Origin of the sequence: Nonomuraea sp. NPDC050556 (assembly GCF_044457355.1) — a bacterium.
In the GTDB taxonomy this organism is placed as follows: Bacteria; Actinomycetota; Actinomycetes; order Streptosporangiales; family Streptosporangiaceae; genus Nonomuraea.
In genome coordinates, this window is record NZ_JBITGU010000007.1 from 123,068 (window position 1) to 178,984 (window position 55,917).

Here is a 55,917-nt window from a genome sequence, read left to right on the forward strand (position 1 = left end):
GTCCTTCCAGACCCCCGACACACCCCGCACCTGAGCCTGACCACCCAGCCGACCCTCGGTGCCCACCTCACGCGCAACGCGCGTGACCTCGTCGGCGAACGCCGACAACTGGTCGACCGTCGTGTTGATCGTGTCCTTGAGCTGCAGGATCTCACCCCGCGCGTCCACGGTGATCTTCTTGCCGAGGTCGCCGTTGGCGATGGCGGTGGCGACCACCGCGATCGAGCGCACCTGGGAGGTGAGGTTGGAGGCCATGAAGTTCACGTTGTCCGTGAGGTCCTTCCAGACCCCCGACACACCCCGCACCTGAGCCTGACCACCCAGCCGACCCTCGGTGCCCACCTCACGCGCAACGCGCGTGACCTCGTCGGCAAATGCCGACAACTGGTCGACCGTCGTGTTGATCGTGTCCTTGAGCTGCAGGATCTCACCCCGCGCGTCGACGTCGATCTTCTTCGACAGGTCGCCGGTGGCGATGGCCGTGGTCACCTGGGCGATGGAGCGCACCTGGGTGGTCAGGTTGGACGCCATGAAGTTCACGTTGTCGGTGAGGTCCTTCCAGGTGCCCGACACCCCGCGCACCTCGGCCCGCCCACCGAGCTGACCCTCGGTGCCCACCTCGCGCGCCACGCGGGTCACCTCGTCGGCGAACGCCGACAACTGGTCCACCATCGTGTTGATCGTGTCGGTGAGCTCGAGGATCTCCCCCTTCACCTCAACGGTGATCTTCCGCGACAGGTCCCCCTGCGCGACCGCCGTGGCAACCTGGGCGATGTTCCGGACCTGCGTGGTGAGGTTGTCGGCCATGAAGTTCACGTTGTCGGTCAGGTCCTTCCAGACCCCCGACACCCCGCGCACCTGCGCCTGACCACCGAGACGACCTTCAGTGCCGACCTCACGCGCCACACGGGTGACCTCGTCGGCGAACGCCGACAGCTGGTCCACCATCGTGTTGATCGTGTCCTTGAGCTGCAGGATCTCGCCCTTGACGTCAACGGAGATCTTCCGCGACAGGTCCCCCTGCGCCACGGCGGTCGCCACCTGCGCGATGTCGCGCACCTGCGTCGTCAGGTTGGACGCCATGAAGTTCACGTTGTCCGTGAGGTCCTTCCAGACCCCCGACACGCCACGCACCTGCGCCTGACCACCCAGCCGACCCTCCGTACCCACCTCGCGCGCCACACGGGTGACCTCGTCGGCGAACGCCGACAACTGGTCCACCATCGTGTTGATCGTGTCCTTCAGCTGCAGGATCTCGCCCCGGGCACTGACCGTGATCTTCTTCGACAGGTCGCCGTTCGCCACCGCCGTGGTGATCTGCGCGATGGACCGCACCTGCGAGGTGAGGTTGTCGGCCATGAAGTTGACGTTGTCGGTCAGGTCCTTCCAGGTGCCCGACACCCCGCGCACCTCGGCCCGCCCACCGAGCTGGCCCTCCGTGCCCACCTCGCGGGCCACGCGGGTCACCTCGGAGGCGAAGGCGGAAAGCTGGTCCACCATCGTGTTGATGGTGTCCTTGAGCTGCAGGATCTCCCCGCGCGCATCTACGGTGATCTTCTTCGACAGGTCGCCGTTCGCCACCGCCGTGGTCACCTGGGCGATGGACCGCACCTGGGTGGTCAGGTTGGACGCCATGAAGTTGACGTTGTCGGTGAGGTCCTTCCAGGTGCCGGAGACGCCCTTCACCTCGGCGCGCCCGCCGAGCTGACCCTCCGTGCCCACCTCGCGGGCCACGCGGGTCACCTCGTCGGCGAACGCGGACAACTGGTCCACCATCGTGTTGATGGTGTCCTTGAGCTGCAGGATCTCGCCCTTGACCTCGACAGTGATCTTGCGCGACAGGTCGCCCTTGGCCACGGCGGTCGCGACCTGGGCGATGTCGCGCACCTGGGTCGTCAGGTTGGACGCCATGAAGTTGACGTTGTCGGTCAGGTCCTTCCAGACCCCCGACACCCCGCGCACCTGCGCCTGACCACCCAGCCGACCCTCCGTACCCACCTCGCGCGCCACACGGGTGACCTCGTCGGCAAAAGCCGACAGCTGGTCCACCATCGTGTTCACGGTGAGCTTGAGCTCCAGCAGCTCGCCCGTCGCCTCGACCGTCACCTGCCGGGTCAGGTCGCCCCTCGCCACCGCCGTGGTCACCACGGCGATGTCGCGCACCTGCGCGGTGAGCCGCCCCGCCATGGCGTTGACCGCCTCGGTGACGTCGCGCCAGCTCCCCGACATGCCCTGCACCTTGGCCCGGCCGCCCAGCCGCCCCTCGGTGCCCACCTCGCGGGCCACCCTGGTCACCTCGCCGGAGAACAGCGAGAGCTGGTCGACCATGCGGTTGACCGCCTTGCCCATGAGCCGCAGCCCGCCGCGCAACGGCCGGTTGCCCTCCTGCAGGTCGACTCGCTGCGACAGGTCACCGTCCGCGACCGCGTTGAGCACGCGGGTGGCCTTCGCCGCCGGGATCACCAGCGCGTCGACGAGCGAGTTGGCCGCCTCGATGCTGGTCGCCCAGGCCCCGGTGCCGGGACTGGCGGTGAGCCGCTCGTCGAGGTGACCCTGCCTGGCGACCTCGCTGCGCACGCGGGTCAGCTCCCTGGACAGGTGCTCGTTGCGGTCGACGACCTGGTTGAAGGCGATGGCCAGATCGGCGACGACCCCGTCTTCCGGTACGGCCAGCCGCGCGCGGAAATTGCCGTCGCGCAGCCCCTGCAGGGCCATGAGCAGGGGACGAAGGTCGGATTGATGGATCGCGTCAGCTACAAGGGGAGGTGCCATTGTGGCCTTCTTCACAACGGGCGGTAGTGAGAGCGCCTAGTCTGCCACTCTGAGAGTGACCGAACTGCCACATCGAGTGATGTTCTAGGACCAGAAGTGGACATGAGCCGCGTCTCGACGAAAGCCCTCCCGGGCACCCCGCAAGCCCCGGGCGCGGCGCGGCTCTTCGTGCGCGAGACGCTGACCGAGTGGCACCTGGACCATGTGGCTGACGACGTCGTCCTGCTGACCAGCGAACTCGTCACCAACGCCGTGGTGCACGCGGGCACCGCGATCGAGCTGACGTGCCGCCTCGACACCGCGCGCACCCCGGCCGCGCTGGAGATCGAGGTCGACGACCTGCACCCCACGCGGACGATCGCTCCGCGTGACGCCAAGCCGATGGACGGCATGCAGACCTCGGGGCGCGGCCTGGCGCTGACGAGCATGCTGGCCGACGCGTGGGGCATCACCTACACGCGCAAGGCCAAGCGGGTCTGGATCAGGATCGAGCTGGTCGGCTGCTCGGAGGAGCATACGGCGGGCGCGCCAGCCTCGGCTCCGGCCGTCGCCGCAGCCCCCCTCGACTCCCTGCACGTCGCCGTCGTCGTGTCGGACGGCGCGGGCCGGGTCACGTCCTGGAACTCCGAGGCGGAGGCGTTGCTCGGCTGGCCGGCCAAGGAGGCGATGGCCATGCCGCTGGAGGAGCTGGTGGCCTGGCGCGAGCACGGCGCGCACGCGATGACGCTGCCCGACGTGCTGACCATGGGACGCTGGCGCGGCGAGAGCCGGATGCGTCACCGCGACGGCAGGCTGGTCCCCGTCTACCTGTCCCACCTGCGGATCCACGGCCGCTTCCAGGACCACAGGACGATCTGGCTGGTGGTGGCGAGCGACCACAGGTACGTGCTGTCGCTGCCGTCGATCCCGGCCAGGCGGGAGACCGACCAGCGCATCAAGGACGTCTTCTCCTCCGGCCGCACGGTCGCCGAGCAGCTGGAGACGGCCGCGCAGATCGTGCACGCCTCCGGCGGCAGCGACGCCGTCTACATCCTGCTGACCGGCCAGGAGGACGGCTGGTTCACCGTGGCGGCCGCGGCGGGCGACGCCACGGGCCTGATGCGCGTGGCGGTGACGGGCATCTTCGAGCAGAACGCGCCGTCGATCGTCGACGACCTGGCGGTGTCCGACGCCACCCTGGGCGAGACGCTGCGCGCCAGGTCGCTGGCGTGCGCCCCGCTGGTGGCCGGTGGCGAGATCGTCGGCCAGCTGGTCGTGACGGCCGCTGCGCCGGGCAGGTTCGAGGGCGACGTGGCGGTCAGCCTGCAGCACGTCGCGGAGCGGCTGGCAGCCGCGCTGGAACGGGAGCGCCAGGTCGAGCGGGAGCGGGCACTCAGAGGGCGGCTGGCGTTCCTGGCCGAGGCGGGCGAGCTGCTGGCGGGCGTGCACGACGAGGACCTGATCGCCGCGCTGACCGCGCGACTGGTCGTCCCGAAGATCGCCACCTGGGCGGCCGTCTACCTGACCGGCCTGTCAGGCGCGAGCAGGCTGGCGCACGTGTGGCACGCCGAGGAGCGCTACAACTCCGCGTTGCGCAAGGCGCTGCCGCTGAGCATGTCCGGCGGCCCGCCGCAGCCGCTGGGCAGGGAGAGCGTGGTGTCGTTCCCGCTGCGCACCGGCGACCGGCCGGTCGGCACGCTGGTGCTGGGCAGGGCGGAGCCGATCCTGCCGCGCGAGCTGGCCTCGTTGCTGGACGACCTGTGCCGCAGGGTCGCGCTCAGCCTGCACTCCGCCATGCTCTACTCGCGCCAGGCGACCACGTCGCGCGTGCTGCAGCGCAGCCTGCTCCCACTCCAGCTCGCCGCGATGCCGGGCCTGGAGTCCGCGGTGGTCTACGAACCGGCCGAGGAGGACGCGCACGTCGGCGGCGACTTCTACGACCTGTTCTCGGTGGCGGGCCACTGGTGCTTCGCGCTGGGCGACGTGTGCGGGCGCGGTCCAGAGGCGGCCGCCGTCACCGGGCTGGCCAGGCATGCCGTACGTCTGCTCGCCAAGGAGCGCTACGCGGTGGCCGACATTCTCGACCGGCTCAACAGGACGCTGCTGGAGGAGGAGCAGGAAGGGCGGTTTCTCAGCCTTCTGTACGGCGAGCTGACCCCGCTCCCCCGAGGTGGCGCCCTGTGCACGATCGCCTCGGCCGGGCACCCGCCGCCGCTGCGGCTGCGCTCGGCCGGTGGCGTGGACACGGTGGCGACGCCGCAGCTGCTGCTCGGCATCCAGGACAACGTGCGCTTCTTCGACGAGACCTTCGAGCTGGCCCAGGACGACGTGCTGCTGTGCGTCACCGACGGGGTGACCGAGCGGCGCAACGGCGACCGGCTGCTGGACGACGACGACGGGCTGGTCAAGCTGCTCGCGACGTGCGGCGGGCTGTCCGCGCACGGGGTGGCCGAGCGGGTGCGCCAGGCGGTCGAGTCGTTCGCGGCCGATCCGTCGCAGGACGACGTGGCCATGCTCGTGATCAAGGCGAAGCAGGCGATGTCGGCGATCAGGGCCTGACCGGTCCCGTGGACTCGCGCACGACGAGGTCGGTCTCCAGCCTGGCGAGCGTGGGGGCCGCGTCCTCCCCCTGGCCGACGGCGGCCAGCAGCAGGTCGACGGCCATGCGCCCGGCGGCAGCCGTCGGCATGGTGATCGTGGAGAGTTTGGGGCGGTTCAGCCGTCCTGGGAGGCTGTCGTCCACACCGACCACGCTGAGGTCGTCGGGCACGCTCCTGCCCAGGTCGCGCAGGCCCTCGATGAGGCCGAGCGCGACCAGGTCGTTGTAGCAGAGCACCCCGGTCACCCCGCTGGCGACCACCGCTCCCGCCGCCGCCGTGCCGCCGCGCACGGTCGGCTCGTTGGGCCCGAGGACGACGAGCTCGGCGAGCCCTGAGGCGGCCGAGGTGGCCGCCGCGTGCATCTCCTCGCTGGTCCACGAGCCGGGCGGGCCGGTGAGCAGCGCGACGCGCCGGTGTCCCAGCCCCGTGAGGTGCTCGATCGCGGCGCGCGCGCCCTGGCCGACGTCCATCAGCACCGTGGTCAGGCCCTTCACCCTGCGGTTGACCACGACGAACGGCACCTGGGCGCGCAGGCGCTCGATCACCCGGTTGGACAGCCGCGGGCTGCACAGCAGGACGCCGTCGACCTGCTTGGACAGGGTCTCGATCAGCTCCTGCTCCAGCAGCGGGTCCTCGTCGGTGTCGGCCACGAACACGTGGTAGTCACGCTCGCGCGCCTGCGCCTGCGCCGCCTTGATCAGGGGCGGGAAGAACGGGTTGGCGATGTCGGCCACGATCAGCCCCAGGTTGTGGGTGCGTCCCGTGGTCAGCGCCCGCGCGGCGCGGTTGGGCCGGTACCCGAGGCCCTCGGCGACGGCCAGCACCCGGGTCCGCGTCTCGGCGTTCACCAGGTGCGGGGCCGAGAACGTCCGCGACACCGTCGAGACGTGCACGCCGGACTCCCGCGCCACGTCCCTGATCGTCACAGCCACGGGCGCACCTCCCATCGTTCGTCGCCGTGATCATCGCATGGGCGTTGCCATGCGGGTGCCGCCGCCGGTCAGGTTCACCGGCAGGCCGGTGGCGATCGACCGGTTGGCCGACGCTCCGACCATGACGCTGCGTATGCCGTCAAGGTATCCCGCCTGTCTGGCCAGCGGGTCCGCGCCCGGTCCGCGGAAGACGTCGTCGAGCAGCAGCCGGTCGCCGCCGCCGTGCCCGCCCTCGCCCTGCTCGATGGGGATCTCCTCGGCCTGCGCCCAGTGCCGGTGCAGGGTGAGCCGCTCCCACGAGCCCGGCGCGGCGCTGGGGTCGATGGCGGCGTGTGGCGGGGTCCAGGAGCGTTCGCACACCTCCAGCTCGATCCGTCCCGCTGTGCCGTTGAAGACGGCGCGGTAGCCCTCGGCCGGCGCGTGCGCGTTGAGCGAGTAGGTCAGCAGGGCTCCGCTGGCGTAGCGGACCAGCAGCGCCATGTTGTCCTCGATGGTGACGCCCTCGGTGAAGACGTCCTGGTCGCGGATGTAGCCGTCCTCGTGTTCCGCGTCGAGGTAGAGGGCCTTGAGCCGGGGGTCGGCGGACAGGTCGAGCAGGAAGGGGTCAGTGCCCAGCCCGGGTGCTCCGTACGAGCGTGCCGGTCGGCCGGGGCGCGGGGTGTAGAAGCGGAGGGCGCCCTCGGCGTACACGCTGACCGGGGTTGTCCCGAGCCACCAGTTGACCAGGTCGAAGTGGTGGGTGGACTTGTGCACCAGCAGGCCGCCGGAGTTGGCCCGGTCGCGGTGCCAGCGGCGGAAGTAGTCGGCTCCGTGGATGGTGTCCAGCGCCCAGTCGAAGTGCACGGAGGTGACCTCGCCGATGGTCCCGTCCATGATCAGCCCGCGCACCGCGGAGTTGCGCGGCGAGTAGCGGTAGTTGAAGGTCACCACGAGCGAGCCGGTGCTGCGCTCGGCCGCCGCCGCGATCTCCGCGCAGCTCTCCGCGTCGACCGTCAGCGGCTTCTCCACCACGACGTGCTTGCCCGCGTCGAGCGCCGCGACGACGTAGCGGGCGTGGGTGGCGTCGACCGAGGTGACGATGACCGCGTCGCACAGCTCCAGGAGCTTGGCGAAGCCGCCGGGGTCGAAGCAGGGCACGGGGTCGCCGAGCCGGCCGTTGTAGTAGTCCATCCTGGCGCGGTTGACGTCGCAGAACCCGGCGATCGTGCCGCAGTCGCGCCAGTCACCGAGCAGGGCGCTGACGTACATCTGGGCCCGGTGTCCGAGCCCGACGATTCCGTACCTCATGCGATGAACCGGTAGACGGTGTGGGACACGCGCTCCTCCCCCGGCCGCAGCACCGTCGAGGGGAAGTCGGGCCGGTTCGGCGAGTCGGGCAGGTGCTGTGTCTCCAGGCACAGCCCGGCGAACCTGTCGTACGGCGTGGCGACCCCGTCGAGCATGTGCCCGGTGTAGAACTGCACGCCCGGCTCGCTGGTCTCCACCTCCATGGCCCGCCCGCTGGCCGGCTCGACCACCCTGACCCTCCCGCCGGAGCGAAGCACGTAGCAGTGGTCGTAACACCCGTCCAGCCGCGCGCCGACCCGCGTGGGCGTCCCGAAGTCGTACGGCGTGCCGGACACGGGCGCCGGCGCGGACGGCAGCGGGATCTTGCCGTCGTCGACCGGCAGGTAGCCGTCCGCCTCGATCGTCACGACGTGCCCGCGCACGTCGCCCGACCCTGCGAGGTTGAAGTAGGAGTGGTTGGTCAGGTTGACGACCGTGGGCGCGTCCGTGGTGGCCAGGTAGTCGATCCGCAGCTCGTCGTCGCCGGTCAGGGTGTAGGTGACCGTCGCGGTGAGCTTGCCCGGGTAGCCCTCGTCGCCGTCCGGGCTGATGTGCGTGAGCCGTACGGCCCGCTCCCCGTCGGGCTCGGCCGTCCACACCTTCTTGTCGAAACCGGACAGCCCGCCGTGCAGGCTGTGCCCGTTGTTGTTGCGCGGCAACTCATGGGTCACGCCGTCGAGGGTGAAGCGGCCGTGCGCGATGCGGTTGCCGTAACGTCCGACCACTGCGCCGAAATAGCGGCTGCGCTCCAGGTAGTCGGCCACCGTCGGGAGGCCGAGGACGACGCCGGCGCCGTCGCCCAGCTCGATCGACTGCACGATCGCGCCGAGCGTCAGGACGGCCACGCTCATGGCGCCGTTGGACAGGACGTGGCGGTCGACGGACTCGCCTGAGGGAGTGGTTCCGAAGGTCATACCCGCACGTTAACGCAAACGGTTGCATCGGCAGAAGGCTGACCCCTTGACGTTTCCAGGCTACGCGGACAAGGTTTTGTGCAACTGATTGCAGTCGAAGGGGTGCCGTGAGCAGAACTCTTGTCACCGGGAGCGCCGGGCGCCTCGGGCGCAGCGTCGTGTCCGCGCTCGCCGCGGCGGGCCACGAGGTCATCGGGGTCGACAGCGTCCCTGGCACGCCGGGCGACGCGGCGGCCACCCTGCCCGCCGACCTGACCGACCTGGGCGAGACCTACGAGGTGTTCGCCAGGTTCCGTCCGGACGCCGTGCTCCATCTGGCCGCCATCGCCACGCCGTTCAGCCGCAGCGACGCGGTGACCTTCCGCACCAACACCGCGCTCGCCTTCAACGTGTGCGACGCCGCCGTCGCGCTGGGGATCGGCAAGGTCGTCGTGGCCAGCAGCCCGACCGTCGTCGGGTACGGCTCGCCGTCCGGCTGGGCGCCCGCCTACCTGCCCATCGACGAGACGCACCCGACGCAGCCGTGGAACGCCTACAACCTGTCCAAGCTGGTCGCCGAGGAGACCATGCGGTCCTTCGCCAGAACGGCCGCCACCAGGCTCGCCGCCTTCCGTCCGTGCTTCGTGATCGCGCCTGAGGAGTGGGCGGGCGCACCGACGCAGTCGGGGCACACCGTCACCGAGCGGCTGGACCAGCCGGAGATCGCCGGGGTGTCGCTGTTCAACTACCTCGACGCGCGCGACGCGGCCGACCTGCTGATGGCGTTGCTCGACCGGCTGCCCGGCCTGCCCAACGGCGAGGTCTTCTTCGCCGGGGCGGCCGACGCGCTGGCCCGCGAGCCGCTGGCCGAGCTGCTGCCGCGGGTGATCCCGTCGACGGCCGGGTTCGCAGAGACGCTGACCGGCACGTCGCCCGCGTTCACCTCGGCCAAGGCGGAGCGGCTGCTCGGCTGGCAGGCCAAGCGGAGCTGGCGCACGGAGCTGTCGGCATGATCACCGGCCTGGCGACCACGCTGCGCTCGGTGAAGCTCGCCCGGCCCTGGGGGGCGGCCGTGCCGTACAACCACGTGATCGTCTGCCGGGTGACGCTGGACGACGGGCGGGTCGGGACCGGGATCTCGTGGACGCCGCAGATCGGGGCGCGTGCCGTACAGGCCCTGCTGGACCACGACATCCGCGAGGCGGTCATCGGGCTGCCCGAGCATCCGGCGCAGGTGTGGGACTACCTGGTCACGCACCTGAGCGAGGCCGGGCGGGGCGGGCTGACCTCGATCGCGATGGCCGGGGTCGACCTGGCGCTGTGGGATCTGCACTGCGGCGAGCGTCCGCTGGCCGAGGTCCTGGGCGCGCGGCGCGAGAGCGTTCCCGTGTACGGCAGCGGCGTCAACCTGCACTACTCCCTGGACGAGCTGGTCGCGCAGGCGGAGCGGTGGAAGGCGGCAGGGCACACCGCCGTCAAGATCAAGGTGGGGCGGCCCGACCTGGGCGAGGACGTCGAGCGGGTCGCCGCCGTCCGCGACGTGGTCGGGCCTGGGACGGCGCTCATGATCGACGCCAACCAGCGCTGGGACCTGTTCAGGGCGCGCCGGGCGCTCGCAGCGCTGCAGCCGTACGACCCGCACTGGATCGAGGAGCCCCTGCCGGCCGACGACCTGGCCGCGCACGTGGAGCTGCGGCGCAGCGTCGGCGTGCCGGTCGCGGTCGGCGAGAACGTCTACACCGTGCACGGCTTCCGCGACCTGCTCACCGCCGGCGCGTGCGACGTGCTGCAGCCCAACGTGGTCAGGGTGGGCGGGATCACCCCGTTCCTGCGCGTGGCCGAGCTGGCCCGCGCCTTCGACGTGCCCGTCTACCCGCACCTGATGATGGAGCTGTCCGGCCAGCTCGCGCTGGCGCTGCACCACCCGGCGATGGTGGAGCAGGCCGAGGACGCGACCCTGGCCGACCTCGGGGTGCTGGCCGAGCCGTACCCGGTCGCGGTCGAGGGCGGGCTGCTGCGCGCTACCGGCCACCCCACCCGGTGGGCGTAACGATCACCAGGCCTGGCCCAGCTCCCTGATGCTGAACATCCCACCGGCCCTGTCGTGCTCTGGTTCGCTCAGGTCGGGTTCGCCGAACTCGGCGATCAGGGCGGGCGCCTGGGACTCGGAGTCGTCCTGGGACACGTACCCGATCGCCTTGGCCTCCTCCAGCGACCACCAGCGGCGGGCGTTGTCGGAGACGCCCCACACGACGTGGTAGCCGGGCGCGGTCAGCGCGGCCTCCAGCAGGCGGGTGAGGTCGTCCGGCGAGATCCAGGTGGCCAGGCCGCGGGTGTCGGCCGAACCCTCGTTGCAGGTGCCGAGCCTGACCACGGTCACGTTGAGCCCGAACCTGTCGTGGTAGAGCGAGCCGAGCGCCTCCATCACGACCTTGCTCACGCCGTACAGGGTGTCCGGCCTGGGGAAGGCGTAGTCGGGCAGCTCCGTGCCGTCGGCCGGCCTGGTGTGGAACCCGGCGGCGTGGTGGCTGCCGACCAGCACGACCTGCTGGACGCCCTCCTGCCTGGCGGCCTCCATCAACACGTACGTGCCGTCCATGTTGGCCCGCACGATGTCGGGCCACGGGTGCTCGCGGCTCTGCCCGCCCAGGTGGATCACCGCGTCCACGCCCTTCATGGCCTCGGCCATCGCGGCGGGGTCGGCCAGGTCGGCGACCACCAGCTCCTCGTTCTCCCCCGTTTCGAGGGGCGCGAGGTCGGACAGCCGCAGGATGCGGCCTTCACGGGCCAGGCGCGGACGCAGCATGGTGCCGACTTTGCCCGCCGCACCGGTCATCAGAATGCGCATGGGATCTAGTTGTACACAAACCTGGCCCAGATTCACATACCTGAACGATTGACGTCCATCTGTTGCCTCGTTACTTTCACATGAACAAGTTCCACATTCGCGACATCCATTCATGTATGTGAACAGGAGGCGGTCTGATGTCACGCAATCTGCTCGGGGCTGCGATTGCAACGGCGCTGGCCGTAACACTGACGAGCTGCGGGTCCGGTTCAGGCGACGACGACGCCCTGGAGATCTGGATCCGGCAGGTGCCCAACTCCCCCTCGCACAACACCGCCAAGAAACTCGTCGCCGAATTCGAGAAGGCCACCGGCGTCAAGACGAAGCTCGTGTCCCTCTTCGACGACTTCGAGACCAAGCTCCAGCAGCAGGCCCAGGCCAAGAACCTGCCCGACATCGTCATCAACGACACGGCCAGGCTCGGCAACATGCAGCACCAGGGCTGGTTGCGCGAGGTGGACAAGGCCAAGCTGGCGGGCAACGACAAGCTCTCCGAGCTGGCGTGGAAGGCGGCGCAGGCCGGCGACGGCAAGTACTACGCCGCGCCCTTCTCCGCCCAGGCCTTCGCGCTGATCATCCGCAAGGACTGGCGCGAGAAGGTCGGCATGCAGCCGCCCCAGACCTGGGACGACCTGGCCAAGCTGGCCAAGGCCTTCACCGACAAGGACCCCGACGGCAACGGCGCCGCCGACACCGCAGGCTTCGTCGCCCCAGCGGGCACCAAGCGCGGCTACGCCTCCTGGTACGCCTCCTCGATGATCTTCGCCAACGGCGGCGACTTCCTCAAGCAGAGCGGTCCGGGCAAGTTCACCCCCATGGTCAACGACCCCAAGACCGTCGAGGCGGTCAAGTGGTTGCAGGACCAGTTCTGCACTGCCAAAACCGTCAACCCCGGCGCGGTCAGCAACGACACCACCGTCACCCACACCGTCTTCGAGAAGGGGCAGGGCGGCATCTACCTGGTCGGCCCCTACGTGCTCGCCCGGTTCGTCAAGAGCATCGGCACCGACAAGATCGAGGTCGTGCAGGTGCCCAAGGGCCCGTCCGGCGGGCCTGGCACGCTCGGCGAGGGCGAGAACGTCTACGAGATGGCCGGTTCCTCGCACGAGGCCGAGCAGCAGAAGTTCGCCGAGTTCGCCATCTCAGCCGCCGGCCAGAAGGTCGGGATGAACGGCGACAACGAGGGCCCGATCGTCAGACTCCCGGTCAACACCGAGGTGAAGCTGAGCGACGAGCGCAAGGACCCGCGCTGGCAGGTCTTCGCCGACGCCTACGCCAACGCCGTCTACACCCCGCCGGTGCCCGACTGGACACCGTTCCGCCAGAAGGCTGCCGACGCGATCAACGCGGCGTGGGCCGACTGCTCCAAGGACGTCAAGACCCAGATGGACACCCTGGCGACCACGTTCACCCAGGAACTGTCGACCCAGAAAGCGTCATGACCGCCACGATGTCGCCACCGCGATCCCACGCGGCCGCGCGGCGCCGCCCCAAGCAGGGGCGGCACCGCGCGGCGGTGGTCGCCTGGCTCTTCCTCGCCCCCGCGCTGGTGCTGTTCCTCTACTTCAAGTTCATCCCGATCTTCGTGATGATGCGGGACAGCTTCTACGAGGTCCGCCCCTTCCTGGGTGACCGGTTCCTCGGGCTGGAGAACTACGAGACGGTCGTCACCGACCCCGCCTACACCTCGGCCATCTGGCACAGCGCCGTCCTGGCCGTGGGGGCGACGGCCGGGTCGATCCTGCTCGGCCTGCTCCTGGCGCTGGTCGTCGAGGGGCCCGCGCGCTCGCTCTGGTTCGTGCGGACCGCGGCCTTCCTGCCGGTGGTCACCACGATCGCGGCGGTCGCCGAGGTGTGGCGGATCATGTACCACCCGGCGGGCGACGGCCTGATCAACAGCATCCTCGGCTGGGTCGGCCTCGGCCCCTCACCGTTCCTGGCCAGCGAGGACACCTCGCTCTGGTCGATCATGGGGATGATGGTCTGGCGCGGCGCGCCGTACGACATGATGATCTTCGTCGCCGGGCTGGTCGGGGTGGACCGCACGCTCTACGAGGCCGCGGCCGTCGACGGCGCGACCACGTGGCAGCGGTTCAGGAGCGTGACGCTGCCCGCACTGCGCCCCGTCTTCTGGATCCTGCTCACCCTGGCCGCCATCCGCGGCCTGCGGGTCTTCGTCGAGGTCTACGTCATGACGAACGGCGGGCCGAACGGCTCCTCCGAGGTGCTGATGACCATGATCTACAAGGAGGGCTTCCAGAACAGCAGGCTGGGCCTGGCCTCGGCCGGATCGTGCCTGCTCTTCCTGGCCACGCTCCTGCTGACCCTGATCGTCCAAGGGATAAGAAGGAGGCAGGCGCGATGAGGTTCGACACCACCCTCGGGCTGGAGTCGCGGCGCGGGCCGGTCGCCTCCGTCCTCAAGTTCGTCCTTTACGCGGGCATCGTCATCGTCTTCACCGGGCCGCTGATCGGGCTGCTGCTCAGCGCGTTCGGCAAGGTCGTGAACCCGACGCACTTCTCGCTGCCCGAGGCGTTCACGCTGGAGAACTTCGCCAAGGCGGGCGAGCGCAAGGTCTATCTCTACCTGCTCAACTCGTTCGTGGTGGTCGGGTTCGGGCTGCTGCTGCAGATGGTGGTCAGCGTCTTCGCGTCCTACTCGCTGGCGCGCAAGAAGTTCCGCGGCATGACGGTCGTGCTGCTGCTCATCCTGATCACGATCATGATCCCGGAAGAGATCATCATCCTGCCGCTGTCGGCCGTGCTGGGCGACATGCCGGTCATCGGGGTCAACCTCCTCGGCTCCTACGCGGGCATGATCCTGCCGGTCGGCGCCTGGGGCTTCTCCATCCTCGTGATGACGGAGTTCATGAAGGAGGTGCCGATCGAGCTGGAGGAGGCTGCGCGCATCGACGGCGCCGGTGAGCTGCGGACGTTCTTCACGATCATCCTGCCGCTGTGCCGTCCCGCCCTGGGCGTGATCGGGGTGTTCGGGTTCACCATGATCTGGGACCAGTACCTGCTCCCGGTGATCGTGTCCACCGACTCCGACCTGTGGACGCTGCCCATCGCGCTGCGCTCGCTCCGCTCGGACGAGGAGGTGGGCATCGGGGTGCTGCTCGCCGCTTCGCTGCTGGCCCTGCTCCCGTCGATCATCGCGTTCCTGGCGTTCCAGCGGCAGTTCATGCGCGGTCTGACCAGCGGCGCCATCAAGGGTTAGGTGTCCATGTATCTGGACGGTATCCGGTATTCTGGCGGTTCAACACCACAGGGATGGGATGCAAATGGAGCCTCAGCTGGTCAAGTCTGCCGAGCGCACGGTTCGCATCCTGGAAACCCTGGCAGCCTCACCGGAACGGCTGACGCTGTCGGACCTCCAGCAGCGCACCGGCTTCCCGCGCAGCAGCCTGCACGCCCTGATCCGCACGCTGGTCGAGCTCAAGTGGATCGAGACAGACAGCGGCAGGTCCGACTTCGGGATCGGGCCGCACGCGTTGCTGACCGGGACGGCGTACCTGGACAAGGACCCGGCTCTGCCGTACGCGCAGGAGACCCTCGACGACCTGCGCGAGGAGATCGGGCACACCGTGCACTTCGCGCGGCGCGACGAGGGGCACGTCCTCTACCTGGCGACGCGCGACTCGCGGGTGGCGCACCACGTGATCCCCAGGGTGGGGCGCAGGCTGCCCGCGCACGTCACGGCGCTCGGCCAGGTCCTGCTGGCGGAGCTGACCGAGGACGAGGTGGCCGCCGTGCTGCCGGACCCGCTGCCGTCCATGACCGAGCACACCCTGACCGACCTGGCCAAGCTGTACGGCGAGCTGGACCAGGTGCGCGCGCGGGGCTGGGCCTACGAGCGCGAGCAGGGGACGCCGGGGGTGGCCTGCGTGGCCGTCGCCGTCGACTACCGCATCCCGGCCACGGACGCGATCAGCTGCTCGATGCCCGCCTCGCTGCCGCCGGCCGACGTGGAGAAGGTCACCGAGGCCGTCATCAGGCACACCCACAGACTCGCTGCCACTCTGCGCCGGGAGGGCATCCGATAGCTCACCATCCGGCGCACTTTCTATGGAGGAAATATGCGTCTTGATGGTGTTCTCTTCTTTCCGGTGACCCCGTTCGGTCCGTCCGGCGAGGTGGTGGAGTCTGCCCTGGCCACGCACGTCTCCGCCGGGGTTTCCGCCGGGGCCGGCGGGGTGTTCGCCGCGTGCGGCACCGGCGAGTTCAACGCGCTCGACCTCGACGACTACACGCGCGTGGTGTCGACGGCCGTGACGGCGACGGCCGGGCGGGTGCCGGTGTTCGCCGGGGCGGGCGGGCCGTTGCCGGTCGCCCAGGCGTTCGCGCGGGCGGCCGCCGAGTGCGGGGCCGACGGGTTGCTGCTGCTGCCGCCGTACCTCGTCAGCGCGCCCGCCGCCGGGCTTGTCGCGTTCGTCCGCGCGGTCGCGTCGGTCACCGACCTGCCGATCATCGTCTACCAGCGCGGCAACGCGCGGTTCACCCCCGCCGCCGTCGCCGAGCTGGCCGGGATGCCGCAGGTGGTCGGGTTCAAGGACGGGCTGGGCGACTTCGACCTGCTGCAGCGGATCATCCTGACCGTGCGGGCGTCGACGTCGCGGGAGTTCACCTTCTTCAACGGGCTGCCCACGGCGGAGCTGACCGTGCCCGCCTACCGGGGGCTCGGGGTGCCGCTGTACTCCAGCGCGGTGTTCGCCTTCGCGCCGGAGATCGCGCTCGCCTTCTACAAGGCGGTCACGTCCGGGGACGACGAGCTGGTGCAGCGGCTGCTCACGCACTTCTACCTGCCGCTGGTGGACCTGCGGGACAGGGTGCCCGGCTATGCGGTGTCGCTGGTGAAGGCCGGGGTACGGCTCGGCGGGCTCGACGCGGGCGGGGTGCGGGCGCCGCTGGTGGACGCCGCGCCGGAGGACGTCGCGGCCTTGGAACGCATCATCGCCAGGGGCCGCGAGATCGCGGGCGCCTGAGGGACGCGCGTGGGGGTCTGTCGCCCCCACGCGCGCATCTAGCTACTCACAGGTGACCGACACGTTCACCGCGGCCGAGGACGCCCCGAAGCCCGAGGGACCGATCGGACCCTGCGACAGCCGTACCTCGCCGCGGACCGTCGACCCGCACGGGACGGTCGCGGTGACGCCCTCGACGGTGACGACGTTGTTCCAGATGCTGACCGGCGTACGCCGGGAGCCCAGGAACAGGCCGCCGACGACCTGGCCGGACACCTCCGCGTCCGCGCGCTGCGGCGTGATGACGCCGCCGGGCCCCGGCTCGGCGATGCCAGGGGCGCCGACGGTGCCGTAGAACCGCGCCTGGGCGCCGGTGACGTCCACGCACGCCTTGACGTTCAGGCCCGAGATCAGGACCTGGCTACCGCAGGTGGTCGTGGTCGTGGCGGCGGATGCCGGGCTGCTCACCACGAGCGCCCCCGCCATCGCCACACCTGCGGCGATCACCGCGGCTCCACGCTTGACGATCTGCTTCATCGGTCTCCCCTTCGATGGCCGCGGGCAGGCGGCCCCGTTGCCACCCGCCCGACATCAGTACAATGTCACACATCACATGACGTGCTAGTGATCATCGGGAGAACGGCTGGGGAAGCCCTTTGGAACGTTCTCGGGCACTACCCTGAGTCAGCTATGGCCCTGGTGCAGATGGCGTTCGACGGCGCCTGGGAGGACGCGGTCCTCGTGACGGCGGTGTCGGGGACGGAGGCCTGGCTCGCGCCAGGCCTGGACGTCGCGGTGGAGATCTTCTTCGGGCCCGACCTGTTTCTCGGCGCGCGGCTGTCGGGGCTCGACCGCCCGGAGCGCGCCCGGTTCGTCCGTCAGCTCCTCGGCGTTCGCGACGTGCCCCGGTTCTGGCGTCTCGCGCTGGACGGGCCGCCGTCGTACCTGGAGGTCGGGGTGGTCAACGCCTGGAAGAGCGTGGGGAGTGTGGTCGTCTGGCGGCCAGGAGACGACCACATCCGATCAGCCGACCTCGGCCCCGCCCTCCGCAGCCCGCAGCCGACGCCCGTAGCCCTGGAGGCGGCCTACGACGGCACGATCCCCAGGTGGATCGGGAGGAGCGTCTCCACACCCACCGGCGACGGTCGCCACCTGCTCAGCGAGCCCCTCCTGGCACACGTGGCAGCCACCTTCACCTCTGGAAAGCGCCGTCCACCCGGCGGGGGATGGTCAGCGGATTGGCGTCCCTGAGCTCCTCCGGGAGCAACTCCTCCGGCCAGTCCTGGTAGGCGGTCGGGGTGAGCCAGCGGTCGATGGCGGTGGCGCCGACCGAGGTGTGGGCGGGGGCGGTCGAGGCGGGCCAGGGGCCGCCGTGGTGCATGGCCCAGCACACCGCGACGCCCGTAGGCCAGCCGTTCCAGATGAGCCGCCCGGCGATCCGGCTCAGTGCGTCGGCCACCTCGGCGGCCTCGGATGGCTCCGTGCCGTGGATGGTCGCGGTCAGCGAGCCCTGGAGGCGGCCGATCACGGCCGAGAGGGAGGAAATATCGTTGTATGTCACGACTATGGCGGCGGGGCCGAAGCACTCCTCGGCCATCTCGGACGCGAAGGAATCCAGTGGGGTGGTGAAGACCTTGGGCGTCACTGTCCACTCGCCGTCACCCGCCTTGCCCTCCGCCAGCAGGCGCAGGGAGCCGAGCCGGTCGAGGCCGCCCGCGTACCCGTCTCTGATGCGTTCGTTCAGCATCGGGCCGCCGGTCGTCCCCTCCACTGCCTCGCCGATCACCTTCTCGAACCCCTCGGGCACGAACACCAGGCCCGGGTTGGTGCAGAACTGGCCGACGCCCAGCGTCAGCGAGGCCGCGAACCCGCTCGCCACCTCGGAAGAGACCGCGGAGGGCAGCACGACCACCGGGTTCACGCTGCCCAGCTCGCCGAAGAACGGGATCGGCGTCTCACGGGCGTCGATCAGCCCCTGTACGGCCCGGCCCCCGGAAATGGAGCCGGTGAACCCCGCGGCCACCACCAGCGGATGCTGCACCAGGTCGGCCCCGGCCTGCATACCGTGCACGAGACCGAGCAACGTGGGGTCGGGCAGCGCCGCCTGGACGACAGAGGCGACCATCTCGGAGGTCCGCGGGTGCCCCGGGTGAGCCTTGACCACGACCGGGCATCCGGCGGCCAGCGCGGAGGCGGTGTCACCCCCGGCCACGGAGAACGCGAACGGGAAGTTGCTCGCGGCGAACACCGCCACCACGCCCGGCAGCGCCCGCTTCATCCTGCGCACGTCGGGCTGCGCCGGTGCGGCGGCATGGTCGATGACCGCGTCGAGGTAGCCGCCGTCGCGGATCACCTTGGCGAACAGCCGGAACTGCCCCGCCGTACGGGCGACCTCGCCGCGCAGCCGGACCTCGCCCAGGGCGGTCTCGCGGTCGGCGACCTGCCACAGGTCGTCCACCCGCGCGAGCAGCGCGTCGGCGACCGCTTCCAGCACGGAGGCCCGCTCGGCAGCGGAGGAAGCGCGCCAACCGGCCCCGGCCGCCGCGGCCGCGGTGACCGCGGCGGAGACGTCGGCCGTAGTGGCCTCGGGCAGCGGGTCACCGACGGCCTGGCCGGTCCGCGGGTCGTATCCGTAGATCATCGAAAGAGCCTTCCCAGTCATATGTCACACGTTACAGCCAATGCTTGACACCCTCTCCCGTCGATTCTTACAGTTACGTCACTTGTCCACAATTCTGGTTGTTGTTCACATATATGGACGGCGCACATATGAATATCCGCGAGATCCGCATCACCCCCGTCGCCTTTCGCGATCCACCGCTGCTCAACGCCGCAGGCGTGCACGAGCCGTGGGCGTTGCGCACGATCGTCGAGGTGATCACTGACGAGGGGCTGAGCGGGCTCGGCGAGACCTATGGCGACCTCGACCACCTCGAGAAGATGCGGGAAAGCGCCGAAGCGCTGATCGGGCTCGACGTGCACGCGTTGAACACCATTTACGCCCGCATCACCGACATCGTCGGCGACGTGGTGACCGACCTGCACGGGCTGACCGGCGTGTCGACCAAGGAGAAGAGCATCGACCGCGTCTTCTCCCCCTTCGAGGTGGCCTGCCTGGACATCAGGGGCAAGGCCGCGGGGGTGCCCGTGGTCGACCTGCTCGGCGGCCGGGTGCGTGACGCCGTGCCGTACAGCGCCTACCTGTTCTACAAGTGGGCGGCCGAGGACCGCTTCGGCGCCGCGCTCGACCCGGACGGGCTGGTCGCGCAGGCGTCGGTGTTCATCAAGGAGAACGGCTTTCGCTCGATCAAGCTCAAGGGCGGCGTCTTCGAGCCCGAGCAGGAGATCGCCGCGATCAGGGCGCTGCACGAGGCGTTCCCCGGGGTGCCGCTGCGGCTCGACCCGAACGCGGCCTGGAGCGTGGAGACGTCCATCGCGGTCGGGCGCGAGCTGGACGGCCTGCTGCAGTACCTGGAGGACCCCACGGCGGGCATCGAGGGGATGGCGCAGGTCGCGCCGCACGTCCCGATGAAGCTGGCCACCAACATGTGCGTGGTGACGCCCGAGCACCTGCCCCCGGCGATCGCGCAGGGCGCCATCGGGGTCCTGCTCCTCGACCACCACTACTGGGGCGGGCTCACCAGGTCAGCGCACGTCGCCGCGCTCTGCGCCACCTTCGGGCTGGAGCTGTCGATGCACTCCAACTCGCACCTGGGCATCAGCCTGGCCGCGATGACGCACCTCGCGGCGGCCACCCCGAACCTCAACCACGCCTGCGACACCCACACCCCCTGGCAGGACGGCCAGGACGTGGTCAAGCCGGGCGCGCTCCGCTTCGTCGACGGCGCCGTGCCCGTGCCGGCCGGTCCCGGGCTCGGGGTGGAGCTGGACCGCGAGGCGCTGGAGCGCATGCACGCCGACTACCTCGCGTGCGGGATCACCTCGCGCGACGACACCACCTACATGCAGCAGTTCGAGCCTGCCTTCTCAGCTAGGAGACCGCGCTGGTGAACGTCGCCTACGTCTACCCCTGGGACGTCGCCGGCGACCCGTCGGCCGCCGCGCGCATCGCCGACCTGGGGGTGGAGGCGGTCGCGCTGGCCGCCTCCTACCACTCGACCAGGGCGGCGACCCCCTACCACCCGTCGCACCGGGTGCTCGACGCGCTCCACTCGGCCTTCTACCTTCCGGTACGGCCGGCAGCCTGGGGCCGCCTCGTGCCCGGATCCCCCACGTGGACCCCGGCGGACTCCTACCTGATCGCACGGGACGCCCTCAAGGAGCAGGGTCTCCAGGTGCAGGCCTGGACCGTCCTCACCCACAACGCCCACCTAGGCACGAAATTTCCGGATTTAGTGGTGCGCAACGCCTTCGGTGATCCGTACCCCTACGCCCTCTGTCCCGCTCACCCCGACGTCCAGGACTACTGCGCGAACCTCGTCCGCGAGACGCTCGACCTGGGCGCGCCGGACGCGCTGATCCTGGAGGCGTGCGGCCCGATGGGCTTCGGCCACCAGGGCACGCACGAGAAGACCGCGGGCGCCGACTGGTCCGCCGTCGACGGCGACCTGCTCACGCTCTGCTTCTGTACGGCCTGCGCCGACCGCTACCCGCCGGGCACCCGCGACCGGGTGCGCGAAGCCGTCGGCAGTGGGTTCGGATCGGTGGAGGAGGCGCTGGGCGAGCTCACGGCGGAAGTGCGCGAGGTCAGGGTCTCCCTGAGCGCCGACCTGCGCGAGAAGCTGATCGCAGCCGCCCCCGGCGTGCCCGTCACCCTGCACGCCAACCCCGACCCCTGGGCGGCCAGCTCCTTCGCCGCCCTGCCCGAGGGCGAGCCGGGCGCCGAGGTGCTGGTCGGCAACTGCTGGGGCGAGGTCGAGCCGGACTGCGCCCGCCTGTCCAGGCTGGCCGAGCTCGCCACCCCGGGCCAGCGCGTCGGCGCCTACGTCCTGGCCCTCCCCCCGCGTGCGGCCGACGCCAAGGAGCTGGCCGCGATGATGCGCGCCTACCGCGAGGCGGGCGCGGACGAGCTGCACCTCTACCACGCGGGCCTGGCCTCGCCGCAGCGCCTGGCCGCCATGGCGGAGGCCCTACGCCACCTGTGACAACCAGGGCAGATGCGCACCCCCGAACGGGCCCTGCTTCTCCGCCACCGCCTTCATGAGCCACTCGGCCGAGGCCTCGGCCGCCGCCACGACGTGGGGCGGGTACCGCATGAGCACCTGGTGCTCGGCGAACTCGTCCTCGTCGTCGACGTACAGCTTGCCGGAGTTCCTCAGGACGACGTCGAGATCGAGGTCGACCATCGTGACCTCGTTGTCCAGCCACACCGGCACAGTCGTGATATCGCAGTAGATATCCATCTTGTGGCCTTCGGCGTTGAACAGCGCGGTCCACCACTCGTCGCGCGGGAAGAGGATGACGAACGCCAGGTCGTACGTCACGGGCGGCTCGTGGCCCTTGCTCGCCATCGTGCCCGCCGTACAGCCCACCCACACGCCGTGCTCGTCCTCACCCAGCAACCGGCCGGTGTGGTTCCAATGTAGTGATCCGTCGTACTTCGTGTAGACAACCCTCACCTCTGTCACGAATACGACGTTATCTGACGGCCACCAGCCCGCTCTCATAGGCCGCGATCACGAGCTGGGCTCGATCCCTCGCCTCCAGCTTGGCCAGGAGGCGGCCGATGTGCGTCTTGACCGTGGCCAGGCTGAGGTGCAGGTGACCGGCGATCTCGGTGTTGGACAGGCCTCGCGCGATCAGCAGCAGCACCTCCCGCTCCCGCTCGGTCACGCCGGTGAGCGGGCGAGGCTCGCTGTAGCCCCTGACGAACTCCTCGATCAGCCGCCGGGTGACCGTGGGGGCCAGCAGCGACTCCCCCGAGGCGACGACGCGGATCGCGGCGAGCAGGTCGGCCGGAGGGGTGTCCTTGAGCAGGAAGCCGCTGGCGCCGGCGCGCAGGGCGGCGTAGACGTAGGCGTCGAGGTCGAACATGGTGACGATGAGCACCTTGGTGGTGCCGCCGATGCGCCGGGTGGCCTCGATACCGTCCATCTGAGGCATGCGCACGTCCATGAGCACGACGTCGGGGCGGTGTTCCGCGGCCAGCCGTACGGCTTCCGCGCCCGTGCCCGCCTCGCCGACCACGTCGAGGTCGGGCTCGGACTCCACGAGCACCCTGAAGCTGCCCCTGATCAGCGCCTGGTCGTCGGCGACCAACACCCTGATCACGAAATTTCCCCGTAAGGGAGGGTGGCTGCGACGCGGAAGCCGCCCTCGGGGCGTGGTCCGGCCGCGAAGGCTCCGCCGTACATCATGATCCGCTCCCTCATTCCGACCAGCCCGTGCCCGAACTCCACCGGCCCCCGGCCAGGTCCGTCGTCCACGACCTCGATCGAGGCGACCTCGCCCACCTCGACCTTCACCCGGCAGCTCGTGGGCGCCGCGTGTTTGACCACGTTGGTGAGCGCCTCCTGGACGATCCGGTAGACCGCCAGCGCCGCCCCTTCGGGGAGCGGCCCCGGGTCGACGTCCAGGTCCACCCGCACCCCGGCCATCCGCGCCCGGTCGGCGAGCTCTTCCAGCCCGTCGAGTCCCGGCGCGGGCCGCAGGTCGGCCTCCGGCGTGCGCAACACGCCCAGGAGGTGGCGCATCTCCACCAGCGCGCTCCTGCTGGCCGTCTCGATGACACGCAACGCGTCGCTCGCCTCGTCCGGCCGGGTACGGATCACATGGTTGGCCACGCCCGCCTTGACGGCGATCAGCCCCATGCTGTGCGCCACCACGTCGTGCAGCTCCCGCGCGATGCGCAGCCGCTCCTCCACCACCGCCTGCTCCGACAGCCGCGCCGCGTAGGCCCTGCGCGCCGCCACCGCGCGCCCGATCGTCCACACCGCGCCGAACGCGGCCGCGCCGGGCAGCAGCTGGCCCACCAGGGACGTCCACCACACGGGCGCCGAGGCGGGGGTGCCCGCGATCGTCAGCGCGGCCAGGGCGGTCACCGTGACCACGGCGGCCAGGATCCAGCCCCTGCCGCGCGCGGTCAGCGCGACCAGGTAGAGCGCGTAGGCGGGCGCGACGTAGGCAGCGCTGATCGCCATCAGCGCCATCGCGGCGACCGCGACCGGCAGGACCGTCCAGAACACCGTCCTCGGCCACAACCGCCGCACCGCCAGCGGAATCGACAGCCCGACCGGCAGCGCGAGCCGTGCCCAGGTGGGCAGGTCGGCGGAGGAGACCGCGCTCAGGTACGCCAGGGTGAAGCCGAGCGCCGCCAGGCAGTCGAGGGCGATGAGCTGACCGCGGCTCAACCGCTGGGCGAACACGTCCACCCCAGAACGGTATCCACCCTTTCGCGGGCGAGCGTCATACCCAGGTCTGACGGGGTACGCCGGGTTCGGAGCTCGGGTGGATGTGCGGGCGGCGTGCCGTACAGGAGTCTCGACCCCGTGATCGACGTCAAGAACCTCACCAAACGCTACGGCGGCGACCTGGCCGTGGACGACCTCTCCTTCCAGGTACGGCCCGGCCGGGTCACCGGGTTCCTCGGCCCCAACGGCGCGGGCAAGTCCACCACGATGCGCGTCATCCTGGGCCTCGACGCGCCGACCAGCGGCCAGGCGCTCGTGAACGGCCGGCCGTACGCGACCTCGAAGACGCCCATGCGCGAGGTCGGCGCGCTGCTCGACGCCGGGGCCGTGCACGGCGGGCGCAGCGCGTACAACCACCTGCTCTGGCTGGCCGCCACGAACGGCATCGGCGCTGCCAGGGTCACCGAGGTGCTGGAGGAGGTCGGGCTCGGCGGGGTCGCGCGCAGGCGCGTCGGGGGCTTCTCGCTGGGCATGAAGCAGCGGCTCGGCATCGCGGCGGCGCTGCTGGGCGACCCGGGCGTGTTGCTGTTCGACGAGCCGGTGAACGGGCTCGACCCCGACGGGGTGCGCTGGATCAGGCATCTCATGCGGGGGCTGGCCGCCGGCGGGAGGACGGTCCTGCTGTCCAGCCACCTGATGAGCGAGATGGCGCTCACCGCGGACCACCTGGTGGTCATCGGGCGCGGGAAGCTGCTGGCCGACGTGTCGCTGACCGAGCTGACCGCGTCGTATCCGTCGCTGGAGGACGCCTACCTGTCGCTGACCGCGTCGAGCGTGGAGTACCGATGACGACCTTCACTTCTGAATGGATCAAGCTCCGCTCGGTCCGGTCCACACACCTGCTCCTGGCGATCGCCTTGGGCGCCGTCGGGCTCGCGGCGCTCATCGCGGTCTCGGCCGTGGGCGCCTACGAGGCGTCGTCGCCCGCTCGGCGCGCGACCGCGCGCATGGCGGAGCTCGACGACGTGGTGGTCGCCGTTCCGCAGCTCTGCCTGGGCATCCTCGGCGTGCTCGCGATGACCTCCGAGTACGCCACGGGCCTGATCAGGGTGAGCCTGACCGCGGTGCCGCGGCGCTGGCCGGTGCTGGCCGCCAAGGGCGTCCTCGTCAGCGCGTGCGCGCTGGTCGTCGGGCCTGTGGTGGTCTTCGGCACCGCGATCTCGTCGCGGGCGATCGTCGACGGGCGCTACCCGCTGCTGCCGCTGGCGGACCGGGTGCCGCTGATGGTGGTCAGCAGCCTGTCGGTGGTGGTGTTCGCGCTGCTCGGGCTGGGGCTCGGCGCGGTCCTGCGCAACGCGGCCGCCGCGATCGCGGTGGTGGTCGGCGTGGTCTACGTGATCCCGATGATCGTCGGGAACCTGCCCGAGCCGTGGAGCGAGCGCCTGGGGTCGGGGATGATCGGCGCGCTGCCGGGCGAGATCACCGGCGCTGACCTGACGAACTCCGTCTACGGTTCGCTGCTGCCGCCCTGGGCGGCCGTCCTCGTGCTGGTCGCCTATGCGGCCGTGCCCGTCCTGCTGGGATTTGTCCTGCTGCGCAGGAGAGACGCCTGAGGGGTACGGCTCTCGCCGTACCCCTCCTTGAAGCGTCAGACCTCGACCACCACGGGGATGATCATCGGGCGGCGCCGGTAGGTGTCGCTCACCCAGCGGCCGACCGTGCGGCGGACCACGCGGCGGATCTCCTGCATGTCCACCACCCCGTCTGCCGCCTTGGCCTCCAGGGCCTTCTCGATCTGCGGAATGATGTCGTCGAACACCGCGGGGTCTATGCCTGATCCCCGCGCGTGGATCTCCGGCCCGGCGGTCAGCTTGCCGGTGGTGGAGTCGACGACCACGACGACCGAGATGAACCCCTCGTCGCCCAGTATGCGGCGGTCCTTCAGTGAGGTGTCGGTGATCTCACCGACGCTCGTGCCGTCCACGTAGACGTAGCCGGCCTGGACCGCACCGACGATCTTCGCCCGGCCGTCGACCAGGTCCACCACGACGCCGTCCTCGGCGATCACGATGTGGTCGTCGGGCACGCCGGTCAGCGCGGCGAGCTTGGCGTGCGCCCGCAGGTGCCGCCATTCACCGTGCACCGGCATGAAGTTCGACGGACGCGTCAGGTTCAGGACGTACAGCAGCTCACCGGCCGCGGCGTGCCCGGAGACGTGCACCTTGGCGTTGCCCTTGTGCACGACGCGGGCGCCCCAGCGGGTCAGGCCGTTGATGACCTTGTTGACCGACGTCTCGTTTCCGGGCACCAGGCTCGACGCGAGCAGGACGGTGTCACCGGCGGCGATGCGGATCGCATGGTCGCGGTTGGCCATCCTCGACAGCGCCGCCATCGGCTCGCCCTGGGAACCGGTGCAGATCAGCACCACGTCCTCCGGCGGCCACTCCTCGATGTCGCGGGAGTCCACGACGAGGCCCGGCGGGATCTTGAGGTAGCCCAGGTCGCGGGCCACGCCCATGTTGCGCACCATCGACCTGCCGACCAGCGCGACCTTGCGGCCGTGCCGTTCCGCCGAGTCGATGACCTGCTGCACGCGGTGGATGTGCGAGGCGAAGCTGGCCACGATGACCCGCTTCTCCGACGTGCGGATGACCTCGTCGATCACCGGCGCGATCTCGCGCTCGCTGGTGACGAACCCCGGCACCTCGGCGTTGGTCGAGTCGGACATCAGCAGGTCGACGCCCTCGGCGCCGAGCCTGGCGAAACCGCCCAGGTCGGTCAGGCGGCCGTCGCTCGGCAGCTGGTCCATGCGGAAGTCGCCGGTGTGCAGCACGATGCCGGCCGGAGTCTTGATCGCCACGGCCAGCGCGTCGGGAATCGAGTGGTTGACCGCGAGGAACTCGATGTCGAACGGGCCGAACGTGCGGTGCTCGCCCTCGACCACCTCGACCTTGACCGGCTGCATGCGGTGCTCGGTGAGCTTGGCCTCGATGAGGGCCAGCGTCAGCTTCGAGCCGACCAGCGGGATGTCGCGGCGCTCGCGCAGGAGGTACGGCACGGCGCCGATGTGGTCCTCGTGGGCGTGCGTCAGCACGACCGCCTCGATGTCGTCGAGCCGGCCCCTGATGTAGTCGAAGTCGGGCAGGATCAGGTCGACGCCCGGCTGGTCCGGCTCAGGGAAGAGCACGCCGCAGTCGACGATCAGCAGCCGTCCGTCGTACTCGAAGACGGCCATGTTGCGGCCGATCTCCCCGAGGCCGCCGAGCGCCACGATGCGCAGGCCGCCGTCCGGCAGGCGCGGCGGTGGGCCCAGTTCGGGATGCGGGTGACTCATGCGGCCACCCCCTTGTTCTTAGTTCTCAAACCTTCCGTTCCTCCCCGTACTCATCCATCTGTCAATTTCACTCCGCCGGCCACCAGGCATGCCTGGAGCTCGGCGGTCTGCTCTTCTGTGGCGTCCACCAGCGGGAGCCGCGTCGGCCCCACCGGCTGTCCCACCAGGGCCAGCGCCGCCTTCACCATGATCGCGCCCCCTGCCTTCATCATGATCCCGTCGACCACGGGCAGCAAGCGACGGTGTACGGCCAGCGCCGCAGCCACGTCGCCGGTGCTGTGCAGCTCGATCATGTTCGCCAGGTCGGCGCCCACGACATGGCCCACGACGCTCACGAAACCGGCGGCTCCCATCGAGAGCCAGGCCAGGTTGAGCACGTCGTCGCCCGAGTAGAAGACCAGGTCGGTCGCCGACATCACCTGCGAGGCCGCGAACAGGTCGCCCTTGGCGTCCTTCACGGCCACGATGCGATCGTGCTGCGCCAGCCGTACCAGAGTGGTGGTCTGGATCGGCACGCCGCTGCGTCCGGGGATGTCATACAGCATGACAGGTAGCCCGGTCGCGTCCGCCACCGCGGTGAAGTGGCGGTACAGCCCCTCCTGCGGAGGTTTGTTGTAGTAGGGGGTGACGACGAGCAATCCGTCGGCGCCCGCCCGTTCCGCGGCCCTCGCCAGTTCAACGCTGTGATGCGTGTCGTTACTCCCGGCCCCGGCCACGATCGTGGCGCGATCGCCGACAGCCTCGACGACGGCGCGCAGGATGCGGTCCTTCTCCTCGTCGGAGGTCGTGGGCGACTCGCCGGTGGTGCCGCTCACGATGAGCCCGTCGTTGCGCTGCACGTCCACCAGGTAGGTGGCCAGGCGCTGCACGGCCTTGTAGTCGACGGCGCCGTCCGCGGTGAACGGGGTGACCATGGCGGTGAGCATGCGGCCGAAGGGGGCGTGGGATGAAGCCATAGTGCGAACGCTACCTGGAATCACGCTGCGGGTGGACTCCGCCCCGCCCGCTTGGGGCTCGCATGGAAAGAGGCCGCCGATATGTGCTCGGGGGTACACACATCGACGACCTCTACCGGAGAATCGGGGCGCCTTACACCGGCGTTACACAGTTTCACGGACAATTTTCGGCTCTTGCCAAAGTTGGAGCTCCAATTCTGATTGATGACGGTCGGTTACCTACCGAATACGGCAACATGGGGCCTTATCCCTTCACTGGGCCTCACAGCGATATCAGGGATGGACAGTGGCCACCTCCGATCCGGTCTACCTGCGCGTCGTCGAAGACATTCGGCGGCAGATCAACGACGGCACCCTTCCCCCCGGCGCGCCCATCCCCTCGCGGGCGCAGCTGACCCGTAAGTACCAGGTCGGCGAGACTGCCGCCCGCCATGCGCTGCGTGCGCTCGCGGGCGAGGGTCTCATCATCGGCCGCGTCGGTTCGGGTCACTACGTCAGGGAACGCCCCGACCTTCTCCCCTTGCACCGATGGCGCTTTCTCGAGCATCCTGCGCCTTTTGCCGCTGACCTGCAGGCGCAGGGGCGGCGCGTCACCTGGGACTGGCACAGCGAGCCCGCTGAAGCGGGCGCGCAGATCGGGCCGCGCCTCCGGCTGCCCGAGACGGCCATGGTGACGAGGACACACTTCGTATTCCGCGGCGACGGGAAACCGTTGCAACTGGCTACGTCTTACGAGCCGGTGGAACTGGCCATGCACGCGGCAGCCTCCGGGACGCCCGACGCCGACCGGCGGGGGCTCCTGGCGCGGATGTCGTCGCACGGGGTCAAGGTCACCGAGATCGTGGAGAGCGTCCACACCCGCGTGCCGCGGCCCGCGGAGAGCGACGCGTTGGACCTGCCCGCGGGCGTCCACGTCCTCCACGTCGAACGCACCCATTGGGCGGGTGATCGCCCGGTGGAGACGAGCGACATCGTGGTGCCTGGGGACCGGTTCCAGGTCGTCTACAACCTGCCCGTATAGCGACAACGAGGGGACCGCACTTCCCGCGGTCCCCTCATCTTTTCGCGGTCGCCTCACCCACCCCTCTTGCGCACCCCACGGCCGGGCGCGCCCTCCGAGACCCCGGCATGGGCACCCTTCCGCGCTCGAAGCCCCCATTGCGGCCCTGCACCCAACCGCGCAATTCCGTGGCGACCACCACGGCTCCCCCAACCGCGCCCTTTAGGGAAGCCGCAACCCCACCACGCCCGACCTGCCACGGGGCCCCGCACCACACCCGGCGCCCTCAGCCCCTTGGCGCCCTTCACCACTCACCCCCGGCGGCCCCTCCGCGCCCCAAGAGACGCCCTAGGCCCACCCCAGCGGCCACCACGTCCGGCCTGCCACGGATCCCGCGCGTTCACCCACGGCCCCGCCCCCTCCTTGACAGAACCAGCACCCTCCCAGCGCCGGGGTCGGCGGGTCGGGGTACGGCGAAGCCCGGCGCAAGAAGTACAGACGCCAACCACCAAAGGACCTCACCCCGAGATCCGACACCAAGCCCCATCAGTAACAATCAAATGATCAAGAAACCGAAGATCCACAGCCTCCGCCGCCTCCCGCAGCCGCACGGTCGCCTCAAGATCCTCCCGACTAGCCACCAACGACCCACTCGGATGATTGTGCGCAACCCCGAACGAAGCCCCACCCGCAACCAGCACAGTCGCCACAACCTCCCGAACAGGCAGCGCAGTGTGATCCGCCCCACCCTCGGTAAGCGTCGTCCGCCGCAACACAGCCCCCCGAGCATCACAAACAATCACCACAAGCCGCTCCCGAGCATGCCCACGAAGCAACGGCCCAGCGACCTCCGCCAGATCCGCCGTACACGAGACCCGCTGCCGCTCCGGCCCAGCCTGCGCCCGCCGTACAAGATGAAAGGCCGCAGCCACCCGAGCCGCCTTGGCCGGCCCCACCCCGGGCACAGCCAGCAACCGATGCGCCTCAGCCCGCCCCAACTCCCCCAGATCCCCACAATGATCAATAACCCGCGCCGCCAGATCGATAGCACTGCTCCCCCGAAACCCCGACCCCAGGAGTACGGCCAGCAGCTCCCGATCCGCCAGCGCAGTGGGCCCATTGGCCAGCAACCGCTCCCGCGGCCGCTCCCGAGCGGGCAGATCCTTGACTCGCATAGCCGATTCCTATCACCCAGCACCGACACCTTCCGCCCCACCACCAGGCTCCTGCGAATGACCCAGGCGCGGCGCCGTTCATCCTGGAGTGGCTCGCCGAGCAGGGCGTGAACGCGATGCTGAGGATCGACGCCGAACGCCTGTCCGAGGGCCGCCCGGCGTGGACCTTCACAGCGAGCGGTGGCCCACTGCCCAACCCCATGCGAGCAGACGCAGCCACCGCAGAAGCCTGCCTCACCCAGGCAGTGACGAGACTGAGCGAGCGCGGCGTGACAGTCCCCTTCTGACCGCGACCGCCAAACGCCCTTGGCGTGCCGCCACCTCCCAGAAGCGGCACGACCAAGGGCGTTGCCCGCGCGATGATCGCGCGGATCCAGTGGCGCCTCGCCGACTGCTCACTGGACGGAGAGGGCTCCGGTGGGTGCTCGCGCAGAACCCACCGGAGCGCGGGCGGATCTCTCACAGGCCTGCCAGATCCCGGCCGGCAGGCGGTGGTCCGCCGGGAACTCCGGCACCCACCACGCCGGAGTCATGGTCAGGCCCGGCAGACTCACCCCACCTGCCGGGCAGGAAGGTCCCCGGCAGGGTCACCACGCGCCTGCCGAGAACGAGGGACCCGGCAGACACGCGACTGCCGGGAAGGAGGGGCCCGGCAGGCGCTAGATGTTCAGCTAGCACGGATGAGCCTGCCGGGAGTCAATCGGACAGGCCGTGGGCTGGTACCTGTCCGAAGTACTTGAGGTGGCTCGGCGCAGCCCTCCATCCCAGTGCAGCGCCGAGCCACCGGCCCTCACAGGCGACGACGACGCTGGCGTCACCCAAGGGGACGACGCCGCCGCCGAACCCTGCGGATCAGCAGCACGCGCCGCCACCACCGCCACGCCCGCCGCCGCTTCACAGCGCCTTGCCTCTGAGAAGTTGCAGCCATAACGCACACGCCACTTCGGTCCGTTGCCAGGCGGACTCGTGCACCACTGTCTTGCCTCCCCGCCTGCTGACCTTGCGGATGAACATCAACCCCGCCGCCTGACAGAGCTCGTAGAACACTGGCTGGCAGTCACACGTGTGGGCCCGAACCCGCACGAGATTCACTCGCGGACGCGCGGGTTCCCAGTTGATGTGCGTATGTTCGGCACTCGCCTCCGCGACATGCACTCCGTAGGGCTCGTCCTCTGACACAGCATGAGGATACGTCTAGTTGTATCTCCCTGTCCAATCAGAAATAAAGTTTCGCCTATTCAGACGAGCCGTTTTGAGAGGGCTCGTCACCCTTCGCCTATCTTGCGTATGTGCTCGACCACGATGGAGACACCCACCTCTACCTGCAGATCGCCGAGATCGTCCGGCGGCGGGTGGGAGAACTGGAACCTGGTCACCCGGTTCCGAGCGAGGCCGACCTTCAGCGTGAGTTCGGTGTGGCCAGGACCACCGCCCGGCGGGCCATCCATGTCCTGCGTGAGGAAGGGCTCATCTACACCGTCCAAGGCGAGGGCACCTTCGTCGGTGCGCCGAACGAGGCTCCGCGGGAGCAGCGCAAGACGCCGCTCTATCGTCAGATTGCCGCGGACATCGAGCAGCGGATCCGATCCGGCGAACTCCGTCCCCGTCGCCCCATCCCCGGCGAAACGGCGCTCCTTCAGCAGTACGACGTGGCCAGAGAGACGGTACGGCGTGCCATGGCTCTCCTCCGCGAAGCGGGCTGGATCTACACGGTCCCGCAGCGCGGCAGCTACGTCTCGCCCGAGGACTCCTGGCCACAGGACTGAACCGGCTCCTCTAGTTGTATTCCAACGTCTAGACTTTGGGGATGCTCGATCGCGAGGGTCCTGTACCCGTCTACCGGCAGATCGCGGAGCTCATTCGCGGTCGTATCGCCTCCGGATCGCTGGGACCTGGCGACCCCATGCCGAGCGAGTCGGAGATCGAGCGCGAGTTCGGTGTTGCCAGAACGACCGCCAGGCGGGTGGCGAGGGAGCTGCGTGAGGTCGGTCTGGTCCACACGATTCCTGGCAAGGGCACTTTCGTCGGCCCTCATGGCATCCCCACGAACACCAAGCGAGAGACGAAGCCCGACCGCATCGCGTCCGAGATCGCCGAACGGGTCCTGCGTGGTCAGCTGCCGGTGAACCGGGCGATCCCGAGTGAGAAGTCCATGATGCAGCAGCACGGAGTGGCGAGAGTGACCGTGCGCCGGGCGGTTGCACTGCTCCGCGAGCAAGGCTGGATCTTCACCGTCCCCCATCGCGGGAGCTACGTCGCACCTGAGGGCTCCTGGCCTGGGTAGACCCTCGAGAGTCAGAAAGGGTCATTCACCCCACGACGTGGAAGTGGATGCAGACGGTTTTGGCGTCGTCGGTGGCTATGGGGCCGAAGAAGCGGCGATGAGCCTCGCGCCAATGGTCGATCGAGCGGAAGCCCTCGCCCTCCGTCTGCGCGAACTCCCACGTGACCTCGGCGAACGGCACCACCTCCACGCCTGTCACCTCGATCTCGCACAGGCGGTCACCGGCGGAGTCGACGATGATCAGGTGTTCGCCGACGTGTTCGAGTTCCTCGTCCTCGTAGTCGTCGGCCAAGCCCGCCGTCGCAACCTTGACGCCGTCCACGACCAGGCCTGTCAGGCGGTCGCGCATCTCGCCTGGGTTGCCCAGTTCCATGACACGAAGTCCATCGATTCTGCCCCACATGGGGGTGAGACTACTCACATGCCGAGGGCCACGGGGGTGGCTGGGGGGCCGGTGGTGATCAAGGTGGTCAGTGGGGTGGCCAGGTCTCTGGGGGAGAAGATTTCCGGGCCGGTGTATGCGGCTATGTCCGGCAGCGGCCACCAGTGGAAGGCGGTGATGTGTTCGGCTCTCAGCTGCTCGTCGGACATGGTGCCGCTCGGGTGGAAGGCGGGGATGCGGATCAGGTAATAGTCGTTGATCACCGCGTCGACGCGCTGGTGCCACACGTGGGGCGGGTCCGGGGGTACGGCCAGGCCGATCTCCTCGCGGAGTTCGCGCTGGAGGGCCGCCATGGGGGACTCGCCGGGCTCGATGCCGCCGCCTGGAGTGACCCACACGATGAGGTCGCCGATGGCCAGGCGGCACAGAAGGATGCGATCGTCCTCGTCGAGGACGATCGCGCGGACGGCATGGCGCGGACGGTCAGAAGACAGGGATGATCTCCTCGGGGTCGATGAAGTCGACGTGGACGCCCTCGATGTCCAGCTCCGGGATCGCGGGGAAGGCTATGCCCCACCGCTCGACGATCGCGCGGATCCTGGCCATCGCCACGCGCCAGTTGTCCGCCTGTTCCTCGTACGAGAGCACGCCCAGACCGGCATCGCGGGCATGGTCCATCAGGACACGATGGTTGTGGAGGAAATACGGCGGGAGCTCCCAGAAGCCCTCCGGTGGTTCCCAGAGGATCATCGACAGGAACACGAACCCGGCGCGCAACTGCCGCGTGATCAGGTCCTTGACGTCGTCGGTGAGCCCCGGCCACTCGTTCTCCAGGATGGTCATGCAGATCTGCAGGTGCCTGGACTCGTCCCGCCCGATCTTCTGGAACATCTCGGCGAACACCGGGTGCTGCGTGCCCGTGGCCATCCCGCGGAAGAGGGTCGAAGCGGCCATCTCCCCCATCATGAAGCTGGTGAACAGCACCGGCAGGCTGTACTTGCCGACGGCCGAGCTGTAGCCCGTCCAGTAGCGGCCGCCGTTGTGGTAGAGCCACCCGATGTTGTTGTGGGCGGCTTTCTCCAGGTCCGTGGACGGCGTCCAGTCGAGGGGGCCGCCGGGCCAGAGCCGCGCGATGGTGCGCTGGCAGCACTCCTCGTGGTTCATCTCGTCCCGGGTGATGGAGAAGAAGCACTTCCTGACCGGATCCTCCTCGTGCTTCTCGAACGCCTGGATCGTGGCGCGGGCGAAGACGGCAGGACCGGAGGCGTCGAAGTTCGCGAGTACCGCGAACCAGTACATGATGCCGAGCCGCTGCTCGACCGTGAAGTCGTCGGCGACGAGCCCGTCCCAGGGCAGGTCGGCGGGGTTCCAGAGCGTGCGCTTGGACTTCTCGTAGATGGCGGCGAGCTTCTCGGTCTCGACGCGCCATTCCATGGGATAGATGTTCGGCTGCGGAATCTCGGGCGCGGGCCAGAAGCCGCCTTCCGGGATTTCGAGGTTGGCCATTTATGACACCTCCAGCCCTCAGCTTGCTTCCTTGCGTCACAAACTTCAAGCCTGAAACCCCATCTGGTACGGCGGAGCCATCGGATCGCCACCCGCCGACGCCGGCCGGGGACCTCTCCCATTGCCACTCGCCGCACAGGGTCCTCGCCGCGACATCGGTGCGTCAGGCCCCTCGTGACCTCTGCGTCACCGCCACGCACGCCAGCACCGCCACGGCGGCGGCGATGGTGGCCAGGCCGTACTGCTCCTCGAGCAGCAACCAGGCCCACAGCAGCGTGAGCAACGGCTGGGTGAGCTGCGTCTGCCCGGCCCTGGCGATGCCGCCCCTGGCAAGCCCCGCGTACCAGGGCAGGAACCCGAGGAACATCGACACGAGCCCGACATACGCGAACCCGGCCACAGCGTCCCAACGCCACGACACGGACGTGGCGAAGGCCAGCACCCCGGACACGGGCAGCGTCACCGGCAACGACAGGACCAGGGCGTACGAGATGACCTGCCACCCTGGCGTGGTGCGCGAGAGCCGCCCGCCCTCGGTGTAGCCGACTGCGGCCGACAGCAGGGCGCCGACGAGCAGGATGTCCGCCCACGTCACGCTGCCGCCGCCCTGGGTGACGGTGAACACGGTGATGGCCAGGGCGCCGGCCCCCGAGGCCACCCAGAAGAGCGGGCGCGGCCGTTCCCCCGCCCGCAGGACGGCGCAGACGGCGGTGGCGGCGGGCAGCAGGCCGATCACGACCGCCGAGTGGGACGCGCTGGCCCCCAGAAACAGCGCCAGCCCGCTGAAGACGGGAAACCCGAACACGACGCCCAGCGAGATGGCCGCGTACGAGCGCCACGTGGACCGGGGCGGGATCAGCGGCCGCCGCGCCGCTTTGAGACACAGAAGCGCGATAAATCCGGCGATGACCGCGCGACCCACCGCCACGAGCCACGGATCGAACCCCCGCATCGCGAAAACCGTCGCGGGAAACGACCCGGAGAACGCCAGAACCCCGACAAACGCCAGCAACGTCCCCCGTCGAGCATCCCCCGGCGCAGGCAGCTCATCACTCCGAATAGCGAACGGCACAGAAGAAGCCGACCCACCCGAGGTGACCGACCTACCCGGAGTGGTGGCGGGGGTGGCCGAGGGAACCGATACTCCCCGACCAACGATAGCGCTATCATGATTTTTCATGACCAACGATAGCAGTATCGCTAAGATCGCCGCGATACTGCGCAAAGAGGCGGAGACCAGGAAACCAGGCGACCGCCTCACCTCCAGCCGCGAGATCATGCGCCGCCACGGCGTCAGCCCCATCACCGTCTCAAGAGCCCTGGGCCAGCTCACCGCAGAAGGCAGGGTGATCACCCGACCAGGCAGCGGCGCCTACGTAGCCCACCCCCCGGCCCACATGATGGACACCGCCGACCTCTCCTGGCAGACCGTGGCCCTGGGCGACCGCGTCGTGGACGACTCAGCAGTAGCGGCCCTCCTCACTCCCCCACCCGACGGCGTGATCCCCCTGACCGGCGGCTACCTCAACCCCGCCATCAGCCCCCACAAACAGCTCGCCGCAGCAGCGTCCCGCGCAGTACGCAGGCCGGACGCCTGGACCATGCCCCCGCTCAACGGCCTCGCCGAGCTCAGAAGATGGTTCGCCGCAGAGGCAGGGGGCGACGTCACCGCAGCCGACGCCCTGGTGGTCAGCGGCGGCCAGGCAGCCCTCACCCACGCCTTCAGAGCCCTGGCGGCCCCCGGCACCCCCGTGCTGGTCGAAACCCCCACCTACCCCGGCGCCTTGGCCGCGGCCAAGGCGGCGGGCCTGCGCGCGACAGCCGTACCCACCGACAGCGACGGCGTAAGGCCGGACCTCCTGGCGGAGGCGTTCGCGGTCACCGGGGCCAGGGTCTTCTACTGCCAGCCCACCCTGTCCAACCCCACCGGCGCCACCCTCACCCACGAACGCAGGCAGCAGGTCCTCCAGGTCGTCAGAGCCGCCGGCGCGTTCCTCATCGAGGATGACTTCGCCCGGTATCTGACCGCCGACCCGCCCACCCCGATGGTCGCCATGGACCCGCATGGCACCGTCGTCCACATCAACTCGCTCACCAAGGTCCTGGCCCCCAGCCTCCGCCTGGCCGCGGTGATCGCCCGCGGACCCGCCGCGCACCGGCTCAGGGCGGCGCAGCTCGTGGAGTCGTTCTTCGTGGCCAGGCCGCTGCAGGAGACGGCGCTGGAGTTCACCGGCTCGCCCGCCTGGCGCCGCCACCTGACGACCCTGCACGCCGAGATCACCACCCGCCGTGACGCGCTGGCCACCGCACTGGCAGCGCGCCTGCCCGAGGCCGAGGTGGAGCTCATCCCGCGCGGCGGCCTCCACCTGTGGGTACGGCTGCCGCCGTACGTGAACGAGCACGCGCTGGTCGAGGCGGCCCAGCGGCACGGCGTGCTGGTGAGCCCCGGCAGGATGTACTACCCCTCGGAACCGCCGGGCCCGCGCATCAGGGTCACCCACATCGCCGTCACCCACCTCCCCGAGCTCGCCGAGGGCGTACGCAGGCTGGCTCAGGCGCTGGCGAACACCTCGTAGTGCTCGACGGTCGTCTCCCTGTCGACGAGGAACCTGTCGTCCTCGTCGTAGAAGACCGCCTGGGACGGCTCGTCCCCGGCGAAGGCCCTGATCGCCTCCCACGACTCCCAGAAGGAGATGAGGAAGAACTCGGTCCTGTCCCCGTCGTCGCGCCTGGTGAACCTGACGCCCTGGTTACCCGGCGTCGAGGTGTATCCGGCGAAACCGGTGCGCATCAGGTAGGCCTCGTAGGCGGTGGCGTCCGCCGCCGAGGTCCAGCCGCGCCACGTGCGTACGATCATAAGATGTCCTCCCCGTCGGAGCTCGTGCGTGATTTTCTTAACACGGCTGACCTCGAAGCGGAAAAAGACGAACTGTCCTCCCCCGCCGAGCTGGCCCTGTGGCTGCGCGAGCGCGGCCTGGCCGGCGAGCGGGACCGGGCGACCGACGACGACCTGGGCACGGCGCTCGCGCTGCGCGAGGGGATACGCGCCGCACTGGGCGGAAGGCCGGCGGAGCTGCCCGCGTTGCCGCTGGTGGCGACCCCTGAGCTGGTCCCCGTGGAGGACGGCGTGCGCGGCGCCCTGGCCGCGATCGCGGTGGCCCTGGTGCGCGCCGACCGCGACCGCCTCAAGGTCTGCGCGTCCGCCACGTGCCAGTGGGCGTTCGTCGACTCCTCGAAGAACCGCTCACGCGCCTGGTGCTCCATGAAGATCTGCGGCAACCGCCTCAAAACCCGGGCGTATCGCACGAGAAGGCAGGTCGAGCGTCGTGCCCAGGGCCCAATCACCGATACGGTGTAACCCATGCTCTCGAGATCCTCCAGTCGCGGGCATGACGGCAGGCGAAGGAGCGCGCCGAGATGGCAGACGTAGGCGTCCGGGCGGCCCGGCGCGAGGATGTGCTCCAGGTTGCGAACACCCAGATCCGCGCCTGGCGTTATGGCTATCGGGACTTTCTGCCCGAAGGCCCGCTCGAGCAGATGACGGGCGCGGCGGCAGAGAAGATGTGGCTGCGCCAGTGGGACGAGGCGATCGCCGCCCCGCCCACGCCCCGGCATCGGGTGCTGGTCGCGGTCGAGACCATCCTCGACACCGAGGGCTTCCCCGCCCTCGGCCTGGGTGGCTCGTCGGCCCCGGCGGTCCCGCGCGGCGGTGAGCGCGTGGTCGGCCTGGCCTCGCACGCCCCGGCGGAAGACCCCGACCTCGACCCGACGGTCGCGGCCGAGATGCTCACCCTGCTCGTCGACCCCGACTTCGTCCGGCGCGGCCATGGCAGCCGCCTGCTCAACGCGACCGTCGACTACCTGCGCGAGGACGGCTTCCGCCAGATCGTGACGTGGGTGTTCGCCGACAACCACGCGGTGCTCGGCTTCCTCGAGTCCGCAGGTTGGGGCGAGGACATGGCGGAGCGGGTGCTCGACATGGGCCGCCCGATCCGCATGGTCCGGCTGACGACGGATATCAGCTGACATGGCCTCTTTGAACGACTGGGTGGCTGGCGCACGCCCGCGTACCCTTCCGAACGCCGTCGTCCCCGTCATGGTCGGCACCGGTGTGGCGATCTCCGACGGCGGCGCCGTGTGGTGGCGCGCCCTCGTGGCGCTGGCCGTCGCGCTGCTGCTGCAGATCGGCGTCAACTACGCCAACGACTACAGCGACGGCGTGCGCGGCACCGACGACGAGCGGGTCGGCCCGATGCGGCTGGTCGGCTCGAAGCGGGCCACGCCGCGCCAGGTCCTGCTGGCCGCCTTAGGGAGCTTCGGCCTGGCCGCCGTGGCCGGGCTGTCGCTGGTCCTCGCCACCCGCGCGTGGTGGGTGCTGCTGGTCGGCGCCGCCGCGATCGCCGCCGCCTGGTTCTACACAGGAGGCAAGACTCCGTACGGCTACCGCGCCCTGGGCGAGCTGGCCGTCTTCGTCTTCTTCGGCCTGGTCCCCGTGGTCGGCACGACGTACGTCCAGGTGGAGCACATCTCCTGGCTGGCCGTGGCGGCGAGCGTCCCGGTCGGGCTGCTGTCGTGCTCGATGCTCGTGGTCAACAACCTGCGCGACGTCAACACCGACGGCCAGGTCGGCAAGCGCACCCTGGCCGTGGTGCTCGGCGCTGAGCGCACCCGCACCCTCTACACCGCCTGCCTGGTCGTGCCGTTCGTGATCGCGCTGGCGCTGGTGCCCTGGGCGCCGTTCACCGCGCTGACCGTGCTCGCCGCGCCGCTGGCCGTACCTCCGGTGAAACTGGTGCGCAACGGGGCGACCGGGCCCGCGCTGATCTCGGCGCTCCAGCAGACGGGCAAGTTGCAGCTGGCCTTCGGGCTGCTCTTCACCATCGGCCTGGCGATCACCTTGTAGGCGGATACAAACGGGCTGGGCCGGGCTCGTATGGGCCGATAAATGGCCTGGTCAGCGCCGTGTGGTTCCCTGAAATCAGGATTTTTCCGGACTCAGGAGAGCGCACATGGAGCAACGCGGGATCGAGCTGGTCTCGGCGCAGGAGAGGTACGGCCGTCCGCGTGACCTGTTCTTCCTGTGGGCCGGGACCACGATGGGCATCTTCACCCTGGTCTACGGCACGGTCATCGTGGCGGTCTTCGGGCTGAGCTTCTGGCAGGCCGTGGCCGCCATCGTCATCGGCAACCTGCTGGCCTTCCCGCTGGTCGGCCTGACCAGCCTGCAGGGCCCGGCGACCGGCACCTCGACGATGACCGTGTCCCGCGCCGCCTACGGCACCAAGGGCGCCAGGGGCCTGAGCTTCTTCGGCTGGCTGAACATGGTCGGCTTCGAGGCTGGCGGCATGGTGCTCATCACGTTCGCCTCGCTGTCGCTCCTGGATCAGGCGGGCGTCACCGACCAGAGCCTGCCCCTGAAGATCACCGTCATCGTGGTCGCCGCCCTCATCCAGCTCGTCCTGCCGCTGATCGGGCACGCGGCGGTGATGAAGGCGCAGAAATACTTCACCTGGATCTTCCTGGCGATGTTCGCCGTCATGGCGGTGCTGATCGCCCCCAAGGTCAACGTGTCCGGCGGCGGCTCGGCCGACTTCGCCACCTTCACGGCGGCGGTGGCGCTGGTCATGTCGGCCGGTGGCCTGTCGTGGGGCCCGCTCGGCGGCGACTACTCGCGCTACCTCCCGAAGGACTCCTCCAAGAAGGCCGTCTTCTGGTGCGCGGTCCTGGGCGGCCTCGTGCCCTACCTGCTGCTCATGACGCTGGGCGCGGCGGTCGCGACTGTGGTCACCGGCGCGGACGACCCGATCTCCGGGCTGCCCGGAGCGCTCCCGAACTGGTTCGTCGTGCCGTACCTGCTGCTGGCGATCGTCACGCTGTTCGCGGTCAACACCACCGACCTGTACTCCTCGGGCTTGAACCTGCAGGCGGCGGGGATCACCATCAAGCGGTGGCTCGCCGTCGTGCTCGACCTGATCTTCTGCGTGATCATCACCATCGTGGCCGTCACCTCCAACAACTTCAACGACCTGCTCAACGCCTTCCTCGGCCTGCTGATCATCTGGCTGGCGCCGTGGGCGGGCGTCTACGTGACCGACTGGCTGCGCCGCAGGGGCCGCTACGACGCCCAGGCGCTGTTCGACCTGAAGGCGCCCGGCCAGGTTCGCTGGCCCGCCATCATCGCCCAGGTCGCCGGGATGGCCGCCGCCGCCCTGTGGATCAACTCGACGGCGTTCGTCGGGTGGATCTCGAAAGCCACGGGCGGGTCCGACTTCAGCATCTTCGCCGGATTCATCGTCGCCGGTGTCGTCTACGCCGCCCTGGACCGCCGTACGGTCCCCGTCGCCAAGGAGCTCGCCCATGCATGACCTGCTCGACGTCGCCTACGGCCGCAGGCCGGCCGACACGATCATCACGGGCGGCACCCTGGTCAACGTGCTGACCGGCGAGATCTACCCGGCGGAGATCGCCATCAGCGGCACGCGCATCGCGGCGGTCGGGCCCGGCCTGCCCAGGGGCGAGAACACCACGATCATCGACGCCAAGGGCGGCTACCTCGTCCCCGGCCTGATCGACGGGCACATCCACATCGAGTGCAGCAAACTCTCCGTGACCAGCTTCGCCAATCTGGTCGTCCCCTTCGGCACCACCAGCGTCGTGTCCGGGCTCGACCAGATCCTCGTCGCCGAGGGTCTCGACGGTGTACGGCGAGCGCTGGACGAGGCCGCCGAGACGAGCATGCGCATCTGGTGGGGCGCCCCGGCCAAGGCCCCCTACACCGTGCCGCAGTCCACGGTCGGCCACACCTTCGGCCCCGGCGAGCACCGGATCGCGCACGAGTGGCCCGAGTGCGTGGGCATCTGGGAGACCGTCCAGGAGATGGTCGAGCACGGCGACCCCGCCGTGCTCGAAGCCCTGGAGCTGGCCCACCAGCGGAGGCTGCCGATCTTCGGCTGCGCTCCCCTGTCGGACGCGCGCCGCATCGCGGGCCTCGCGGCGGCGGGCATCAGGCTCGACCACGAGTCGTACTCCCACGAGGAGATGCTGGAGAAGCTGCGCCAGGGCATCTACGCGATCGTCCGCGAGTCGTCCGTCGCGCACTTCCTGGAGGAGAACATCCAGGTCGTGTCCAAGGTCGGCGCCCGCCGGGTGGCGTTCTGCACCGACGACGTGCACGCGGCCGACGTGCTGGCAGGCGGGCACGTGGACAAGCTCGTCAGGATGGCGATCAAGGCCGGGGTGGACCCGGTGACCGCGATCCAGATGGCCACGGTCAACTGCGCGGAGATGTACCGGATCGACGACCTGGTCGGCTCGATCGCGCCAGGCCGCTTCGCCGACGTGCTGATCGTGGACTCGCTGGAGGACTTCAGGATCCGCGAGGTCGTGGCGGGCGGGAAGCCGGTGGCCCGCGACGGCCGGATGATCACCCCGGCGGTGCCGCCAGCGCGCGGAGCCGTACAGCCTTTTCCCGTGAAGACCGTAACGGCCGACGACCTCGCGCTCCGGTCGGGCGAGACCGAGGTCACGGTCCTCACGCTCAACTTCACCGACCAGGTCTTCGTGCGCAAGCGCCGCGACGTGACCCTGCCGGTCGTCGACGGGATCGTGGAGCCGTCGGTCGAGCACGACGCGCTGCTGGTGACGGTCGTCGAGCGGTACGGCAAGAACGGCAACATGCCGGTGGCCATGGTCAGCGGCATGGGCCTGCGCAAGGGGGCCATCGCCACCAGCGCCGCGCCCGACGACAACAACGTCATCTGCGTCGGCGCCTCGCGCGCGGACATGGCCGTGGCGATCAACGAGGTCGTCAGGCTGGGCGGCGGCCAGGTCATCGTCGTCGACGGCGAGGTCGTCGCTTCACTGCAGCTTCCGGTCGCGGGCATCGTGTCCGATATTTCGGCAGATGAGATGGCCATCCAGGAAGAGCACCTCGACACGCTCGCCCGGGAAATGGGATGCCAGCTCCCCGCGCCGCTCATGTACCTGTTCTTCCTGTCCATCACCGCGATCCCCGACTACGCCGTCACCGATCTCGGGCTCGTGGACTGTGTCAAGCTCGAAGTCGTGGAGGTCATCCAATGAACGAGTTCATCGCCGGTCTGCCCAAGTGCGAGCTGCACCTGCACATCGAGGGCACCCTGGAGCCGTCGCTGAAGGCCGAGCTGGCCCGGCGCAACAAGCTCGACCTGGAGTTCAGGAGCTACGAGTTCGACGACCTGACGTCGTTCCTGGCCGTCTACTACGAGGGCATGCAGGTGCTGCGCACCGAGCCCGACTTCTACGACCTGGCCATGGGCTACCTGCGCAAGGCGGCCTCGCAGAACGTGCGCTATGCGGAGATCTTCTTCGACCCGCAGGCGCACACCTCGCGCGGCGTGCCGTTCTCCGTGGTCATCGGCGGGCTGCGGCGGGCGCTGCTCGACGCGGAGAAGCAGCTCGGGGTGCGGGCGCAGCTCATCATGTGCTTCCTGCGCGACTTCCAGGCGGAGTACGCCATGGCGACGCTGCTGGAGAGCCTGCCGTACAAGGAGTGGATCATCGGGGTCGGGCTCGACTCCGACGAGAAGGGCAACCCTCCGGCCAAGTTCGCCGCCGTCTACGAGCGGGCCCGCCAGGAGGGGTACCTGCTGACGATGCACTGCGACGTCGACCAGGACAACTCCATCGAGCATATCCGCCAGGCGATCCAGGACATCGGCGTCGACCGCATCGACCACGGCGTCAACATCCTGGAGGACCAGAAGCTGGTGGAGGAGATCCTGGCCAAGGGCATCGGGCTGACCTGCTGCCCGATCTCCAACGGCGTGGTGACGGACTCGATGAAGGCCGAGGGCATCCGCAAGCTGCTCGACCTGGGCGTCCGGGTGACGATCAACTCAGACGACCCGGCCTACTTCCCCGGCTACGTGCAGGAGAACCTGGCCGCGCTCAACCTGTCGCGCGAGGAGCTGCTGCAGGTCGAGCGCAACGCCTTCGAGATCGCCTGGCTGCCCAGGCACGTGAAGGACGCCTACCTGGCCGAGCTGGAGTCGTACGGCGCTGCATGATGGGTTCATGCTGATCCGTCATCACGGCCACGAGCCGAGCATCGACCCGGCCGCCTACGTCGCGCCCAACGCCACCCTCGTCGGCGACGTGCGGGTGGGGCCTGGGGCGCGGGTGATGTACGGGGCCGTGCTGGACGCGCAGGACGAGACGATCGAGGTCGGCGCGACCTCGATCATCTGCGAGAACGCGGTCCTGCGCGGCGCCGTGACGCTGGGCGACCACGTGTTCGTCGGCCCGCAGTCGACCCTTCTGGGCTGTACGGTGGCCCGCTGCTGCTACCTGGCGACCGGCGTGACCGTGCTGCAGCAGGCGTCGCTGGGCGCCGGTGCGGTGGTGGCCATCGGCGCCTCCGTCCACGCGGGATGCGAGGTGCCCGGCGAGTTCTTCGTACCCCCTGGCATGATCATGATCGGTGGCGCCGTCTACGCACCTGGCGACCCTGAGCTGCCCGGCGCGGTCCGGAGCGTCGGCTTCGCCAGGATCGCCTTCGGCGTGGAGACCGACTGGGAGGACCGGCTCACCCGTTACGAGCAGATGGCCGAGATCAGGTCGGCGCAGTTCGGCGCGCACGCCGGAGACGTGGTCCTCTAACGCATCCGCAGCGCGAGCAGGAAGTCGACGCGTTCGTCCCACGAGCTGAGCGAGCGGCCGGTCAGCTCCTCGATGCGCTTGAGCCGGTAGCGCAACGTGTTGACGTGCACGTGCAGCCGCTCGGAGGTCGCCGCCCAGTTGCCCGACTCCTCCAGGAACGTCTCCAGCGTCTCCAGCAGGTCTGTCTGGTTGGTGGTGTCATAGGACTCCAGCGCGCCCAGCACCCGCGAGCGGAACGACCTGCGCAGCTCGCCAGGGATCGCCGCCAGCAGCGACCGGTGCGAGCTGACGTCGTCGCCGGTGATCACGCTGACCCGGCCGCTGCCCAGCTCGGCCAGCGTCCGCGCGTGCCTGGCCTCCTCGATGAGGCTGCTCAGCGCGGCGGGACCGGTCGTCACGCTGCTGACGCCCAGCGTGATGCGCGCGTCACCGAGCCCGGCCTCCAGCGTCCCCGCTCCCCTGGTCATGTGCGCGACCAGCTGGTCGGGCTCGTTGCCCGCGAGCGGCACCAGCGCGATGGCCTCCTGACCGATGGCCGTCACGACGCCGGGAGCCTGCGGGCGCAACAACTCGTCGAGGACGGCGACGCTCACCTCGGGAGTCCCGGCGCCCAGCGCCACCGCGAGCAGGCCGTGCTCGGTCTCCACGTTGAGCGTGTGCAGCCGGGACACCACGCCGGGCAGCGAGGCGTCGCCCGACTCCAGGAGCTGCACGAGCTGGTCGAGCACCCGCCGCTCGATCCGGTGCGCCGCCTCCAGCCTGGAGCGTTCGAGCGCCACGAGCGCGGCCAGCTCGACGATCAGGTCCTCGTTGTCGCCCTGGACCCGCTCGCCCTCGTAGGCGAGGAACCAGTTGGCGATGCGGTGCGGCGCGCCCTTGCTGACCGGGAAGACCGACAGCGTGGCGCCGTTGTCGAGGGTCACCTTGCCTGGCAGGAAGCGGGCCGTGAGGAAGGTGTGGGCGAGCTGCCTGCCCGCGCCCCTGCCCATGGGCTGCGAGCCGACGATGACGCGGCCGGTGGCCGACATGACCCAGCAGCCGACGTCGAGCTCGCCCGCGACGGCCATGACGAGCTTGGTGAGGCTGCCGCCGTCCACGAGGGTGCTGGCCAGGCGGCGGCGGGAGCCGTACTGGCTGCGGGGCGGGGCGTCGAGCTCGGCGATCAGCCCGCGCAGGACGTGCTCGGTGAGCGCGCTGAACGGGACGTCGACCGGCAGCGTGAGCAGCGGCAGCCCTTGGGAAGCACAGGCGTCGATGAGGTCGGGCGGCGGCACTCCCAGCGCGGTCCCCGCCACGAGCGCGGCCACATCGCCCAGATTGCTCACGAAGTTTCGTGAAGAATCGGCATCGGTGTGCCAGGTGAGCTCGGTCAGCACCAGCTCGCCCGGCTTCACGAACCGTCCCGGGTCCATGAGGTCGGTGGTCGAGACGCCGCGCACCCGGCGGTCGAGCAGGTCGTGCCCGGTCAGGACCTTGAGCGCGAGCTGGTCCGCCTGGGTGAGGTCCCTCAGCCGCATGGCCAGCGCTCCTGGCGCCAGGCCGCGTCCCAGAACATCCACTCGTAGCGCGCCGTGGTCAGCGCCCGCTCCAGCACGACCGGCTCCATCGGCACCTCGTCGAGCAGGTCGAGCACCCCGGCCACGGTCTCCTGGTACTCCTCGCCGCCGTAGGTCTCGATCCACCAGGCGTAGAGCGGGTCCGGCGACGACTCCTTGAGCAGCTTCTCGCCGACCTTGGCGTAGATCCAGTAGCAGGGCACGATCGCGCCCAGCGCCTCGGCGAACGTGCCGAGCGAGCAGGTACGCACCAGGTAGGAGGTGTAGCCGACGGTCGTCGGGCCCGCGCCCTGGCGGCGCGCCTGGGCCTCGTCGAGCCCGAAGGCGGCCAGCAGCTCGACCACCAGGCTGTGCTCCACCTCGACGGTCCTGGCCGCGTCACCGGCGAACCGCTGGACGGCGGCGGCGGACGGCGCCCGCGCCGCGCACGCGGCCAGCGCGCGGGCGTAGTCGGGCAGGAAGAGCGCCTCCTGGACCACGTAGTGGCGGAACGCCTCGCGCGGCAGCGACCCGTCGGTCAGCCCCGTGAGGAACGGATGGGCCTGGATCTCGTCATAGACACCCGCCACGACCTGCCACAACTCATCCCTGAACCGGCTCACGCCCCGATGGTATCCACCGCTCTCCGCATCACTCCCCGGCGGTGCCCACCGCTCTTCGCATCACGACCCGGGGCGCCAGCTCGATGCCGAGCTCCCGCTCGTGCTCGACCAGCGCGGCCAGCTCCGGCCCGAGGTCCTCGATCACCACGAAGCCGCGCTGGGCGTACCAGGGCGCGTTCCACGGCACGTCACGGAACGTCGTCAGCGTCACCGCCGCCGCTCCGGCCGCCGCCGCGTGGTCGCACACCGCCTCCACCAGCCGCCCGCCGATGCCCTGCCGCATGTGGCCGGGGTGTACGGCGAGCTGGTCGAGATGCACGGCGCCGCCGACCCAGCTCACCATCGCGAAACCGGCCGGAGGCTCGCCCTCGACCAGCACCTTCGCCGCGTCGTCCACCTCTTCGACCATGGTCGTGCCCGGCGGGAAGACGATGCCCACCTCGGCGAAGAGCCCGTCCGCCGCCACCTCGATCGCGACCAGGTCAGGCAGCTCTTCCGCGCTCGCCCAACGCACCATTCGACACGCCCTCATGTTTCCGCCGAACGCTCTGACCGGCACTAATGTGATCGTCGTGTGCCCGGCTGTGCGGAGCCGGGAACCCCCTCCTCGCAATGTGCCCACGGCTGTGTCAGCCGTGGGCACATTGGTTACAGATCGAGCAGATTCTCCAGGCCGACCGTGAGTCCGGGCAGCTCGCCGACCCTGCGCACGCCCAGCAGGACGCCGGGGGTGAACGACGAGCGGTTCATGGTGTCGTGCCTGATGGTGAGGATCTCGCCGTCGCCGCCGAGCAGCACCTCCTGGTGGGCGATCAGCCCGGCCAGCCGTACCGAGTGCACGTGCACCCCGCCGACGTCCGCGCCGCGCGCGCCGTCGAGCTCGGCGGTGGTGGCGTCGGGCATCGCACCCATGCCCGCCTTGGCCCGCGCCTCGGCGACCAGCTCGGCGGTACGGCGAGCCGTACCCGAGGGGGCGTCGGCCTTGTTGGGGTGGTGCAGCTCGACGATCTCGACGGAGTCGAAGTATCGGGCCGCCTGCTGGGCGAAGTGCATCATGAGGACGGCGGCGATGCCGAAGTTGGGGGCGATGAGGCAGTTGGTGCCGGGGAACCGGGCCAGCCACTCGCGGACGGTGGCGAGGCGGTGCTCGTCGAACCCGGTGGTGCCGACGACCGGATGGATGCCGTGGGCGATCGCCCACTCCAGGTTGCCCATCACCACGTCGGGGTGGGTGAAGTCGACGACCACCTGGGCGCCCTGGAGGCCCTCGATGTCGTCGTCCTTGTCGAGCGCGGCGACGAGCTCCAGGTCGGGGGCCGACTCTACGGCCTTGCACACTTCGATACCGACGCGCCCGCGGGCGCCAAGCACTCCAACCCTGATCACCCGCCCAGCCTATCGCGGCCCAGCCAGGCGAAGTGGAGCCCCGGACACAAGGCCCCACGAACGGACCCCAAGGAGGTGACAACGCCCTCGCTTGGCATCACGACCTCCCAGCCGACGTCACCGCGCCCCGCTGGACGTCACGACCTCCCACTCGGCGTGGCCACGTCCCCCCAGGCGTCGTTGCGTCCCGCCGGGCATCACGCCCGCCGCCGGGCGTCGCCGGGGCCTGACGAGGGCGTGGATGGGCGAGGGGTGGGGTGGGCGGGAAGGGGGTTGGGGGTTACAGTCGCGCCATGCCTGTGATCATCGTGCTCGGCGTCGTCCTGGCCGCCCTTCTGGTGGCGCGCAACCGACTGGCCGTGGTGACCGTGCGCGGGGAGAGCATGGTGCCGACGCTGAGACCCGGCGACCGCGTGCTGTTGTTACGCACCCGGCGGCTGCGCCGTGGCCGGATCGTGGTGCTGGAGCCCATCGGGCCAGGACTGCGGTGGCGAAAGGGCCCCATCCCCGCTCCCGCCGACGGGGAGTGGCTGGTCAAGCGGCTGACCGCCCTGCCCGGCGACCCCACTCCGGCGGAGGTGGCCGAGGGGCCCGTGCCTCGGGGGCACCTGGTGGTGCTGGGTGACGGGAAGGTCAGCGCGGACTCCCGGCTGTGGGGATACGTGCCCGCCGACCGGGTGCTGGGCATCGTGATCTACACCCTTGTCAGGACGTCTTAACCGACTCATACTCCAACATGTCCAGACATTTCCTGACAATGGGGCGGGGATATGCGTCTGGTCTTCTCCGCCGGCGGGCTGGCCTCGACGACCTTCGCCATCTCGCCGCTGCACCACGCCATGTTCGCCGCCCTCTGCCTGCGCCACCCCGGCTTCGCCGTACCGGGGTCGCCCTGGCGGGATCTGGCGCGCAGGGCGCCCGCCAGGGCCATGCCCTTCGTCGACCGCGTCAACAGCTCCCACCTCGGCGAGGGTGGGTTCCTCTGGATCAACCGCCCGCTCCCCCCGGGCGTGGGCACGTTCGCCGACGAGCTGGACGCCCATCCCGGGCTGGACGACGTGGCGGACGCGGTCCGCGCCTTCTACACGAGCTGCGTCGAGCCCGAGTGGAACGCGATCCGCCGCCGCGTGGAGGCGCATCTCAGCAGGTGCGCCGAGCTGCTCTGCGTCCAGGGCTTCGGCCGTACGCTGCCCAGGCTCAACCCCCGGCTGAGCTGGTACGGCTGCGCGCTGGAGATCGACACCTCCGGGGTGACGCCACCGGCGATGGACCTCGGCGACAGAGGGGTCGCCTTCTCCCCACTCCTGTCGGCCGGCCACCGCTTCCTCGGCCTCGCGCTGGGCCACGACTCCCGCCTGATCCTCGCCTACCCGGTCGCCGACGCCGTCGACGCCCGCCCTGGCCCGGTCGACGCACTGGCCCTGGTCCTCGGGCATGCGCGGGCCAGGGTGCTGCGCTCCATCGGTACCGGGACCGCGACCGGCGCGCTGGCCAGGTCGCTCCAGGTGAGCGCGTCGACGGTGTCCGAGCACATGACGGCGCTGCGGCAGGCCGGGCTGGTGGACACCTACCGCGAGGGCCGCGCCGTACGCCACGTGCTGACCTCGCTGGGGCGCGATCTCCTCGAATGCAATGCGTGATTTGTCGCATTTCGGCGCCAGGCCGAATAGATTGCCGCGCGATATCCCCCTGGTCATGATCGGGACGACAGAGCTCCCTCACCCCAGGAGGTCGGATGACACGCACACTGAGGGCACTCGGCGACCGGATGCTCGGCGCCATGCTGCCCGCCACCACCGCCGACGCGTCGCCGTGCCCTGGCGGCATCTGCTGGTGCCACTACTGGCTCGACCACAGCGCGTGGACCTGCGAGCGCCGCGACTGCTCGACGTACGTCGTCTGCTACGAGTGCTGCTGACACCCTACCCGCCCGCGGCCCGCAGGAGCGGGCCGCGGGCGGCCCCCGCGTGGAGAGGAACCCGCTGATGCCGTTCGTCATCGCAGCTCTGGTCGTCGTTGGCGCCGTGAGCGCGCTCAACCTCACACTGACCCTCGCGGTCATCCGCAGGATGCGCACCACCGAGACGCCTGCCGGGCCGCCGCTGCTGCCGGTCGGCTCGACCCTGCCCGACGTGAGCGGCATCGGGAGCCCGGCGGTCGTCGGCTTCTTCGACACCGAGTGCAAGGCCTGCCCCGGCCAGATCGAACCGTTCCTGCGGCTGGTGCGCCAGGCGGGCCACACCGCCGACCGCGTGCTCGCCGTGGTGTCCGGGCCCGGCGGCGAGGCCTACGCGGCCACCCTGGGCGAGAGCGCCACCGTGGTCGTCGAGCCCACCAACGGGCCGGTCTGCCTGGCCTTCCCCAACTCGGTGTTCCCCGCCTTCTACCTGGCCGACGACTCAGGCAAGGTCAGGGCGAGCGCGGTGACCGTGGCCGGTCTCGGCGCTCCCGTCACCGCATGAGCCCCGGGCTCCGGCTGCTGGCCGTACGAGCCTGGTCGGTCTGGGGCCTGGCCTGGCGGGCCGCGCCGCTCTCCGTCGCCTGCGCGGCCGGGTCGACGGCCGTCTCCGGGTTCCTGCCGGTGTCGGCCGCGTGGTTCACCAAGCTGGTGCTGGACGGCCTGGCCGCCGGTCGCCCGGTGCTCGCGCCCGTGCTGGCCCTGGCGGCGGCCGGGCTGGTCGCCGCGCTGCTGCCGCATCTGACCGAGTACGCCGAGGGCAGGCTGCGCCGCGCCATGGACCTGCTGACCCGCGACCGCCTGTTCACCTCGGTCAACCGGTTCGTTGGCCTTGGCCCGTTCGAGGACCCGCGCTTCCGCGACCGGCTCAGGCTCGCCGGGCAGGCGGGTTCTGGCGCGACGCAGCAGATCCTCTCCCCCAGCCTGTCTTTGGCTCGCGGGACGGTGACGCTGGCGGGGTTCGTCGTCGCGCTCGCCGTACTCAGCCCGGTCATGACCGTGATCGTGCTGCTGTCCGCGCTGCCGTCCCTGGGCGTGCAGCTCTCGCTGAGCAGGCGGCGGGTGGGCCTCGACTGGCAGGTCAGCCCGGCCATGCGCCGCCAGATCTTCTACGCCGAGCTGCTCACCGAGGTGGAAGCGGCCAAGGAGGTGCGGCTGTTCGGGCTCGGCGCGTTCCTGCGCGACCGGCTCCTGGGTGAGATCCGTACGGTCAACGACCAGGAGCAGGCGCTCGACCGCAGAGCCCTGGCGGGCCACGGGCTGCTCGCCCTGCTCGGCGCGGGGATCGGCGGCGCGGGACTGGTGTGGGCGGTCACCGGCGGCGCGCTCGGCGTGGGCGACGTCGCGGTCTTCGCCGCGGCGGTGGCCGGGGTGCAGGGGGCGCTGTCCGGCGGCGTCACCCAGCTGTCACGGCTGCACCAGGCGCTGCTGGTCTTCGGCCACTACACCGCCGTCGTCTCCGCTCCCCCCGACCTTCCCGTACGGCTGCCGCCTCGGGCGTTGCCGCCGCTGGGCGAGGGCGTCGAGCTGCGCGACGTCTGGTTCCGCTACAGCGACGAGCATCCGTGGGTGCTGCGCGGGGTGAACCTGACGATCCCCGCAGGAGCGTGCGTGGCGCTCGTCGGGCTCAACGGCGCAGGCAAGTCGACGCTGGTCAAGCTGCTGTGCCGGTTCTACGACCCGACCCGCGGAGCGGTCCTGTGGGACGGCGCCGACCTGCGCGACGTCGACCCGGCCGCGTTGCGCTCGAAGCTGGCCGCGGTGTTCCAGGACTACGTGGCCTACGACTTCACCGCAGAGGAGAACATCGCCGTCGGCTCGCTGGGCGCCTCGCCCGAGCAGGTCAGGGCGGCGGCGGGACTGGCCGGGGTGGACGGGGCGATCGAGGCGCTGCCTGGCGGCTACGCCACGATGCTGAGCACGCGCTTCGCCGGGGCAGGCGCGGGCGCCGTCCTCTCCGGCGGCCAGTGGCAGCGCCTCGCCCTGGCCCGTGCGCTGGTCAGGGGCGAGCGCGACCTGCTCATCCTCGACGAGCCGAGCGCGGGGCTGGACGCCGAGGCTGAGCACACGATCCACCGGCGGTTGCGCGAGCATCGGGCCGGCCGTACCAGCCTGCTGATCTCGCACCGGCTCAGCACCGTGCGGGACGCCGACCTCATCGTGGTCCTGTCGGAGGGCAGGATCGCAGAGCAGGGCACGCACGCCGGCCTGATGGCGGCAGCGGGCGAGTACGCCCGGCTGTTCAGCCTTCAGGCCAGCGGTTACGCGATGGCGGCAGAGAAGTCCTTGTCGCCGTAGGGGCCGATGACGGCCAGGCTGAGCGGGCGGTTGAGCACGTCCCGCGCGACCTCGTCGATCTCCTCGGGGGTGACCGCGTCGATCCGCGCCAGCACCTCGTCGACCGACATGAGCTCGTCGTAGACCAGCTCGTTCTTGCCGATCCGCGACATGCGCGACCCGGTGTCCTCCAGCCCCAGCACCAGACCGCCGCGCATCTGGCCCTTGCCGCGGACGATCTCCTCGGCGTCGAGCCCGTCGGCGACCACGCGCGAGACCTCGTCGCGGCAGATCTTCAGCACCTCGTCGATCTTGGTCGGCAGGCAGCCGACGTAGATGCCGAACTGCCCGGTGTCCGCGTAGGCCGAGGTGTAGGAGTAGGCCGAGTAGGCCAGCCCTCGCTTCTCCCTGATCTCCTGGAAGAGCCTGGACGACATGCCGCCGCCCAGCGCCGCGTTCAGGACGCCGAGGGCGAAGCGCCGCTCGTCGGTGCGGGCCATGCCCGTGGTGCCGAGCACCAGGTTGGCCTGCTCCGTCGGCCGGTCCACCACCCGTACGCCGGAGCGCGGCGACGTGCCGGTGCCCGACGTGCGGGGCGGCGCGCAGTCGAGCCCGCCGCCCAGCGCGCCCGCCCGCTCGTACGCGCGGGCGACCAGCTCGACGACCTGCTCGTGCTGGATGTTGCCCGCGACAGACACGACCGTGCGCGGCGGCTGGTAGTAGGTCCTGTAGTACTCGACGATCCGCTCACGCCGCAGGGCGTTGATCGAGTCGACGGTGCCCAGGATCGGCCGCCCTATCGGCGAGTCGCCGTACAGCGCAGCGGAGAACTGCTCGTGCACGACGTCCGACGGGTCGTCGTCGTGCATGGCGATCTCCTCGAGGATCACGCCCCGCTCTGACTCGACGTCGTCCTCGGTGACCAGCGAGGAGGTGATGACGTCGGCCAGCACGTCGACGGCCAGCGGCAGATCCTCGTCCAGCACCCGCGCGTAGTAGCAGGTGTACTCCTTGGCGGTGAAGGCGTTGATCTCCCCGCCGATGCCCTCGATGGACGCCGAGATCTCCATGGCGTCCCGCGTGGGCGTGCCCTTGAACAGCAGGTGTTCGAGGAAGTGGGTGGCCCCCGTGTGCTCGGGGGCCTCGTCGCGCGAGCCGATGCCGACCCACATGCCGACCGCGACGGATCGCACGGTCGGCATGGTCTCGGTCACCACCCGCAGCCCACCGGGGAGGACGGTGCGCCGCACGACTCCGGCGCCGTCTTTGCCGGAGTGCAGGGTGGTGGTGATGGGCCCGCCTTCGGCGGACCCATCAAGAAAGGCCCCGTGCTTATTGGTGCCCTCGCTGCGCTCGGTCACGAGTTGCGGTCTTCTCCCTCACCACCGCGCGTCGTGGGACGAACCCGCGTGCGCGTACGGCGCGGCTTGTCGTCGCGCTGCTTGTCCTCGGCGGCCTCGGCCGGGGCGTCGTCGGAGGCGGGAGCGGAGGACGAGGCGGCGGGCGCCTCGGACTTCTCGGCGGCCTCCTTCTCGATGACCTCGACGGGCACCAGCGAGAGCTTGCCGCGGGCGTCGATCTCGGCGATCTCGACCTGGACCTTCTCGCCGACGCTCATGACGTCTTCCACGTTCTCGATGCGCTTGCCGCCGTGCAGCTTGCGGATCTGGGAGACGTGGAGCAGGCCGTCCTTGCCCGGCATGAGCGAGATGAACGCGCCGAAGGCGGCGATCTTGACGACCGTGCCCAGGTAACGCTCGCCCACCTCGGGCATGTGCGGGTTGGCGATGGCGTTGATGGCGCTGCGCGCGGCCTCCGCAGACGGGCCGTCGGTAGCACCGATGTAGATCGTGCCGTCGTCCTCGATGGTGATCTCGGCGCCGGTGTCGTCCTGGATCTGGTTGATCATCTTGCCCTTCGGGCCGATGACCTCGCCGATCTTGTCTACCGGAACCTTGATCGTGATGATGCGCGGCGCGGTGGCGTTCATCTCCGCCGGGGAGTCGATCGCCTCCTGCATCACGTCGAGGATCGCCAGGCGGGCGCCCTTGGCCTGCTTGAGCGCGGCGGCCAGCACGGAGGCGGGGATGCCGTCGAGCTTGGTGTCGAGCTGCAGGGCCGTGATGACGTCCTTGGTGCCGGCGACCTTGAAGTCCATGTCGCCCATGGCGTCTTCGGCGCCGAGGATGTCGGTCAGGGTGACGTAGTTGTCGCCGTCGCCGATGAGGCCCATCGCGATGCCCGCGACCATCTCGCGCAGCGGCACACCGGCGTCGAGCAGCGCCATCGTGGAGGCGCAGACCGACCCCATCGAGGTGGAGCCGTTGGAGCCCAGCGCCTCGGAGACCTGGCGGATCGCGTAGGGGAACTCCTCGCGGGCCGGAAGGACCGGGATGAGCGCCCGCTCGGCGAGCGCGCCGTGGCCGATCTCGCGGCGCTTGGGCGAGCCCACGCGGCCGGTCTCACCGGTGGAGTAGGGCGGGAAGTTGTAGTTGTGCATGTAGCGCTTGGTCCGCTCGGGGTTGAGCGTGTCGATGACCTGCTCCATGCGCAGCATGTTGAGGGTGGTGATGCCCAGGATCTGGGTCTCGCCACGCTCGAACAGGGCCGAGCCGTGCACCCGCGGGATCACGTGGACCTCGGCGCTGAGCGCGCGGATGTCCTTGGGACCGCGGCCGTCGATGCGGACACCCTCCTTGATGACCCGCTCGCGCATGAGCTTCTTGGTCAGCGAGCGGAAGGCGGCGCTGAGCTCCTTCTCGCGGCCCTCGAAGTCGGCGGCCAGCTTCTCGGCGGCCAGCGCCTTGAGGCGGTCGAGCTCCTGCTCGCGCTCCTGCTTGCCGGCGATCGTCAGCGCCGAGGCGAGCTCGGTCTTGACCGCGCTCTCGACGGCGGCGAAGGCGTCCTCCTGGTAGTCGAGGAAGACGGGGAACTCGGCGGTCTCCTTGGCGGCGACCTTCGCGATCTTCGACTGCGCCTCGCACAGCACCTTGATGAACGGCTTGGCCGCCTCAAGACCCTGGGCGACGGTCTCCTCGGTGGGAGCGACGGCGCCGTCGGCGACGAGCTTCAGCGTGTCCTTGGTGGACTCGGCCTCGACCATCATGATCGCCACGTCGCCGTCCGCGAGGACGCGACCGGCGACGACCATGTCGAACGTGGCCTTCTCCAGCTCGGGGTTGGTCGGGAAGGCGACCCACTGGCCGTCGATCAGCGCGACGCGGACGCCGCCGATCGGGCCGGAGAACGGCAGCCCGGCGAGCTGGGTGCTCAGCGAGGCGGCGTTGATGGCGACCACGTCGTACAGGTGGTCGGGGTGCAGCGACATGACGGTCGCCACGACCTGGACCTCGTTGCGCAGGCCCTTGACGAAGGACGGGCGCAGCGGGCGGTCGATCAGGCGGCAGGTGAGGATCGCGTCCTCGGACGGGCGGCCCTCGCGGCGGAAGAACGAGCCGGGAATGCGGCCGGCCGCGTACATGCGCTCCTCGACGTCCACCGTCAGGGGGAAGAAGTCGAGGTTGTCCTTGGGGTTCTTCGAAGCGGTGGTCGCGGACAGGACCATCGTCTCGTTGTCGAGATAGGCGACGGCTGAGCCGGCCGCCTGGCGCGCGAGGCGACCGGTCTCGAACCGGATCGTGCGCGTGCCGAATGCGCCGTTGTCGATAACGGCTTCTGCGGTGTGGACACCCTCCACGGGGGACCTCCTTGGTCGGTCGGTCTCCCGCGCCCTCTTCTTCACCGGCACCCTCGTATAGGTGCAGCGCCGGTCTTCGATCGAAGCGCCCGGTCATCCCGACCGGAAGCCACTACCGAGGACCGGCCCGCAGGCGTCGCGGGTCGCATGGTGCTTGACGGACGCGGGGGCTCTTAGTGTCTCTGATCTTCAGTTGTACGGCACAGCGCGACGCGCCGCACCTATATGAGAAGGGAGCGGCGCGAACGCCGCTCCCTCGTCAAACTATCGGCGCAGGCCGAGCCGCTCGATGAGCGAGCGGTAGCGCGCGATGTCGTTGGCCTGCAGGTACTTCAGCAGGCGGCGACGGCGTCCGACCAGCAGGAGCAGGCCACGACGGCTGTGGTGGTCGTGCTTGTGGCCCCTGAGGTGCTCGGTCAGGTCGCTGATGCGCTTGCTGAGGAGCGCGATCTGCACCTCGGGCGACCCGGTGTCGCCTTCGAGGGTCGCGTACTCAGCGATGATTGCCTTCTTGGCAGCGGTGTCGAGGGACACGGCTCTCCT

At 70.0% G+C, this 55,917-nt stretch carries 54 protein-coding genes and 1 pseudogene; 29 read left to right on the top strand and 26 right to left on the bottom strand.

Translation table 11 applies throughout. The annotated features are described in order from the left end of the window. A partial coding sequence (locus ACIBG8_RS50795; protein WP_397350589.1) for a HAMP domain-containing protein occupies positions 1-2,772 on the bottom strand: 2,772 nt, incomplete at its 3' end. 102 nt (positions 2,773-2,874) lie between these two features. On the opposite strand from ACIBG8_RS50795, the gene ACIBG8_RS50800 reads away from it, so the two are divergent. Beyond that, entirely contained in the window at positions 2,875-5,310 is a 2,436-nt protein-coding gene (locus ACIBG8_RS50800; RefSeq protein WP_397350590.1) for a SpoIIE family protein phosphatase, read from the top strand. Here the strand turns inward: ACIBG8_RS50800 and ACIBG8_RS50805 are convergent. Genes ACIBG8_RS50805 through ACIBG8_RS50815 form a run of 3 tightly spaced genes read right to left on the bottom strand, consistent with a single transcriptional unit; the run spans position 5,300 to position 8,523 of the window. Next, positions 5,300-6,283, bottom strand: a complete 984-nt coding sequence (locus tag ACIBG8_RS50805; protein WP_397350591.1) for a LacI family DNA-binding transcriptional regulator — start codon at positions 6,281-6,283, stop codon at positions 5,300-5,302. The genes ACIBG8_RS50800 and ACIBG8_RS50805 overlap by 11 nt on opposite strands. Positions 6,284-6,313: 30 nt before the next feature. Further along, positions 6,314-7,570, bottom strand: coding sequence for a Gfo/Idh/MocA family protein (locus ACIBG8_RS50810; RefSeq protein WP_397350592.1), 1,257 nt, complete (start codon positions 7,568-7,570; stop codon positions 6,314-6,316). Then, a complete protein-coding gene (locus tag ACIBG8_RS50815) occupies positions 7,567-8,523 on the bottom strand; it encodes an aldose epimerase family protein (RefSeq protein ID WP_397350593.1) in 957 nt (318 codons plus the stop codon). Before ACIBG8_RS50815 ends, ACIBG8_RS50810 begins: the two co-directional genes overlap by 4 nt. 107 nt (positions 8,524-8,630) lie before the next feature. Between ACIBG8_RS50815 and ACIBG8_RS50820 the strand changes: the two genes are divergently transcribed. Both ACIBG8_RS50820 and ACIBG8_RS50825 read left to right on the top strand, forming a co-directional pair. Further along, positions 8,631-9,515, top strand: a complete 885-nt coding sequence (locus ACIBG8_RS50820; protein ID WP_397350594.1) for an NAD-dependent epimerase/dehydratase family protein — start codon at positions 8,631-8,633, stop codon at positions 9,513-9,515. Further along, on the top strand, positions 9,512-10,552 hold the full coding sequence (locus ACIBG8_RS50825) for a mandelate racemase/muconate lactonizing enzyme family protein (RefSeq protein WP_397350595.1): 1,041 nt from the start codon (positions 9,512-9,514) through the stop codon (positions 10,550-10,552). The genes ACIBG8_RS50820 and ACIBG8_RS50825 overlap by 4 nt, the downstream gene beginning before the upstream one ends. Before the next feature lie 3 nt (positions 10,553-10,555). Here ACIBG8_RS50825 and ACIBG8_RS50830 read toward each other — a convergent pair whose 3' ends face one another. Beyond that, positions 10,556-11,350 carry an NAD-dependent epimerase/dehydratase family protein gene (locus ACIBG8_RS50830; protein WP_397350597.1) on the bottom strand — a complete coding sequence of 265 codons (795 nt, stop codon included), beginning with the start codon at positions 11,348-11,350 and terminating at the stop codon, positions 10,556-10,558. Positions 11,351-11,487: 137 nt separating this feature from the next. Between ACIBG8_RS50830 and ACIBG8_RS50835 the strand changes: the two genes are divergently transcribed. From ACIBG8_RS50835 to ACIBG8_RS50855, 5 genes are all read left to right on the top strand, one after another. Then, positions 11,488-12,792, top strand: a complete 1,305-nt coding sequence (locus ACIBG8_RS50835; RefSeq protein ID WP_397350598.1) for an extracellular solute-binding protein — start codon at positions 11,488-11,490, stop codon at positions 12,790-12,792. A gap of 8 nt (positions 12,793-12,800) precedes the next feature. Continuing rightward, positions 12,801-13,715 carry a carbohydrate ABC transporter permease gene (locus tag ACIBG8_RS50840; protein ID WP_397350599.1) on the top strand — a complete coding sequence of 305 codons (915 nt, stop codon included), beginning with the start codon at positions 12,801-12,803 and terminating at the stop codon, positions 13,713-13,715. Then, complete coding sequence (locus ACIBG8_RS50845; protein ID WP_397350600.1) at positions 13,712-14,569, top strand: carbohydrate ABC transporter permease; 858 nt, start codon at positions 13,712-13,714, stop codon at positions 14,567-14,569. Before ACIBG8_RS50840 ends, ACIBG8_RS50845 begins: the two co-directional genes overlap by 4 nt. A 64-nt stretch (positions 14,570-14,633) precedes the next feature. Further along, a complete protein-coding gene (locus tag ACIBG8_RS50850) occupies positions 14,634-15,395 on the top strand; it encodes an IclR family transcriptional regulator (protein WP_397350601.1) in 762 nt (253 codons plus the stop codon). Positions 15,396-15,428: 33 nt separating this feature from the next. Beyond that, positions 15,429-16,334, top strand: coding sequence for a 5-dehydro-4-deoxyglucarate dehydratase (locus tag ACIBG8_RS50855; RefSeq protein ID WP_397350603.1), 906 nt, complete (start codon positions 15,429-15,431; stop codon positions 16,332-16,334). Between the two features lie 42 nt (positions 16,335-16,376). On the opposite strand, the gene ACIBG8_RS50860 is transcribed toward ACIBG8_RS50855, so the two are convergent. Beyond that, the gene (locus ACIBG8_RS50860; protein WP_397350604.1) at positions 16,377-16,850 is read right to left on the bottom strand and encodes a hypothetical protein; all 474 of its coding nucleotides are present in this window, start codon (positions 16,848-16,850) and stop codon (positions 16,377-16,379) included. A 153-nt stretch (positions 16,851-17,003) separates the two neighbouring features. Between ACIBG8_RS50860 and ACIBG8_RS50865 the strand changes: the two genes are divergently transcribed. After that, on the top strand, positions 17,004-17,564 hold the full coding sequence (locus ACIBG8_RS50865; protein WP_397350606.1) for a hypothetical protein: 561 nt from the start codon (positions 17,004-17,006) through the stop codon (positions 17,562-17,564). Here ACIBG8_RS50865 and ACIBG8_RS50870 read toward each other — a convergent pair. Then, a complete protein-coding gene (locus ACIBG8_RS50870; RefSeq protein ID WP_397350607.1) occupies positions 17,506-18,975 on the bottom strand; it encodes an aldehyde dehydrogenase (NADP(+)) in 1,470 nt (489 codons plus the stop codon). The two genes, ACIBG8_RS50865 and ACIBG8_RS50870, sit on opposite strands and share 59 nt — an antisense overlap. A gap of 107 nt (positions 18,976-19,082) precedes the next feature. Here ACIBG8_RS50870 and ACIBG8_RS50875 point away from each other — a divergent pair, with 107 nt between their 5' ends. After that, positions 19,083-20,324, top strand: coding sequence for a glucarate dehydratase family protein (locus ACIBG8_RS50875; protein ID WP_397350608.1), 1,242 nt, complete (start codon positions 19,083-19,085; stop codon positions 20,322-20,324). Beyond that, a complete protein-coding gene (locus ACIBG8_RS50880; RefSeq protein ID WP_397350609.1) occupies positions 20,321-21,418 on the top strand; it encodes a hypothetical protein in 1,098 nt (365 codons plus the stop codon). Before ACIBG8_RS50875 ends, ACIBG8_RS50880 begins: the two co-directional genes overlap by 4 nt. Here ACIBG8_RS50880 and ACIBG8_RS50885 read toward each other — a convergent pair. The 3 genes from ACIBG8_RS50885 to ACIBG8_RS50895 are packed head-to-tail and all read right to left on the bottom strand — an operon-like array spanning position 21,404 to position 23,644. After that, a complete protein-coding gene (locus ACIBG8_RS50885; RefSeq protein WP_397350611.1) occupies positions 21,404-21,901 on the bottom strand; it encodes a DUF402 domain-containing protein in 498 nt (165 codons plus the stop codon). The genes ACIBG8_RS50880 and ACIBG8_RS50885 overlap by 15 nt on opposite strands. 10 nt (positions 21,902-21,911) lie before the next feature. After that, positions 21,912-22,544 carry a response regulator gene (locus tag ACIBG8_RS50890; protein WP_397350613.1) on the bottom strand — a complete coding sequence of 211 codons (633 nt, stop codon included), beginning with the start codon at positions 22,542-22,544 and terminating at the stop codon, positions 21,912-21,914. Continuing rightward, a complete protein-coding gene (locus ACIBG8_RS50895) occupies positions 22,541-23,644 on the bottom strand; it encodes a sensor histidine kinase (RefSeq protein ID WP_397350614.1) in 1,104 nt (367 codons plus the stop codon). The genes ACIBG8_RS50890 and ACIBG8_RS50895 overlap by 4 nt, the downstream gene beginning before the upstream one ends. Before the next feature lie 117 nt (positions 23,645-23,761). Between ACIBG8_RS50895 and ACIBG8_RS50900 the strand changes: the two are divergent. Then, a pseudogene (locus ACIBG8_RS50900) lies at positions 23,762-24,403 on the top strand (ABC transporter ATP-binding protein); the annotation flags it as partial. 65 nt (positions 24,404-24,468) lie between these two features. Beyond that, positions 24,469-25,236: an ABC transporter permease subunit gene (locus ACIBG8_RS50905; protein ID WP_397350615.1), complete on the top strand. Its 768-nt coding sequence runs from the start codon at positions 24,469-24,471 to the stop codon at positions 25,234-25,236. A gap of 35 nt (positions 25,237-25,271) precedes the next feature. Here the strand turns inward: ACIBG8_RS50905 and ACIBG8_RS50910 are convergent, their stop codons facing one another. Continuing rightward, on the bottom strand, positions 25,272-26,957 hold the full coding sequence (locus ACIBG8_RS50910; protein ID WP_397350616.1) for a ribonuclease J: 1,686 nt from the start codon (positions 26,955-26,957) through the stop codon (positions 25,272-25,274). Between the two features lie 50 nt (positions 26,958-27,007). After that, positions 27,008-27,913 (bottom strand): 4-hydroxy-tetrahydrodipicolinate synthase, encoded by a 906-nt coding sequence (gene dapA / locus ACIBG8_RS50915; protein WP_397350617.1) that lies wholly within the window; start codon positions 27,911-27,913, stop codon positions 27,008-27,010. Positions 27,914-28,199: 286 nt separating this feature from the next. Between dapA and ACIBG8_RS50920 the strand changes: the two genes are divergently transcribed. Then, positions 28,200-28,934 (top strand): GntR family transcriptional regulator, encoded by a 735-nt coding sequence (locus ACIBG8_RS50920; protein WP_397350618.1) that lies wholly within the window; start codon positions 28,200-28,202, stop codon positions 28,932-28,934. Positions 28,935-29,431: 497 nt separating this feature from the next. Here the strand turns inward: ACIBG8_RS50920 and ACIBG8_RS50925 are convergent, their stop codons facing one another. Next, entirely contained in the window at positions 29,432-30,088 is a 657-nt protein-coding gene (locus ACIBG8_RS50925) for a RadC family protein (protein ID WP_397350619.1), read from the bottom strand. A gap of 894 nt (positions 30,089-30,982) precedes the next feature. Beyond that, on the bottom strand, positions 30,983-31,267 hold the full coding sequence (locus ACIBG8_RS50930) for a hypothetical protein (RefSeq protein ID WP_397350620.1): 285 nt from the start codon (positions 31,265-31,267) through the stop codon (positions 30,983-30,985). A 110-nt stretch (positions 31,268-31,377) separates the two neighbouring features. Between ACIBG8_RS50930 and ACIBG8_RS50935 the strand changes: the two genes are divergently transcribed. Both ACIBG8_RS50935 and ACIBG8_RS50940 read left to right on the top strand, forming a co-directional pair. Then, complete coding sequence (locus ACIBG8_RS50935; RefSeq protein WP_397350621.1) at positions 31,378-31,854, top strand: GntR family transcriptional regulator; 477 nt, start codon at positions 31,378-31,380, stop codon at positions 31,852-31,854. Positions 31,855-31,895: 41 nt separating this feature from the next. Further along, positions 31,896-32,372: a GntR family transcriptional regulator gene (locus tag ACIBG8_RS50940; RefSeq protein ID WP_397350622.1), complete on the top strand. Its 477-nt coding sequence runs from the start codon at positions 31,896-31,898 to the stop codon at positions 32,370-32,372. 25 nt (positions 32,373-32,397) lie between these two features. Here the strand turns inward: ACIBG8_RS50940 and ACIBG8_RS50945 are convergent, their stop codons facing one another. The 4 genes from ACIBG8_RS50945 to ACIBG8_RS50960 all read right to left on the bottom strand — a co-directional run bounded on the left by ACIBG8_RS50945 (position 32,398) and on the right by ACIBG8_RS50960 (position 35,332). After that, positions 32,398-32,745 carry an ASCH domain-containing protein gene (locus ACIBG8_RS50945; RefSeq protein ID WP_397350623.1) on the bottom strand — a complete coding sequence of 116 codons (348 nt, stop codon included), beginning with the start codon at positions 32,743-32,745 and terminating at the stop codon, positions 32,398-32,400. Between the two features lie 44 nt (positions 32,746-32,789). Next, on the bottom strand, positions 32,790-33,248 hold the full coding sequence (locus ACIBG8_RS50950) for an NUDIX hydrolase (RefSeq protein ID WP_397350865.1): 459 nt from the start codon (positions 33,246-33,248) through the stop codon (positions 32,790-32,792). After that, entirely contained in the window at positions 33,238-34,260 is a 1,023-nt protein-coding gene (locus tag ACIBG8_RS50955) for a hypothetical protein (protein WP_397350624.1), read from the bottom strand. Before ACIBG8_RS50955 ends, ACIBG8_RS50950 begins: the two co-directional genes overlap by 11 nt. Positions 34,261-34,423: 163 nt before the next feature. Continuing rightward, positions 34,424-35,332 (bottom strand): DMT family transporter, encoded by a 909-nt coding sequence (locus tag ACIBG8_RS50960; protein ID WP_397350625.1) that lies wholly within the window; start codon positions 35,330-35,332, stop codon positions 34,424-34,426. A 106-nt stretch (positions 35,333-35,438) separates the two neighbouring features. Between ACIBG8_RS50960 and ACIBG8_RS50965 the strand changes: the two genes are divergently transcribed. Continuing rightward, entirely contained in the window at positions 35,439-36,836 is a 1,398-nt protein-coding gene (locus ACIBG8_RS50965) for a PLP-dependent aminotransferase family protein (protein WP_397350626.1), read from the top strand. On the opposite strand, the gene ACIBG8_RS50970 is transcribed toward ACIBG8_RS50965, so the two are convergent. Next, a complete protein-coding gene (locus tag ACIBG8_RS50970) occupies positions 36,812-37,117 on the bottom strand; it encodes an antibiotic biosynthesis monooxygenase family protein (RefSeq protein ID WP_397350627.1) in 306 nt (101 codons plus the stop codon). The genes ACIBG8_RS50965 and ACIBG8_RS50970 overlap by 25 nt on opposite strands. A 3-nt stretch (positions 37,118-37,120) precedes the next feature. Between ACIBG8_RS50970 and ACIBG8_RS50975 the strand changes: the two genes are divergently transcribed. The 7 genes from ACIBG8_RS50975 (at position 37,121) to ACIBG8_RS51005 (ending at position 43,899) form a co-directional block, all read left to right on the top strand. Next, the gene (locus ACIBG8_RS50975; RefSeq protein WP_397350628.1) at positions 37,121-37,618 is read left to right on the top strand and encodes a CGNR zinc finger domain-containing protein; all 498 of its coding nucleotides are present in this window, start codon (positions 37,121-37,123) and stop codon (positions 37,616-37,618) included. 59 nt (positions 37,619-37,677) lie between these two features. After that, on the top strand, positions 37,678-38,286 hold the full coding sequence (locus tag ACIBG8_RS50980) for a GNAT family N-acetyltransferase (protein ID WP_397350630.1): 609 nt from the start codon (positions 37,678-37,680) through the stop codon (positions 38,284-38,286). A gap of 1 nt (position 38,287) precedes the next feature. Next, positions 38,288-39,163 (top strand): 1,4-dihydroxy-2-naphthoate polyprenyltransferase, encoded by an 876-nt coding sequence (locus tag ACIBG8_RS50985; protein ID WP_397350631.1) that lies wholly within the window; start codon positions 38,288-38,290, stop codon positions 39,161-39,163. A gap of 106 nt (positions 39,164-39,269) precedes the next feature. Then, a complete protein-coding gene (locus ACIBG8_RS50990) occupies positions 39,270-40,625 on the top strand; it encodes a purine-cytosine permease family protein (RefSeq protein ID WP_397350632.1) in 1,356 nt (451 codons plus the stop codon). Further along, the gene (locus ACIBG8_RS50995) at positions 40,618-42,342 is read left to right on the top strand and encodes an adenine deaminase (protein WP_397350633.1); all 1,725 of its coding nucleotides are present in this window, start codon (positions 40,618-40,620) and stop codon (positions 42,340-42,342) included. Before ACIBG8_RS50990 ends, ACIBG8_RS50995 begins: the two co-directional genes overlap by 8 nt. Then, on the top strand, positions 42,339-43,307 hold the full coding sequence (gene add, locus ACIBG8_RS51000) for an adenosine deaminase (RefSeq protein WP_397350634.1): 969 nt from the start codon (positions 42,339-42,341) through the stop codon (positions 43,305-43,307). Before ACIBG8_RS50995 ends, add begins: the two co-directional genes overlap by 4 nt. A 7-nt stretch (positions 43,308-43,314) precedes the next feature. Next, complete coding sequence (locus tag ACIBG8_RS51005; RefSeq protein WP_397350635.1) at positions 43,315-43,899, top strand: gamma carbonic anhydrase family protein; 585 nt, start codon at positions 43,315-43,317, stop codon at positions 43,897-43,899. Here ACIBG8_RS51005 and ACIBG8_RS51010 read toward each other — a convergent pair. The 4 genes from ACIBG8_RS51010 to dapB all read right to left on the bottom strand — a co-directional run bounded on the left by ACIBG8_RS51010 (position 43,896) and on the right by dapB (position 47,443). Further along, positions 43,896-45,416 carry a PucR family transcriptional regulator gene (locus tag ACIBG8_RS51010; protein ID WP_397350636.1) on the bottom strand — a complete coding sequence of 507 codons (1,521 nt, stop codon included), beginning with the start codon at positions 45,414-45,416 and terminating at the stop codon, positions 43,896-43,898. The two genes, ACIBG8_RS51005 and ACIBG8_RS51010, sit on opposite strands and share 4 nt — an antisense overlap. Continuing rightward, complete coding sequence (locus tag ACIBG8_RS51015) at positions 45,407-46,057, bottom strand: TenA family protein (protein ID WP_397350637.1); 651 nt, start codon at positions 46,055-46,057, stop codon at positions 45,407-45,409. Before ACIBG8_RS51015 ends, ACIBG8_RS51010 begins: the two co-directional genes overlap by 10 nt. Before the next feature lie 28 nt (positions 46,058-46,085). Beyond that, positions 46,086-46,574: a GNAT family N-acetyltransferase gene (locus tag ACIBG8_RS51020; RefSeq protein ID WP_397350638.1), complete on the bottom strand. Its 489-nt coding sequence runs from the start codon at positions 46,572-46,574 to the stop codon at positions 46,086-46,088. A gap of 131 nt (positions 46,575-46,705) precedes the next feature. Further along, entirely contained in the window at positions 46,706-47,443 is a 738-nt protein-coding gene (gene dapB, locus ACIBG8_RS51025) for a 4-hydroxy-tetrahydrodipicolinate reductase (RefSeq protein WP_397350639.1), read from the bottom strand. Between the two features lie 293 nt (positions 47,444-47,736). On the opposite strand from dapB, the gene ACIBG8_RS51030 reads away from it, so the two are divergent. The 5 genes from ACIBG8_RS51030 to ACIBG8_RS51050 all read left to right on the top strand — a co-directional run bounded on the left by ACIBG8_RS51030 (position 47,737) and on the right by ACIBG8_RS51050 (position 51,698). Beyond that, complete coding sequence (locus ACIBG8_RS51030) at positions 47,737-48,162, top strand: S26 family signal peptidase (RefSeq protein ID WP_397350640.1); 426 nt, start codon at positions 47,737-47,739, stop codon at positions 48,160-48,162. A gap of 51 nt (positions 48,163-48,213) precedes the next feature. Further along, positions 48,214-49,083: an ArsR/SmtB family transcription factor gene (locus ACIBG8_RS51035; protein ID WP_397350641.1), complete on the top strand. Its 870-nt coding sequence runs from the start codon at positions 48,214-48,216 to the stop codon at positions 49,081-49,083. 95 nt (positions 49,084-49,178) lie between these two features. Next, positions 49,179-49,361 (top strand): hypothetical protein, encoded by a 183-nt coding sequence (locus tag ACIBG8_RS51040; RefSeq protein ID WP_397350642.1) that lies wholly within the window; start codon positions 49,179-49,181, stop codon positions 49,359-49,361. A 67-nt stretch (positions 49,362-49,428) separates the two neighbouring features. Then, positions 49,429-49,905 (top strand): hypothetical protein, encoded by a 477-nt coding sequence (locus tag ACIBG8_RS51045; RefSeq protein WP_397350643.1) that lies wholly within the window; start codon positions 49,429-49,431, stop codon positions 49,903-49,905. Next, positions 49,902-51,698 (top strand): ABC transporter ATP-binding protein, encoded by a 1,797-nt coding sequence (locus tag ACIBG8_RS51050; protein WP_397350644.1) that lies wholly within the window; start codon positions 49,902-49,904, stop codon positions 51,696-51,698. The genes ACIBG8_RS51045 and ACIBG8_RS51050 overlap by 4 nt, the downstream gene beginning before the upstream one ends. Here ACIBG8_RS51050 and ACIBG8_RS51055 read toward each other — a convergent pair. The 3 genes from ACIBG8_RS51055 to rpsO form a co-directional block, all read right to left on the bottom strand. Beyond that, positions 51,662-52,969 (bottom strand): M16 family metallopeptidase, encoded by a 1,308-nt coding sequence (locus tag ACIBG8_RS51055; protein ID WP_397350866.1) that lies wholly within the window; start codon positions 52,967-52,969, stop codon positions 51,662-51,664. The two genes, ACIBG8_RS51050 and ACIBG8_RS51055, sit on opposite strands and share 37 nt — an antisense overlap. Positions 52,970-53,034: 65 nt before the next feature. Further along, positions 53,035-55,374 (bottom strand): polyribonucleotide nucleotidyltransferase, encoded by a 2,340-nt coding sequence (locus ACIBG8_RS51060; protein WP_397350645.1) that lies wholly within the window; start codon positions 55,372-55,374, stop codon positions 53,035-53,037. Positions 55,375-55,638: 264 nt separating this feature from the next. Beyond that, on the bottom strand, positions 55,639-55,908 hold the full coding sequence (gene rpsO, locus ACIBG8_RS51065) for a 30S ribosomal protein S15 (RefSeq protein ID WP_397350646.1): 270 nt from the start codon (positions 55,906-55,908) through the stop codon (positions 55,639-55,641). Positions 55,909-55,917: the final 9 nt, after the last annotated feature.

Bases quoted from the DNA above. Each gene is read 5' to 3' on its own strand.
- ACIBG8_RS50800 (WP_397350590.1), top strand. From the start codon at position 2,875: ATGAGCCGCGTCTCGACGAAAGCCCTCCCGGGCACCCCGCAAGCCCCG.
- ACIBG8_RS50810 (WP_397350592.1), bottom strand. From the start codon at position 7,570: ATGAGGTACGGAATCGTCGGGCTCGGACACCGGGCCCAGATGTACGTC.
- ACIBG8_RS50815 (WP_397350593.1), bottom strand. From the start codon at position 8,523: ATGACCTTCGGAACCACTCCCTCAGGCGAGTCCGTCGACCGCCACGTC.
- ACIBG8_RS50825 (WP_397350595.1), top strand. From the start codon at position 9,512: ATGATCACCGGCCTGGCGACCACGCTGCGCTCGGTGAAGCTCGCCCGG.
- ACIBG8_RS50830 (WP_397350597.1), bottom strand. From the start codon at position 11,350: ATGCGCATTCTGATGACCGGTGCGGCGGGCAAAGTCGGCACCATGCTG.
- ACIBG8_RS50835 (WP_397350598.1), top strand. From the start codon at position 11,488: ATGTCACGCAATCTGCTCGGGGCTGCGATTGCAACGGCGCTGGCCGTA.
- ACIBG8_RS50840 (WP_397350599.1), top strand. From the start codon at position 12,801: ATGTCGCCACCGCGATCCCACGCGGCCGCGCGGCGCCGCCCCAAGCAG.
- ACIBG8_RS50845 (WP_397350600.1), top strand. From the start codon at position 13,712: ATGAGGTTCGACACCACCCTCGGGCTGGAGTCGCGGCGCGGGCCGGTC.
- ACIBG8_RS50850 (WP_397350601.1), top strand. From the start codon at position 14,634: ATGGAGCCTCAGCTGGTCAAGTCTGCCGAGCGCACGGTTCGCATCCTG.
- ACIBG8_RS50855 (WP_397350603.1), top strand. From the start codon at position 15,429: ATGCGTCTTGATGGTGTTCTCTTCTTTCCGGTGACCCCGTTCGGTCCG.
- ACIBG8_RS50860 (WP_397350604.1), bottom strand. From the start codon at position 16,850: ATGAAGCAGATCGTCAAGCGTGGAGCCGCGGTGATCGCCGCAGGTGTG.
- ACIBG8_RS50865 (WP_397350606.1), top strand. From the start codon at position 17,004: ATGGCCCTGGTGCAGATGGCGTTCGACGGCGCCTGGGAGGACGCGGTC.
- ACIBG8_RS50870 (WP_397350607.1), bottom strand. From the start codon at position 18,975: ATGACTGGGAAGGCTCTTTCGATGATCTACGGATACGACCCGCGGACC.
- ACIBG8_RS50875 (WP_397350608.1), top strand. From the start codon at position 19,083: ATGAATATCCGCGAGATCCGCATCACCCCCGTCGCCTTTCGCGATCCA.
- ACIBG8_RS50905 (WP_397350615.1), top strand. From the start codon at position 24,469: ATGACGACCTTCACTTCTGAATGGATCAAGCTCCGCTCGGTCCGGTCC.
- ACIBG8_RS50910 (WP_397350616.1), bottom strand. From the start codon at position 26,957: ATGAGTCACCCGCATCCCGAACTGGGCCCACCGCCGCGCCTGCCGGAC.
- dapA (WP_397350617.1), bottom strand. From the start codon at position 27,913: ATGGCTTCATCCCACGCCCCCTTCGGCCGCATGCTCACCGCCATGGTC.
- ACIBG8_RS50925 (WP_397350619.1), bottom strand. From the start codon at position 30,088: ATGCGAGTCAAGGATCTGCCCGCTCGGGAGCGGCCGCGGGAGCGGTTG.
- ACIBG8_RS50940 (WP_397350622.1), top strand. From the start codon at position 31,896: ATGCTCGATCGCGAGGGTCCTGTACCCGTCTACCGGCAGATCGCGGAG.
- ACIBG8_RS50945 (WP_397350623.1), bottom strand. From the start codon at position 32,745: ATGGAACTGGGCAACCCAGGCGAGATGCGCGACCGCCTGACAGGCCTG.
- ACIBG8_RS50955 (WP_397350624.1), bottom strand. From the start codon at position 34,260: ATGGCCAACCTCGAAATCCCGGAAGGCGGCTTCTGGCCCGCGCCCGAG.
- ACIBG8_RS50965 (WP_397350626.1), top strand. From the start codon at position 35,439: ATGACCAACGATAGCAGTATCGCTAAGATCGCCGCGATACTGCGCAAA.
- ACIBG8_RS50970 (WP_397350627.1), bottom strand. From the start codon at position 37,117: ATGATCGTACGCACGTGGCGCGGCTGGACCTCGGCGGCGGACGCCACC.
- ACIBG8_RS50975 (WP_397350628.1), top strand. From the start codon at position 37,121: ATGTCCTCCCCGTCGGAGCTCGTGCGTGATTTTCTTAACACGGCTGAC.
- ACIBG8_RS50980 (WP_397350630.1), top strand. From the start codon at position 37,678: ATGGCAGACGTAGGCGTCCGGGCGGCCCGGCGCGAGGATGTGCTCCAG.
- ACIBG8_RS50985 (WP_397350631.1), top strand. From the start codon at position 38,288: ATGGCCTCTTTGAACGACTGGGTGGCTGGCGCACGCCCGCGTACCCTT.
- ACIBG8_RS50990 (WP_397350632.1), top strand. From the start codon at position 39,270: ATGGAGCAACGCGGGATCGAGCTGGTCTCGGCGCAGGAGAGGTACGGC.
- ACIBG8_RS50995 (WP_397350633.1), top strand. From the start codon at position 40,618: ATGCATGACCTGCTCGACGTCGCCTACGGCCGCAGGCCGGCCGACACG.
- add (WP_397350634.1), top strand. From the start codon at position 42,339: ATGAACGAGTTCATCGCCGGTCTGCCCAAGTGCGAGCTGCACCTGCAC.
- ACIBG8_RS51005 (WP_397350635.1), top strand. From the start codon at position 43,315: ATGCTGATCCGTCATCACGGCCACGAGCCGAGCATCGACCCGGCCGCC.
- ACIBG8_RS51010 (WP_397350636.1), bottom strand. From the start codon at position 45,416: ATGCGGCTGAGGGACCTCACCCAGGCGGACCAGCTCGCGCTCAAGGTC.
- ACIBG8_RS51020 (WP_397350638.1), bottom strand. From the start codon at position 46,574: ATGGTGCGTTGGGCGAGCGCGGAAGAGCTGCCTGACCTGGTCGCGATC.
- ACIBG8_RS51030 (WP_397350640.1), top strand. From the start codon at position 47,737: ATGCCTGTGATCATCGTGCTCGGCGTCGTCCTGGCCGCCCTTCTGGTG.
- ACIBG8_RS51035 (WP_397350641.1), top strand. From the start codon at position 48,214: ATGCGTCTGGTCTTCTCCGCCGGCGGGCTGGCCTCGACGACCTTCGCC.
- ACIBG8_RS51040 (WP_397350642.1), top strand. From the start codon at position 49,179: ATGACACGCACACTGAGGGCACTCGGCGACCGGATGCTCGGCGCCATG.
- ACIBG8_RS51045 (WP_397350643.1), top strand. From the start codon at position 49,429: ATGCCGTTCGTCATCGCAGCTCTGGTCGTCGTTGGCGCCGTGAGCGCG.
- ACIBG8_RS51050 (WP_397350644.1), top strand. From the start codon at position 49,902: ATGAGCCCCGGGCTCCGGCTGCTGGCCGTACGAGCCTGGTCGGTCTGG.